The organism is Pigmentiphaga sp. GD03639 (assembly GCF_029845405.1).
Lineage (GTDB): Bacteria > Pseudomonadota > Gammaproteobacteria > Burkholderiales > Burkholderiaceae_B > Pigmentiphaga > Pigmentiphaga daeguensis.
Genome location: NZ_JAOCLR010000012.1, coordinates 55,118 through 112,788, shown reverse-complemented (window position 1 = coordinate 112,788; position 57,671 = coordinate 55,118). Strand labels below are relative to the sequence as shown.

At 68.9% G+C, this 57,671-nt stretch carries 45 protein-coding genes (2 of these 45 running past the window's edge); 32 read left to right on the top strand and 13 right to left on the bottom strand.

Features of this window, described 5'->3' with window-relative positions:
• The 6 genes from N5K27_RS14985 to N5K27_RS14960 all read left to right on the top strand — a co-directional run.
• Positions 1-197 carry the 3' end of a GNAT family N-acetyltransferase gene (locus N5K27_RS14985; protein WP_243724581.1) on the top strand. Its footprint begins 334 nt before the window's first position, so only the last 197 of its 531 coding nucleotides appear in the window; its start codon lies beyond the left edge, outside the window; it ends in the stop codon at positions 195-197.
• Between the two features lie 162 nt (positions 198-359).
• Positions 360-860 (top strand): YbaB/EbfC family DNA-binding protein, encoded by a 501-nt coding sequence (locus tag N5K27_RS14980; RefSeq protein ID WP_279817337.1) that lies wholly within the window; start codon positions 360-362, stop codon positions 858-860.
• Positions 861-1,063: 203 nt separating this feature from the next.
• A complete protein-coding gene (locus N5K27_RS14975) occupies positions 1,064-1,717 on the top strand; it encodes an STN domain-containing protein (protein WP_279817335.1) in 654 nt (217 codons plus the stop codon).
• Positions 1,714-2,322, top strand: a complete 609-nt coding sequence (locus tag N5K27_RS14970; protein ID WP_279817333.1) for a sigma-70 family RNA polymerase sigma factor — start codon at positions 1,714-1,716, stop codon at positions 2,320-2,322. Before N5K27_RS14975 ends, N5K27_RS14970 begins: the two co-directional genes overlap by 4 nt.
• An 18-nt stretch (positions 2,323-2,340) precedes the next feature.
• Complete coding sequence (locus N5K27_RS14965) at positions 2,341-3,336, top strand: FecR domain-containing protein (protein ID WP_279817332.1); 996 nt, start codon at positions 2,341-2,343, stop codon at positions 3,334-3,336.
• Positions 3,337-3,494: 158 nt separating this feature from the next.
• Entirely contained in the window at positions 3,495-17,003 is a 13,509-nt protein-coding gene (locus N5K27_RS14960) for a filamentous haemagglutinin family protein (protein WP_279817330.1), read from the top strand.
• 63 nt (positions 17,004-17,066) lie between these two features.
• Here the strand turns inward: N5K27_RS14960 and N5K27_RS14955 are convergent, their stop codons facing one another.
• Complete coding sequence (locus tag N5K27_RS14955; RefSeq protein ID WP_279817328.1) at positions 17,067-17,432, bottom strand: hypothetical protein; 366 nt, start codon at positions 17,430-17,432, stop codon at positions 17,067-17,069.
• A 236-nt stretch (positions 17,433-17,668) separates the two neighbouring features.
• Between N5K27_RS14955 and N5K27_RS14950 the strand changes: the two genes are divergently transcribed.
• The 10 genes from N5K27_RS14950 (at position 17,669) to N5K27_RS14905 (ending at position 28,608) form a co-directional block, all read left to right on the top strand.
• The gene (locus tag N5K27_RS14950; RefSeq protein ID WP_279817326.1) at positions 17,669-19,300 is read left to right on the top strand and encodes a ShlB/FhaC/HecB family hemolysin secretion/activation protein; all 1,632 of its coding nucleotides are present in this window, start codon (positions 17,669-17,671) and stop codon (positions 19,298-19,300) included.
• 55 nt (positions 19,301-19,355) lie between these two features.
• Positions 19,356-21,155: a MotA/TolQ/ExbB proton channel family protein gene (locus tag N5K27_RS14945; RefSeq protein WP_279817325.1), complete on the top strand. Its 1,800-nt coding sequence runs from the start codon at positions 19,356-19,358 to the stop codon at positions 21,153-21,155.
• 14 nt (positions 21,156-21,169) lie between these two features.
• A complete protein-coding gene (locus tag N5K27_RS14940) occupies positions 21,170-21,580 on the top strand; it encodes a biopolymer transporter ExbD (RefSeq protein ID WP_087781292.1) in 411 nt (136 codons plus the stop codon).
• Positions 21,581-21,590: 10 nt separating this feature from the next.
• Positions 21,591-22,307, top strand: coding sequence for an energy transducer TonB (locus N5K27_RS14935; RefSeq protein WP_254914687.1), 717 nt, complete (start codon positions 21,591-21,593; stop codon positions 22,305-22,307).
• Positions 22,308-22,357: 50 nt separating this feature from the next.
• On the top strand, positions 22,358-24,184 hold the full coding sequence (locus tag N5K27_RS14930; RefSeq protein ID WP_087841360.1) for a putative porin: 1,827 nt from the start codon (positions 22,358-22,360) through the stop codon (positions 24,182-24,184).
• A gap of 10 nt (positions 24,185-24,194) precedes the next feature.
• A complete protein-coding gene (locus N5K27_RS14925; protein WP_132980082.1) occupies positions 24,195-24,890 on the top strand; it encodes a hypothetical protein in 696 nt (231 codons plus the stop codon).
• A 133-nt stretch (positions 24,891-25,023) separates the two neighbouring features.
• A complete protein-coding gene (locus tag N5K27_RS14920) occupies positions 25,024-25,956 on the top strand; it encodes a peptidylprolyl isomerase (RefSeq protein WP_132980083.1) in 933 nt (310 codons plus the stop codon).
• 25 nt (positions 25,957-25,981) lie between these two features.
• A complete protein-coding gene (locus N5K27_RS14915; RefSeq protein WP_087841357.1) occupies positions 25,982-26,494 on the top strand; it encodes a YbjN domain-containing protein in 513 nt (170 codons plus the stop codon).
• A gap of 43 nt (positions 26,495-26,537) precedes the next feature.
• Positions 26,538-26,777 (top strand): hypothetical protein, encoded by a 240-nt coding sequence (locus N5K27_RS14910; protein ID WP_087841356.1) that lies wholly within the window; start codon positions 26,538-26,540, stop codon positions 26,775-26,777.
• Positions 26,778-26,952: 175 nt separating this feature from the next.
• Positions 26,953-28,608, top strand: coding sequence for a tannase/feruloyl esterase family alpha/beta hydrolase (locus N5K27_RS14905; RefSeq protein WP_087841355.1), 1,656 nt, complete (start codon positions 26,953-26,955; stop codon positions 28,606-28,608).
• Between the two features lie 174 nt (positions 28,609-28,782).
• On the opposite strand, the gene N5K27_RS14900 is transcribed toward N5K27_RS14905, so the two are convergent.
• Positions 28,783-29,649, bottom strand: a complete 867-nt coding sequence (locus N5K27_RS14900) for a pirin family protein (protein WP_087841354.1) — start codon at positions 29,647-29,649, stop codon at positions 28,783-28,785.
• Positions 29,650-29,765: 116 nt separating this feature from the next.
• On the opposite strand from N5K27_RS14900, the gene N5K27_RS14895 reads away from it, so the two are divergent.
• Together N5K27_RS14895 and N5K27_RS14890 are read left to right on the top strand one after the other, a co-directional pair.
• The gene (locus N5K27_RS14895) at positions 29,766-30,668 is read left to right on the top strand and encodes a LysR family transcriptional regulator (protein WP_279817318.1); all 903 of its coding nucleotides are present in this window, start codon (positions 29,766-29,768) and stop codon (positions 30,666-30,668) included.
• 11 nt (positions 30,669-30,679) lie between these two features.
• Positions 30,680-31,606, top strand: a complete 927-nt coding sequence (locus N5K27_RS14890) for a LysR family transcriptional regulator (RefSeq protein ID WP_087841353.1) — start codon at positions 30,680-30,682, stop codon at positions 31,604-31,606.
• Between the two features lie 15 nt (positions 31,607-31,621).
• Here N5K27_RS14890 and N5K27_RS14885 read toward each other — a convergent pair whose 3' ends face one another.
• Positions 31,622-32,596: a tripartite tricarboxylate transporter substrate binding protein gene (locus N5K27_RS14885; RefSeq protein WP_087841352.1), complete on the bottom strand. Its 975-nt coding sequence runs from the start codon at positions 32,594-32,596 to the stop codon at positions 31,622-31,624.
• Between the two features lie 151 nt (positions 32,597-32,747).
• Between N5K27_RS14885 and N5K27_RS14880 the strand changes: the two genes are divergently transcribed.
• On the top strand, positions 32,748-33,467 hold the full coding sequence (locus N5K27_RS14880) for a class II aldolase/adducin family protein (RefSeq protein ID WP_087841351.1): 720 nt from the start codon (positions 32,748-32,750) through the stop codon (positions 33,465-33,467).
• Between the two features lie 99 nt (positions 33,468-33,566).
• Positions 33,567-33,986, top strand: a complete 420-nt coding sequence (locus tag N5K27_RS14875) for a cupin domain-containing protein (protein ID WP_087841350.1) — start codon at positions 33,567-33,569, stop codon at positions 33,984-33,986.
• 5 nt (positions 33,987-33,991) lie between these two features.
• Here N5K27_RS14875 and N5K27_RS14870 read toward each other — a convergent pair whose 3' ends face one another.
• A complete protein-coding gene (locus tag N5K27_RS14870) occupies positions 33,992-34,966 on the bottom strand; it encodes a fumarylacetoacetate hydrolase family protein (RefSeq protein ID WP_243724584.1) in 975 nt (324 codons plus the stop codon).
• Between the two features lie 128 nt (positions 34,967-35,094).
• Positions 35,095-35,871, bottom strand: coding sequence for a helix-turn-helix domain-containing protein (locus N5K27_RS14865; RefSeq protein ID WP_165963230.1), 777 nt, complete (start codon positions 35,869-35,871; stop codon positions 35,095-35,097).
• Between the two features lie 190 nt (positions 35,872-36,061).
• On the opposite strand from N5K27_RS14865, the gene N5K27_RS14860 reads away from it, so the two are divergent.
• Together N5K27_RS14860 and N5K27_RS14855 are read left to right on the top strand one after the other, a co-directional pair.
• Positions 36,062-37,051, top strand: coding sequence for a tripartite tricarboxylate transporter substrate-binding protein (locus N5K27_RS14860; RefSeq protein WP_279817315.1), 990 nt, complete (start codon positions 36,062-36,064; stop codon positions 37,049-37,051).
• A gap of 9 nt (positions 37,052-37,060) precedes the next feature.
• Positions 37,061-38,032: a tripartite tricarboxylate transporter substrate-binding protein gene (locus tag N5K27_RS14855; RefSeq protein ID WP_087841349.1), complete on the top strand. Its 972-nt coding sequence runs from the start codon at positions 37,061-37,063 to the stop codon at positions 38,030-38,032.
• On the opposite strand, the gene N5K27_RS14850 is transcribed toward N5K27_RS14855, so the two are convergent.
• On the bottom strand, positions 38,029-39,363 hold the full coding sequence (locus tag N5K27_RS14850; RefSeq protein WP_338615627.1) for a hypothetical protein: 1,335 nt from the start codon (positions 39,361-39,363) through the stop codon (positions 38,029-38,031). The genes N5K27_RS14855 and N5K27_RS14850 overlap by 4 nt on opposite strands.
• The gene (locus N5K27_RS14845; RefSeq protein ID WP_087841348.1) at positions 39,360-42,035 is read right to left on the bottom strand and encodes a tannase/feruloyl esterase family alpha/beta hydrolase; all 2,676 of its coding nucleotides are present in this window, start codon (positions 42,033-42,035) and stop codon (positions 39,360-39,362) included. Before N5K27_RS14845 ends, N5K27_RS14850 begins: the two co-directional genes overlap by 4 nt.
• 116 nt (positions 42,036-42,151) lie before the next feature.
• On the opposite strand from N5K27_RS14845, the gene N5K27_RS14840 reads away from it, so the two are divergent.
• The gene (locus N5K27_RS14840) at positions 42,152-43,066 is read left to right on the top strand and encodes a LysR family transcriptional regulator (protein WP_279817313.1); all 915 of its coding nucleotides are present in this window, start codon (positions 42,152-42,154) and stop codon (positions 43,064-43,066) included.
• Entirely contained in the window at positions 43,063-44,088 is a 1,026-nt protein-coding gene (locus N5K27_RS14835) for a tripartite tricarboxylate transporter substrate binding protein (RefSeq protein WP_087841346.1), read from the top strand. The genes N5K27_RS14840 and N5K27_RS14835 overlap by 4 nt, the downstream gene beginning before the upstream one ends.
• Before the next feature lie 9 nt (positions 44,089-44,097).
• On the opposite strand, the gene N5K27_RS14830 is transcribed toward N5K27_RS14835, so the two are convergent.
• The gene (locus tag N5K27_RS14830; RefSeq protein WP_254914686.1) at positions 44,098-45,504 is read right to left on the bottom strand and encodes an MFS transporter; all 1,407 of its coding nucleotides are present in this window, start codon (positions 45,502-45,504) and stop codon (positions 44,098-44,100) included.
• Between the two features lie 131 nt (positions 45,505-45,635).
• Here N5K27_RS14830 and N5K27_RS14825 point away from each other — a divergent pair, with 131 nt between their 5' ends.
• Positions 45,636-46,505, top strand: coding sequence for a LysR substrate-binding domain-containing protein (locus N5K27_RS14825; protein ID WP_132980091.1), 870 nt, complete (start codon positions 45,636-45,638; stop codon positions 46,503-46,505).
• Positions 46,506-46,507: 2 nt separating this feature from the next.
• Here N5K27_RS14825 and N5K27_RS14820 read toward each other — a convergent pair whose 3' ends face one another.
• Positions 46,508-47,020, bottom strand: a complete 513-nt coding sequence (locus N5K27_RS14820; protein ID WP_087841343.1) for a hypothetical protein — start codon at positions 47,018-47,020, stop codon at positions 46,508-46,510.
• Positions 47,021-47,129: 109 nt separating this feature from the next.
• Between N5K27_RS14820 and N5K27_RS14815 the strand changes: the two genes are divergently transcribed.
• The 3 genes from N5K27_RS14815 (at position 47,130) to pnp (ending at position 51,077) form a co-directional block, all read left to right on the top strand.
• Positions 47,130-48,350 carry a branched-chain amino acid ABC transporter substrate-binding protein gene (locus N5K27_RS14815; protein WP_243724586.1) on the top strand — a complete coding sequence of 407 codons (1,221 nt, stop codon included), beginning with the start codon at positions 47,130-47,132 and terminating at the stop codon, positions 48,348-48,350.
• Between the two features lie 150 nt (positions 48,351-48,500).
• On the top strand, positions 48,501-48,770 hold the full coding sequence (rpsO, locus tag N5K27_RS14810) for a 30S ribosomal protein S15 (RefSeq protein WP_087841341.1): 270 nt from the start codon (positions 48,501-48,503) through the stop codon (positions 48,768-48,770).
• 207 nt (positions 48,771-48,977) lie between these two features.
• Positions 48,978-51,077 carry a polyribonucleotide nucleotidyltransferase gene (gene pnp, locus N5K27_RS14805; RefSeq protein WP_087841340.1) on the top strand — a complete coding sequence of 700 codons (2,100 nt, stop codon included), beginning with the start codon at positions 48,978-48,980 and terminating at the stop codon, positions 51,075-51,077.
• A gap of 654 nt (positions 51,078-51,731) precedes the next feature.
• Here the strand turns inward: pnp and N5K27_RS14800 are convergent.
• The 3 genes from N5K27_RS14800 to N5K27_RS14790 form a co-directional block, all read right to left on the bottom strand.
• A complete protein-coding gene (locus tag N5K27_RS14800) occupies positions 51,732-52,103 on the bottom strand; it encodes a helix-turn-helix domain-containing protein (protein ID WP_087841339.1) in 372 nt (123 codons plus the stop codon).
• Between the two features lie 3 nt (positions 52,104-52,106).
• Entirely contained in the window at positions 52,107-52,409 is a 303-nt protein-coding gene (locus N5K27_RS14795; RefSeq protein ID WP_087841338.1) for a type II toxin-antitoxin system HigB family toxin, read from the bottom strand.
• A gap of 163 nt (positions 52,410-52,572) precedes the next feature.
• Positions 52,573-53,478: a LysR family transcriptional regulator gene (locus N5K27_RS14790; RefSeq protein WP_087841337.1), complete on the bottom strand. Its 906-nt coding sequence runs from the start codon at positions 53,476-53,478 to the stop codon at positions 52,573-52,575.
• A 111-nt stretch (positions 53,479-53,589) separates the two neighbouring features.
• Here N5K27_RS14790 and N5K27_RS14785 point away from each other — a divergent pair, with 111 nt between their 5' ends.
• The 4 genes from N5K27_RS14785 to N5K27_RS14770 all read left to right on the top strand — a co-directional run bounded on the left by N5K27_RS14785 (position 53,590) and on the right by N5K27_RS14770 (position 57,601).
• The gene (locus N5K27_RS14785) at positions 53,590-54,018 is read left to right on the top strand and encodes a hypothetical protein (protein WP_087841336.1); all 429 of its coding nucleotides are present in this window, start codon (positions 53,590-53,592) and stop codon (positions 54,016-54,018) included.
• Between the two features lie 70 nt (positions 54,019-54,088).
• Entirely contained in the window at positions 54,089-55,618 is a 1,530-nt protein-coding gene (locus N5K27_RS14780) for an ABC transporter ATP-binding protein (protein WP_279817309.1), read from the top strand.
• Positions 55,605-56,678: an ABC transporter permease gene (locus N5K27_RS14775; RefSeq protein ID WP_279817307.1), complete on the top strand. Its 1,074-nt coding sequence runs from the start codon at positions 55,605-55,607 to the stop codon at positions 56,676-56,678. The genes N5K27_RS14780 and N5K27_RS14775 overlap by 14 nt, the downstream gene beginning before the upstream one ends.
• A gap of 5 nt (positions 56,679-56,683) precedes the next feature.
• Positions 56,684-57,601, top strand: a complete 918-nt coding sequence (locus N5K27_RS14770; RefSeq protein ID WP_087841333.1) for an ABC transporter permease — start codon at positions 56,684-56,686, stop codon at positions 57,599-57,601.
• 18 nt (positions 57,602-57,619) lie between these two features.
• On the opposite strand, the gene N5K27_RS14765 is transcribed toward N5K27_RS14770, so the two are convergent.
• Positions 57,620-57,671, bottom strand: partial view of a penicillin acylase family protein gene (locus tag N5K27_RS14765; RefSeq protein WP_279817303.1) — the final stretch only. It continues 2,390 nt past the right edge of the window; the window shows 52 of its 2,442 coding nt (coding positions 2,391-2,442); its start codon lies beyond the right edge, outside the window; it ends in the stop codon at positions 57,620-57,622.

Sequence of the window (57,671 nt, the reverse complement as noted above, 5' to 3'; positions counted from 1 at the left end):
GCCGCGCACTGGTCAGTGCAGGACTGCGCCATGCGAGTGCGTCGGGCCTGGCCTGCGCGACGCTGGTATCGCTGGGGCCGGCCAGGTCGTACTGGGCCGCGCTGGGCTTCGAGCCGGTGGCGACGGATGCCGGCCTGCTCGACGGCTATGGCACCGATGCCTGCTATATGCGCCGCCTGCTGAGCGCGGAACGCTGACGCCTCGCTTTCCTCTTCGTCGTGTGAAATTTTCGTGACAGCGGGGGGCGCCGGCAGGTTTCCGTCTGGATAGAAGGCGCGGCACGGCCGACATATTCCGGCAATCGTCCAGAGGTAGCTTGTGCGGTTGACGCTGTTTTCCCATTCTTGTGCGTAGTCGACATGGCACGGTCTTTTTCTTCGAATCGATCCCGCTCTCCCGGACGCGGCAGCCCGTTTGCCCGCGTCCGGGAGCGCCTCGCCCGCCTTGCCGGCGCGCTGGGGCTGGGGCTGACCACGGCGGCGGGCGGTCCCGCCACGGCCCAGGCGCCGGCGCAACCCGTGCCGCAGCACTGGATCAGCTACGCGCAGATGACCGGCAACCAGTTCCAGGCCTGGCTGAGCGACCCCGACAGCCAGGCGGTCCAGCGGCTGCATGCCTGGATGCAGGAGCGCATGTTGCAGGAGGGGCCGGCCGGGCCGCCGGCGCCCTTGATCGTGCGCGTCTGGGTGGGGCAGGCGGGCAAGGTCGAACGGCTGGAGTTCGCGTCGCTGGGACAGCCCCAGGCGGACGAGGACCTGCGCGCGCTGCTGACTGCTCAGCCTTTGTCCGAGCCGCCTCCGCCGGACATGCGCCAGCCCATGGTGCTGCAACTGGAACTCGGCTTTGTGGCCAAGGGCTAGGCGGCCTTCGCGTTGCCCGGCCGTTGCCCGCGCGGTAACGCGAATGTAATCCGGTTGTCACGCCTGCCCGCTACGATGCGGCGGCCTTGCCGCATGTCCGGTCCGGCCGTGCGGCCCCTGAAGAACTGCCGCGTTTGGGGTGGAATGTCCTGCCTGCCGTTGCCTGCCTCTCAGCCCGTCGCCTGCCCCTCAGCCGTGTGCGCATGATGTTGCTTGCCTGGATCCTGGGGCCGTTCTGCTGCGGCTTTGCCCACATCGCCCCCGCGCAGGCGGCCGGCACGGCTGCCCGGGCCGAGCCCGCCGCGTTCGCCATCGACAGCCAGCCACTGCACGATGCGTTGCAGGCCTACAGCCGGGCGACGGGGCGGTCGGTGCTCTATGACGCCGGCCAGGTGGCCCACCTGCGGTCGACGGCCATCGATGGAAGCCTGGATCCCGACGCCGCCTTGGCCGCCCTGTTGCAGGGAACCGGGATGCGGGCCAGGTTCGCCTCGACCGGGGCGTTCGTGATCGTGCCGGTCGAGCCGACGGCGCCAACCGCGACGCAGGGCGAAGCAGCAGCCGCGCTTCACGCCGCTTTCTACGGCAGGGTGCAGCGCGTGGCCACCAGTATTCTTTGCGCCGACGCCGGCCTGGCGATCGGCCGGTACCGGCTGGCGATCAGCGCCTACGTCAGCCGATCCGGCGAGCTGCAACGGGTCAAGGCCGCGGCCCAGGGACATGCCGAACTCGAGCCCCGCATCGAAGCCAGCCTGGAGGGGGCGCGGCTGGACATCGAGCCGCCGCCGGCGCTGGTCCAGCCCATCGTGCTGCTGGTGACGCAGCAGGCCGGCCGCTTGAAGGCTTGCGCATCATGACCGGCGGCGGCCTGGCCGAATTGAAGCGGCTGTTTATCGAACGCTACGAAACGCTCAAGGCGCAGTTGGCCAGGCGCCTGGGGTCGGCGGAGCTGGCGAGCGATGCGCTGCACGATGCCTATGTGCAGTTGGCGGACCGCGAGGGCTTGAACGAGGTCAGGCATCCCCAGGCCTATCTGCTGCATACCGCCTTCAATGCCGCGATCGACAGGCTGCGCGGCACCCAGCGTTATCTGAGCGCCGACGAAGTGGCCGATCTGTACGAACTGGCGGACCCCGCGCCCGGTCCGTCGCGCGTGGCGCAGGCCCGCTTCGACCTGGGGCGTGCGGCTGATGCCCTGGCCGCCCTGCCTGCCAGGCAGCGCGACGTGCTCTACGCTGCGCGGGTCGACGGCCTGACGCTGAAGGAACTGGCCCAGCGCTGGGGCGTATCCACGAGGCTGATCAGCCGGGAATTGCAGGCGGCGCACGAATTCTGCGCGCGTCATATGGAAATGGCGGAGGAAACGCCGGCGGCCGTCCCGGACCGTTCCGGCAGAGATGGCAACAAATTGTCAGATCCCGCAGAAAAGCGTGCGCATATCCGTGTCTCCAAACGTCTATAAGAAGAAGGAAAAACGAACATGGACACCAGGCTCCACGGCATGATGGCAGGAGACCCTATGAACGATCCCGGCGCGGACGGCGTCGACGTCGTGTTGCAGCAGGCGCGTGCATGGGCGCGGCGGCTGGCCGTCGGCCGTCCGACCACCGCCGATGCCGAGGCCCTGCGCCGCTGGTGCGCGCAAAGCGCCATGCATGCGCAGATGTGGCGGCGAGCGAGCGCGGAATGGCGCGAAATGGGCGACGTCCTGCAGGCGGTCCGGTGCCGGATCCCGGCGGCGCGGATCGCGCGGCCAGCCTCGCCGGGCCGCCGATGGTTCGTCGGCGCCGCGGTCGCCACGGCCGCGGGCGTGGTGGGCATGGTGAATCCCCCTCTGGGCCTGTGGCCTTCGTGGTCCGAGATGGGGGCGGACTATCGCACGGCCGTGGGCGAGCAGCGCAGCGTGGCCCTGAGCGCGCACATACAGCTGCTGTTGAATACCCAGACCAGCGTCTCGGTGCGGCAGGCCGATCCCCTGCGGGTCGAGCTGATCGCCGGCGAAGCCGAGATCCGCAGCGATGGCCAGGCCGCGCTCGAAATCCAGGCCGGCTCGGGGCGCATCCAGCTCGCGGCGGGATGCGTGGAGGTCAGGCATCTGGCCAACGAGGAAACCCGGGTTTTGTGCACCGAGGGCCGGGCCGAGGTGCGCCACGCCCACGGCGTCCTGACCCTGAACGCTCGCGAGTCGGCTTCGTACGGCGCCGGCCGTACGCTTGCCGCCATGCGCGACCAGCCCGCCGCGCCCTCGGGGTGGCGCCAGGGATACATCGTCTTCCACGATACGCCGCTGACCGACGCCGTGGCCGAGATCAACCGCTACCGCAGCGGCCGCGTGATCCTGATGAACGACGAACTGGCCCGCCAGCGCATCAGTGGCCGCTTCACCATCCAGGACACCGACCAGGCCATCGCGCTTATCCAGCAACTCTATGCCGCCCACGTTCGCCGTGTGGCGAACGTCGTGATGCTGGGGTGACCTGTCACCAAAAATTCATGCGGGTTTCTGTTCCATCTTTTTCCCAGAGGGCGTCTATACGGACATAGGGGCGTGCGGCTTGCGCGCCCGAGTTGATTCATCTGTCTAGGATCCGACCCGATATGTCCGTGCCCGTCCAGCCTGTCGCTTTGCCCCGTGTGGCGTTCCCAATCCGATCCGCGCGCCGCACCGCATGGCGGCGTACCCCGACGGCGGCGGCGATCGCGGCGCTGGCGCTGGCCGGGGCGTTCACCGAACCGGCACACGCGCAGCAGGCGTTCAGTCCGGCGTGGTTCGCGGCCAAGGGGGCGGCGCAGGGCACGGCGACGGCGACGGGGCGCTTGCCCAACGGCCTGCCGGCTTCGTCGCTGACGGCGCCCGAGCAGCAGTCGGCGGCGGCGCGGCAGAAGCTGCAGACCTCGATCAACAACCTGAACCTGGCGGCGCAGGCGATCGCGGCGCAGCAGGCACTGCAGAAGGCGGCGCGGGAAGCGGCGCTGGCGAGCGGATCGGTACCCGATGGCCTGGGCGAGGGGGGCCTGAAGGTCGACACCAACAGCCTGACGGCGGGCTGGCTCAACGCCAGGGATCCGGTGCAGACGGCCGCGGGCGGCCAGACCAGGGTGACGATCGAGCAGACGGCGGACAAGGCGATCCTGAACTGGGAGACGTTCAACGTTGGCCATAACACGACGGTGGCGTTCGACCAGCAGGCCAACTGGTCGGTGCTGAACCGGGTGAACGATCCGCAGGCGCGTCCGAGCCAGATCCAGGGACGGATCGAAGCGCCCGGGACGGTGATGATCGTGAACCGCAACGGGATCGTGTTCAGCGGGTCGAGCCAGGTGAACGTGCGCAACCTGGCGGCTGCCGCGGCGGGGATGACCGACAGCCAGTTCAAGAAGGGGCTGTACAGCGAGGCGCAGGGCAGCGGGCACATCCCGACCTTCGCCAATGACTTGCAGACGACGGCCAGCGGCAATAGCTACGGCGCGGCGACAGGGCAAGTGGTGGTGGAGCGGGGGGCGCGGATCGCCACGCACGTACCGCAGACGGTGACCGAGGGCGGCGGCTATGTGCTGCTGCTGGGCGGCGAGGTGCACAACGCGGGCCAGATCACCACCGATGGCGGGCAGACGGTGATGGCCGCGGGCGATGCCTTCGTGATCAAGAAGGGCATGGGCACCGATGCGAACCAGAGTTCGACCACGCGCGGCAACGTGGTCGGCACGCAGCACCTGGACGGTGGCGCCAGCGGCCTGGCGAGCAACACCGGCCTGATCCAGGCATCGACCGGCGACATCACGCTGGCCGGCCACGACGTGCGCCAGGGGGGCGTCGCGGTGGCGACGACCTCGGTGCACTCGCGCGGCACCATCCACCTGACGGCGAGCGGAGGCGACACCGCGCAGGTCGGTCTGGAAGAGGGCGGCGTCACCGCCATCGTGCTCGATGCAAGCGCCTCGACAGCGCTGGACGTGCAGCGCGAGACCCTGGTCCAGGATAGCGACAAGGCGGGCGACGGCATCGCCCACCGGCGCGACCAGTCGCTGGTGCAGATCGCCAGCAGCGGCGACGTGCGCTTCGAAGGCGATAGCCTGACCCTGGCCACCAGCGGCCAGGTCTACGTCGACGCGTCGGGCACCAGCGAGGTCAAGGACGGCGCCGCGATCGACGTCTCCGGCTACGTCGGCGTGCGCATCGCGATGGAAGCGAACAATGTCCTGGTCAACGTGCAGGGCTTCGAACAGCGCGACACCTCGGTCAACCGCGACGGCGACAAGCTGCGCAACAGCGATATCTGGCTCGATCGCCGCGACCTGGTCCTGGTGCCGGCCGGCACCAATGGCTATGAAACGGATCGCTGGTACACGGCGGGCGGCCTGCTGGAGGTCGGCGGCTATCTTGGCATCACGGGCCATGGCATCGGTGAATGGTCGGCGCAGGGCGGCACCGTGCAATTCAGTGGCGGCAACCTTTTGACGCGCCAGGGTTCGCTGATCAATCTCTCGGGCGGCGCGCTGGACGTGCAGACCGGCTATGTGGCCCAGACCTGGCTCAAGGGTTCGGACGGCAACCTGTATAACGCCTCGACGGCGCCGGGCGATCTGCTATATGCCGGTTTGTACCGGGGTTTCGAGACCGACGCTTCGCGCTGGGGCGATACGGCGAAAGAGAGTTTCTACAACCCGATCATCGCGCCGCTGAGGCGCCTGGAGAATGGTTATACGGTGGGCCGCGACGGCGGCCGACTGGTGGTGGCGACGGCTGCGGCGACGCTGCAGGGCGACGTCGAAACCAGCACTTATCAAGGCGAGCGGCAGCAACGCCCGCGCGAGGCGGGCCTGGACGGCTACCGGCAGGCGCAGACGGCCGCCGCGCGCAACGGCGAGCTGGTCATCGGCACCTGGACGCCGGTCTACGACGCCGACAGCGGCGACCTGCGCCACAGTCCGGGCGCAGTGGTCGACTCCGTCAAGATAGGCGGCACGGGCGGCGACATCGCGCTCGAGGCGGCCTGGCTCAACGCGCTGGAACTGGGCGGACTGCGGGTCTACGCCAAGGGCGGCATCGAGGTGGACGCATCGGTGGCGGTCGCGCCGGGCGGAGAAATCGCCCTGCATGCGACGCAGGTCGATGTCGATGCCGATCTGACGGCGCGCGGCGGCGCCATTGTCCTGGGCAACATGGTCGACCGGCACGTCAGTGCCAGCACGGGCTGGCAGCGGCTTCCGCTGGTGACGGCCGTGCCGGCGGGCTACGTGGCGGGCGTTTCCATTGGCGATGGCGTGACGCTGGACGCGCGCGGCCTGTGGAGCAACCTGCTGCAGGACGGTGTCGGCATCGACAGTCTGCCGTTCGTCAACGGCGGCCGCATCGACGTGCGCAGCAGCGGCGACGTACGGGTGGGTGCGGGCGCGCTGCTCGACGTGTCGTCGGGCGCGGCGCTCATGGCCGACGACAGCCTGCGCGGAGGCAAGGGCGGCGACATCGCGCTGGTTGCCGACGCCTACTCGGCGGCCGCAGGAGCCAAGGGCAGGCTCGTGCTGGAAGGCGAACTGCGCGGCCACGGCGTCAAGGGAGGCGGCACGCTGACCTTGCAAACCGGCAATGCCGTGGTCGTCGGCGGACAGGTCGCAGGCAGCGACGGGGTCCTGAAGGCGGGCGAGACTTCGCTGGTCGACCTGATCACCAGCGAGGCGTTCACCGTCGCCGAGGGCGCGGTGCTGCCGGTGGATTATCACTATGTCCGCACGCACGCCAATCCGGGAGAGGCGATCGGCGGTGCACCGCAGATCGTTGCCGGCAATCCGGCAAGCTGGGTCACGCTGGGCGCGGCCTGGACGCTGCCGAAGGCGGCCAACCAGAACGTCAGCTACGGCGTGACGCTTTCCAACGGCCAGTACCTGACGGTCGACGGCTATAGCTGGAGCACGCCGCCGACGCTGCCGGCGGGCACGGTCATCACGTCGGTGGTGAGTCCGATGAATTTTCCCATCAACTATGTCGTGGATGCCGCCATCCTGCCGAACGGTATCCCGATCGCGCCAACGCCCGGTGTGATCAAGGCCGGCACCGTCGCCGCCAGCGAGGTGACCTATGCCGCGGGCACCGTGATCCGCGCGGGCTCTTCCCTGCCGCAGGCGGTGGCGGTCGGGGCCTTGTTGCATCTGGAAGCCGCGCGCTTCCGGCAGGGTTTTTCGCGTTACGAGGTGACGGGCGGCGATGGCCTGGCCGTGGCCGAAGGCGCCGACCTGCGCGCGACGATGCCGGTCCTGCACGCGGATCTTTCCGCGGCGCGCGGGGTGGCCACCGGCGCTGATCCGCAAGAGGCGCTGGAGCGGCGACTCGCACCGCTGTTCGCCGAGGATGCCGGCAAGGGGCGGATGACGCAGCGCGGTGGCGCGGATCTCGTGCTGACCGCCGGGAACGCGCGCAGCATGGTCGAAGGGGGAGAGAGGCCCACCCTCGCCATTGGCGAGGGCGCTCGCATCGAAGTGGATCCGGGGCGCAGCATCGTCCTGAAGGGCAACGGCCAGATCAATATCGACGGCGGACTGCGCGCCGCCGGCGGCCGCATCGGCGTGTATGGCCTGGGGTTTGGCACCGAGGATGTCGGTAACCTGAAGGGCCACGACGGTTCGGTGTGGATAGGAAGCAAGGCCGTGCTCGACGTGGCGGGCCTTGCCCGGACCGCGGTGGATGCGCAGGGGCGCCGTTACGGCGTGGTGCTGGACGGGGGCCGGATAGAAATCGGCGGCAAGTACCAGGCCTACGCCACCCAGGCCGATGCCATCGACAATTTCATCGTCATCCGGCCCGGCGCGCGCCTGGACGCCTCGGGCGCCGCGGCGAAGCTGGACCTGCCGGGGCTGGGCGAGACCCTGCTGGCTTCCGGCGGCGGCGTGATCCATCTGGCCAGCTTCAACGGCCTGTATCTCGACGGCGATATGCAAGCGGCGGCGGGGGGCGCGGGCGCCGCCGGCGGTACGCTGTCCCTGGCGCTGGAAGCGCCCGCCTACCGGGATGCGGGCAATCCGGCCGATCGCGTACTGGTGCATCGCGAACTGCAATTGGTGAAGGAGCAGGCGCCCGAGAGCCTGGCGGCCGGGCTGCGTCCGGGTCAGGCCGATCCGGGACTGGTCTACGGCCATGGCCGTCTCGGCGCGGATCGCGTCGAGGCGGGTGGCTTCGGCAACCTGTCCATGCTGGTCAACGGCGTGCTTTCCCTGGACGATGGCGTGGATCTTGCACTGGGTCAGAGCCTGCACCTGGCATCGCGCGCGATCGTTCTGGCGGAGGGGGCGCCGGTCGGTGCCAACGTGGACCTGGCTGCGCCTTACGTTCGCCTGGCGGGCACTTCCCGCCCGGGCAAGGACAAGTACACCATACCGTTCCTGAACGATCCCAGTTCCTACCAAGGCGGCATGGTTGCGTTGCAGGACGACACGCGGCTGCGCGTGGAGGCCGGCGTGCTGGACGTGATCAACGGAGTGCGGTTCGGTGCCTATGGCTACTCGGTGCAGAGCGGCAAGGCCCTGGTTGCGCGCCACGGCTTCGAGCAGGTGGAGCTGCGCAGCCAGGACGATCTGAGATTCCTCAAGCATACGGTCGGCGACCGTACTTCCCTGACGACCGAAGGCGACCTGCTTCTGGCCGGTAGCCAGATCTATCCGGCCACCGGCTCGGTGGTCGACGTGATCGCGGGGCGCAAAGGGATTTTCGACCAGTGGGGGACCTATCAGATCACCTACGATCCCGAGCGCAGCCTGCGCATCGAGCGCAGCGGCGATGGCGCGGCGCCGCCGGTGCCGTACTCGGCCTTCGGTACCTTGCGCCTGCGGTCGGCCAACATCGACCAGGGCGGCGTGGTCCGCGCGCCGCTGGGCATGCTGGACCTTGGCGTCGCCGTGGGGAACTACCAGGAACCGGGCAGAATCGTGCTGCGCCCGGGCAGTGTCACGTCCGTCAGCGCCGCGGGACTGGTCATGCCCTACGGCGGCACGGTCGACGGCCTGAGCTACAACTATGCTGGAGCGGAAGCCTGGTTCTCCGGGCTGGGCGGCGGCCTGGGCAATGTGCAGCTGACGGCGGACAGCATCGAAGTGCAGGACGGCGCGCGGATCGACCTGTCCGGCGGTGGCGAACTGAAGGGGGCGGGCTTCTTGACCGGGCGCGGCGGATCCACCGATGCGCGCCTGCATCCGCTGGTGCAGATGGCCAGCGACGGTTTCGTGCTGCCAGGGCTGTCGACCAATCCGGTCTACGCCATCGTTCCTGGCGCGCAACCCGCCGTGGCGCCGATCGCGGCCGAGAAGGGCGCGGGCGATCCGATGATCGGCCGCCAGATCACGGTGGGCGACGGTGTGCCGGGCCTGGCGGCGGGCACCTATACCCTGTTGCCGTCCACCTATGCGCTGCTGCCGGGTGCCTTCCGCGTGGAATTGAACGGACTGGCTTCGAGCCAGGCCGCTTTCGGCAGCGGCACCGCCATGCGCAACGGATCCTACGCCACGGCCGCGCGCCTGGGTATCGCCAACACCGGCATTGCCGACGCGCAAACCACGCAGGCGGTGCTGACGCCGGCGGACACCTTGCGTAGCTATGCGCAGTACAACGAGACCAGCTACGCGCAGTTCGGCCTGGATTGGGCGGCGCGGGACGGCGCGCCGCGGCCGCAGCTGGAGCGCGATGCGCGGCAACTGGGTCTTTCGCCGGGCAGCCGTCTGGATATCGCCGCCGGCACGACGGATTTCACCCCGGCAGCGGGCGGGCGCGGCGGTACCGTGGTGTTGAACGGCAGCCGCATCGAGATCCTTGCCGATGGCGCGGCGCCCACCGAAGGCTTCGACGGCACATCGGTCTACGCCAGCACGCTCAATGGCCTGGGCGCCGCCGGCATCAGCATCGGCGGATCGCCGGTGTCCACGTTCGCTGTGCAGAACGACAGCGGTTCGTCGACCCAGAATGCCTGGCAGGTCGGCCTGGGCAACGGCAGGACCGGCGAACTCGTCCTGCGCCAGGGCGCCGTGCTGGAAGCGGCATCGGTCTTCCTGGCGGTCAACGACAAGAACCAAGGCCTGACCATCGAGCAGGGCGCGGGCATCAATACCTTGGGGCGGGGCAAGGCGCCCTGGGATGCGAACGACGGTTATGTGCTGATGCCGGGCCAGACCGGGGTCTTGGCGGTGACCAACGGCTGGCTGGACGTGACCTCGCCTACTGCCGATGACGCTTCCGGTGTACTCGGCGCGGGCTATCTGCACGTCGGCGCCTGCGCCGCGGGGGCGAGCTGCGTCGGCGAAACGGTGCTGTACTCGGAAGGCACGATCACCGCCGCCACCAACAAGTCGTTCGAGCTGGGCGAGTCGGTGCGCTACGGCACCCGCAACCTGGTGCTGGCCATGGGCGGCATCAACGTGGGCAGCGCGGAGGCGCTGGCGCAGGCCGGGGCCGCGGGCATCCTGCCCTCGGGCCTGACACTGAACCAGGGCGTGCTCGACCGCCTGCTGCGGGGCGATACCCGCACCGGCGCGCCGGCCCTGGAAAACCTCGTTCTGACCGCTGGCGATTCGGTCAATTTCTACGGCAACGTGAATTTGAGCACCATCGATCCGGTCACCGGCAAGTCCGCCCTGGAGCGTTTGGTGCTGGGCACGCCGGCCATCTACGGCCATGGCGGCGCGGGCGACGTCGCCCGGATCGAAACCGGTACCCTGGCCTGGAACGGCGCGACCACGCCGGCGGGCAATGTCATCGCCGGCGGCGCCGGCACCGGCAGCGGAAAACTGGTCATCGATGCGGACGTCATCGAGTTCGGCTACGGCCCCCGAAGCCAGCCCGATACCGTAGGCACGCACGAACGCCTGGCGCTGGGCTTTGCCAGCGTGGATCTCAACGCGGCCGAACGCATCACGGCCAACCACAAGGGCGCGCTGGCGGTGTACCAGTCCCGGGGCGCCTGGGACGACACGGCCAAGGCATGGACCTACAGCGGCGGCGACCTGAACCTCAACACACCGCTGCTTACCGGCCGGGCCGGTTCGGTGAACCGCATCAAGGCCGGCGGCGCCATCGCCGTCTCCGCCCCGGCAGGTTCCGCCGCACCGCTGTCGGACAACGCCTCCCTGGCCGACGCCCTGGGCGCCGAGCTGGCGCTGGACGCCGGTTCGCGCCTGGTGCTGGATACCGCGGTGCTGCTGCCCAGCGGCAAGCTGACGCTGTCGGCGCAGGACGATGTGATGCTGGCGGACGGCGCGCAGCTGGACCTGGCCGGCCGCAAGATCGATTTCTTCGACGTCGACAAATACAGCTGGGGCGGCGACGTGACGCTGTCGAGCCGACAGGGCAGCGTCGTCCAGCAGGCCGGCTCGACGATAGACCTGGCCGCCAAAAACAATCGCGCCGGCAAGCTCACGGTGCTGGCGCTGGAAGGGACGGCCGATCTCGCTGGCGCTGTCCTGGGCGGCAGCGCCGGGCACTACGATGCGGGTGGCACCCGGGTCCCGTTCGCGGCGGGCCACATCGACGTGCGCGCGCAGCACATCGCGGATTTTGCCGGCCTGAACGAACGATTGACCCAGGGCGAAGTCTTCGGCGGCCGCAGCTTCCAGCTGAAACAAGGCGACCTGGTCATCGGCGACGAACTCAAGGCCCGCGAGATCAACGTCTCGGTCGATAACGGCAGCCTGACGGTAACGGGCCGGGTCGATGCCAGCGGCGAGCAGGCCGGCAGCATCCGCCTGGCCGCCAACGGGGGCGTCACCCTGGCCGGCAGCGCCATGCTCGATGCCAGCGCCAGCGTGTTGCGCAAGGACAGCTACGGGCAGGCGATCGACGCGCCCAACCGCGCCGTCATCGAGATCGACTCGGGCAGCGGCCGACTGGTGCTGGCCGACGGCGTGCGCATGGACCTGGGCGTGGCCGGCGCGAGCGTGAATTACGGCACGGTGGCGTTGAACGCCCCACGCCTGGGCGGCGCCAGGGGCAACGACGTCGACATCGAGGCCAGCGGCGCCATCGTGATCGCCGGCGCCAAGTCCGTCGCCGTCAATGCCTTCCACACCTATGACGACGCGGCCGCCGGCACCGAGACCACGGTGGACGGCCGAAGCTACCAGACCATCGACCAGGCCTACCTGGACGGCAAGCACGCCGACAGCCTCGCCTTCATCGACAACGCGCTGGCCAATAGCGCGCTGATGAACGGCAAGCTTGCAGGCTTGCGCGCCCATGCCGGCGCGTTCCGCCTGCGTCCCGGCGTGGAGATCGTCAGCAACGCGGCGGTCAATCCCGACGGCAACCTGCACGTGGACGGCGATATCGACCTGTCCGGCCACCGCTACGCCAGCGTCAATCCGCGCACGCAGAAGACGTCCGCCCATGGTTCTGGCGAAGCCGGCGCGCTGGTGCTGCGCGCCCAGGGCGATCTGGCGATCTTCGGCAGCATCACCGACGGTTTCGACACGAGCAAGCTGGGGGTGACGGCAGACGACAATGGCTGGGTGCTACCCGCGGGACGCATGCCTTTCGGCGGGGATCTCGTCATCCCGCACGGCGGTATGGCGACGCTGGACGCCGGCACCCGGTTCGCCGGCGGCCGCACGCTGAACTATGACCTGCCGGTATCGAGCCTGACCTTGCCGGCCGGCACGCTCCTGTCCGCCGCCATGCCGCTGGCGCAGAGCCTGACGCTGCCGGCCGGCACGGTGCTAGGGGCGGCGGTGCTCGATGGCCAGGGCAACGTGGTGCACGCGGCCGGTACCGTACTGCAAGCGCCGGTGACGCTGGACGCCGGCATGCAGCTGGCCGCGGGCTTTCGATTGCCGGCGCAGGCGCAGATCGGGGCCACGACATGGCCCAAGGGCGTTGTGCTGCCGGTGGCAATGAAGCTGGCCCGGCCGCTGGCGCTGGCCAAGGGTGCCATCGTGCCGTCGGAAACCGACGTGGTGCTGCCGGGCGGCGTGGAGATGGTGGACCTGCGTCCCAAGGGGGCCGACGGCACCCAGGGTCGCACCTTGGCGCTGGCGCCGATGCTGGAAGCCGGTTCGCAATCGTGGGACATCCGGCTGGTGGCCGGCGCCGACACGACGGCGGCCGACGCACGCCTGACATTGCCGGACAGCATGGCGCGCTTGCGCCTGTCCGACACGCATTTCGGCATGGGACACGTGCTCACGCCGATTCCCGGCACCGGTACGCCGGCCACGTACGGGGCCGCCACGTCGCCAGAAGCCGAGGCCTTCTTCGCGGATCTCGCGGCGTGGTACGGCATCGTGCTGACACCAGGCCAGGCGATCACCCCAAGCGACGTGCAGAACCTCAAGGACAACTGGATCATTTCCGAGAGCGTTACCGAACTCAACGACTGGGGCTATGGTGAAGTGGTCCATGTCGTAGATGCCGGGACGCCGCCGGACCTGGAGTTCGTGCCCAAGCTAGCGCGGCAGCAATTGTTCAGCGCGTTGCGCACCGGCACCGGCGACCTGGACCTGGTTTCGGGCGGGGATGTCGAAATGACCTCGCTCTACGGCGTCTACACGGCGGGCACCTCCTCGGCGCCGCCGGGCAGCGGCTATAACCAGGCGCGCGGCCGTTTGACCGACGGTACGGTGCTGCGTCCCGAAGGGGCGATTTTCGAAGCGCTGGTCGATGGCGGCGCCGAAAGCCTGTACGCGGCCTGGTACCCGGAGCAGGGCGGTAATGTGTTGTTGCGTGCCGGCGGCGATCTCAAGGGCGACCTGGTCGGCAACAACGAGAACCGCAGCGACGTTGACGCCTATACCTTCTACAACACGCGCCAGCAGATCGCGACCGCGGCGGTTGGCAACTGGCTGTGGCGGCAGGGTACCGGTAGCGTCGAGGCGGGCACCGACGCGGTGCCGACGGCGTGGTGGATCAACTTCGGCACTTATGTCGCGGGTGGCGCCACCGGCCAGACCGATCCTTACGGTACGAGGCTATTCGGCAATGCCCCTTTCCTGGTGGGCTTCACCGGCATCGGCACGCTCGGTGGCGGCAATCTGGTCGTGGAGGCCGGCGGCGATGCCGGCATGATCGATGCGCGCGGCCTTCAGGCGACCTGGAACGAGACGCGCCATACTCCGCGCAGCCAGGGTCTGCATCTGGCCGTGGCCAGTACCGGTCGCATCACGCCGAGCGGCGAACTGGTGCAGACGGGCGGCGGCGACCTCTCGCTGCGCCTGGGCGGTACCTTGAATCCGAATCCGGAACTGCGAGTCAACGAGCACGACCTGAACAGTACCTTCGTCAATCTGCGCGGCGCCACGATGATCGATGCCGGCGCCATGGGCGGAGTGAAGCTCGGCTATGGCGGGCGGGATCAGATGGATTCCCGCCGGGGCGACGTGTACGCGGCCGGGGGCGGCCAGGCCACCGGCGGGCCTATCCTGGTGCTGGGCGATTCCGCTGTCCGCATTGAGACCCGCGGCGATCTGGTGTTGGGCGGTACGGCCGACCCCGGCCGGACCCTGCTGCTCAATGCAACCCCTTTCACCTACCAGGGCGCGGATTACGCCGGTAACGGCTGGACCTGGTTCTCGCTGTGGACGCCGGCTACCGCCATCGATCTGTTCAGCGCAGGCGGCAACCTGACTCCCGTCACGACCTGGGACGAAAGGGATATCAACGAAAACGTGCGCGGAGGCGGCAAGGGTCGCAACCAGTCGGCCAACGGTGACGGCTCTTTCTACCCGTCCGTCCTGCGAGCGGCCGCCGCCAATGGCAGCCTGTACTACGGCGCCAGCGCCAGCAGCGCGCGCCATTTTTCCACCGGAATCATGCGCTATGCCCACGGCACTGTGCTGGCGCCTTCGCCGGTCGGCGCACAGTTCGTCAATGCCATCGGCAAGAGCGAACTTCAACTGCTGGCGCAGGAGTCGATTCATGGCGCAGGTTATGTGTTCTCGACCTCTACGGCCGACCCGTCGGGGATGGCCAGCCCGTTCCGTCCCGGTTTTGTCGGCATGCTGGCCCAAACAGGTGGCGGCCAGTACGGCACCGATCCGCTTCTGGTCCACAACGCGTCGGCCGAAGCGGCGCTGTACAACGATTGGCTGGGGGGCCAAACCTTGGGACGCATGAATACTGCCGCGTTGTTTACCTTCGGTGGCACGGCGACCGTCGCGGGGGCGGCGGTGGGACGGGAGCCGGCGCGCTATTACGCGGTGCAAGGCGACATCGTCGGCCTGCGCGTCGGCCAGGAAGTGTTGCTGGGCTATCCGGCGGGCTCGGCAGGGTCGCGCTACGAGGCGTCGGGTCCGGTGGCGATACGCGCCGGCCGCGACATTGCGGATTCCGGTACGCCGCTGGGTCAGAAGGATCCGACGGCAGGGCGCCTGGACTCGACCGCCTCGACCCGCGGCAACCTGATCGCTCATGCCTATGCCGACGAGATATCGGTGGTGCAGGCCGGCCGCGATCTGCGCAGCAGCAGCTTCTATATCCTCGGCCCGGGCCTGCTCGATGTATCGGCTGGCCGCCACGTCTATCTGGGCAACAAGGGCGAGATCAAGAGCCTGGGGCCGCTCGGCGGTGTCGAGGCGTCGGGCGGCCGCAGCGGCGGCGCCAGTATCTCGGTGTCGGCGGGAATGGGCGAGGGCGCTTACTGGGATGCCTTTGCCAGGCGTTATCTGGACCCGTCCAACCAGGCCGATCCGGGCCGGCCCTTCGCTGACCAGCCAGGCAAGGCCTTGATCGTCTACAGCGGCAAGCTCACGCTGGCGCAATGGCTGCAAAGCGAGTTCGGCTACACCGGCGACGAGGCCGGCGCGCAAGACTTCCTGGCGCAGCAGCAGGCGCAGCTGGATGAGGCGCGCGCCGCCGCGCTGGCCCAGGGCCGCACCGCCAGCAACCGTTCGCTGGCGCGCGAGTTCCAGCAGCAAAGCCAGCTGCATCTGGTGAACTGGCTGAGCGACCGCTTCGGCGGCGCCAATGGCCTGGGCCAGCATTTCGATGCCGCGACTACAGACGCGCGCGCCTTCTTCGATGCACTGCCGCCGGAGCAGCGGCACGCCTACTTGCGCAATGTCTATTATGCCGAGTTGCGCGAGTCCGGCCGCGAGTACAACGATGCCGACGGCAAGCGCTTCGGCAGCTACCTGCGCGGCCGTGAAGCCATCGCGACCTTGTTTCCCGAGCAGGACGCGCAGGGCAGGGCACTGACGTACGAAGGCGACCTGACCATGTTCAGCAGCGCGCTCTACTACAACGCCGACCATGTAAACAACCCCGTCGGCCAGGCGCGTCCGACGCCGGGCACGACCTACATCACCAAGGCGCAGTGGGAGGCGCTGGGCAGCCCCGGCTACAACGTGTCGTTCTACGACGTGCTCGATGCCGGCATCCATACCAACTTCGGCGGCGACATCAGCATCTTGGCGCCGGGGGGGCGCATGCTGGTCGGCATCGACGGCGGCTTCAACCCGGGCCCGGGCTCGGGCGTGATGACGCAGGGAGAGGGCGACATCAATATTTACGCTCTCGGCAGCATCCTGATGGGGCAGAGCCGCGTCTTCACCACCTTCGGCGGCAATATTCTGGGTTGGTCGGCCGCTGGCGACATCAATGCCGGCAGGGGCTCCAAGACGACAGTGGTCTATACGCCCTCGCGGCGCACGTACGACAGCGTCGGCAACGTCACCTTGTCGCCGCAGGCGCCGAGCACGGGCGCCGGCATCGCCACGCTGAACCCGATCCCGGAGGTGCCTCCCGGCGACATCGACCTGATCGCGCCCTTGGGAACGATCGACGCGGGCGAAGCGGGGATCCGGGTGTCGGGCAACGTGAACCTGGCGGCGCTGCGCGTGGTGAACGCGGAGAACATCCAGGTGCAGGGCAAGGCGGTGGGGATTCCGGTCGTGGCGGCGGTGAACGTGGCGGCGCTGAGCAATGCGAGCGCGGCGGCCTCGCAGGCGGCGACGGCGGCGCAGGACGTAATGCAGCGCGAGCGGGCGGCGTCGCGCCAGGCCTTGCCGTCGGTCTTTACCGTGCGGGTGCTGGGTTTCGGCAACGAGACCGCGCCTGCTTCGCAGGAACCGGTGGCGCCGCGTGCCGTGGAACCTTCGGCTTATCGGCCGGAGGGGTTGGTGAAGGTGGTGGATGCGTCGGCGCTGACGGCGCGGGAGCGGGCGCGGCTGGGGTTGTAAGCGAGACCGCCGTGTCCGGGCGGCGCGCGGGTCGGGTTTTCCGGACCGCGCGCCGCTTTTTTATCAGGGCGCGCCGAAGATCGGGCTGCCGTATTGCGGGGTGGGTGGCCGTTGCGGATAGACCGAGGTGCCGAAGGTGTTGCCCATCCGGTTGGCCATGGCCGCGCGGTTGAACAGGCCTAGTTGGTTGGAAGAGCGTTGGACGATGGCTTCGGACGCGAGTTCGGGGCCGCCCTCCATCTTTCCCGGCGCGGGCTTGGGCTGCAGCTTCTGCGTCAGGCATCCATAGGAAGGCGCGCGCTGGCCGTTGACTTCGACATCGAAGCACGACGGTTCGGCGGTGTCGGGAGCGGCCGAGGCGGCGGCGCCCGACACGAGGGCGCAGGCGAGGGTGGCGAGGGACAGGATCAGGGGGCGGTTCAGGTTCATGGCGTTCTCCTGGTAGCCAGCGTAGCACCCAGCATCGATTCCCTCTACCTCGCCACGGCGCCATTCGCGGGAGATCGCCGGCCGCCGATTTTCTTCATGAACTTTTCATGACAAACGACAGTCCGGGGCCGCCCCGTCCGTCTAAGCAAAAGAACGACCCGGACCCCGTGCCGCTTCCGGCATGACGCCGGGAGGGGATGCCGCGAAGGCTACTACTTGAGAAACGAATTCGACACATGCATGAGCTGAGAAAGAACGGACCGTCGGCGGCATGGCGGGCCCTTTGCGTGGTGGCTCTCTCGCTGGGCACGCCTGCCCTGGCGCCGGCCCAGGAGCAGGGCGCGGCGCCGTCGGCCGACACGCCCAGCGGGGCTGAGCGCCGCGTGGACATCAACGAGTACATCGTGCGTGGCAACACGGTGCTGGACGTACGATCCATCGAGAAGGCGGTGACGCCTTTCCTCGGGCCGGGCCGTACGCTCAAGGACATGGAAGGCGCGCGCGACGCGCTGTTGTCCGCCTACCAGTCCAAGGGCTACCAATCCGTCTATGTCGACCTGCCGGAGCAGCAGGTCGTGGCCGGCATCGTCTATCTGCAGGTTTCCGAGACCAAGGTGGGGCGCGTCCGCGTCGTGGGCGCCGAGTATTCGTCGCCGCTCGAGGTGCGGGACCAGGTGCCGGCGCTGGCCGAAGGCCAGGTCCCCGATTTCAACAAGGCGCAAGCCCAGTTGACCGAATTGAACCGGGCCGGCCGCCGGCAGGTGATGCCCCTGGTCCGGCAGGGCAAGCTGCCCGGGACGATGGACGTGGACCTGAAGGTGGAGGACAACAGCCCGTGGCGCGCCAGCGCGGGCCTGAACAACGACCGCAGCCCGGACACCAAGTCGCTGCGGGCCACGGCCTCCATCGGGCACGACAATTTGTGGCAGATGGGGCACAGCGCGTCGCTCAGCTTCTTCGGCGCGCCGCAGGACCTGGACCAGACCAAGGTGTGGTCCGGTTCGTACGTCGCGCCGCTGCGCGATACGAACTGGAGCCTCGAGGCGTCGGGCTACGTCTCGGACAGCAACGTCTCGACCGTGGGCGGTACCTCGGTGCTGGGCAAGGGCCATGCCATCGGCCTGAAGGCCACCTACACCGTTCCCAACGCGGGCGAGTGGTGGCACGCCTTCAGCGCGGGCATCGACTTCAAGAGCAATAAGGAACAATTGCGCCTGGGCGCCACCGGCGACGAGGTCCCGCTCAAGTACGCGCCGGTCACGCTGTCGTATTCGGGGTTCCGCCAGACCGAGCGTGGCCAGTACGCGCTGGGCATGTCGTTCGTGACCGGCACCCGCAGCCTGTTCGGCTACGGCAGCAATTGGCAGGAATTCAACTACAAGCGCTACAAGGCCAAGCCTGGCTTCATGGTGCTGAAGGCCGACGTCAACGCGACCTACAACTTCGCCGGCGAATCCCAGCTGGGATTCAGGCTGGCCGGACAGATGACCGATTCGCCGCTGGTGTCGGGCGAGCAGATCGCCGCCGGCGGCATGAACTCCGTGCGCGGCTACATGTCGGCCGAATCCACCGGCGATTACGGCCTGGTCGGTTCGGTCGAGTGGCGCACCAAACCCCTGCAGTGGGCCGGAGCCTGGGTCGAGAACTGGCGCGCGTACGCGTTCATGGATGCCGCCCAGCTTCGCCTGCAGGACCCGCTGCCGGAGCAGCAGTCGCGCTTCACGCTGGCCTCGGTGGGGATCGGAACCAGTTTCCGCATCGGCCAGCGCGTGTCCGGCCGGCTGGATTTCGGCTATCCGCTCAGGGACGGCCCCCGCACGGAAAAGCACGATCCGCGCGTGACCTTCAGCATCAACGCCAGTTATTGATCATCGCCACTCGCTTCCATTCATGTCTTTCAGAAAAGATCCCGGAGAGTTTTCCATGCGACGCATTCTGCTTCTCGCGCTCACGATGCTGAGCGCGGTCCTGCCCGGCCTGGCGCAGGCCTGGTGGCAGCCCGACTGGGCCTACCGCAAGCCCATCACCATCGACGCCACGCCGCAGGGCGCCGCCCTGGGCGGCGAGGCCGGCCGCACCCCCGTGCTGGTCCGCCTGCATACCGGCAACTTCAGTTTCGAGGGCGTGGGCGAGAACGGCGCCGACCTGCGCTTCGTCGCGGGCGACGACAAGACCGTGCTCAACCACCAGGTCGAGCAATTCGATCCCTTGCTGGGTATCGCGCTGATCTGGGTCGACGTACCCAACGTCTCGGCCGGCGCCGCGCAGCAGCTGTGGATGTACTACGGCAATCCGAAGGCGCCGGCCTCGGCCAATGGCCAGCTGACTTTCGATCCGGACTACACGCTGGTCTACCACTTCGCCGAGGCCAACGTGCCGGCGCGCGACACCACCGCCTACGGCAACCATGCGCAGACCGCCGTGGTCAGTGTCGACGGCACCGTCATCGGCAAGGGTGCCCAGCTAGGCGTCGCGCCGCTCATGTTGCCGGCTTCGTCGTCGCTGTCGCTGCAGGCCGGCGCGCCTTTCACGTTCTCCGCCTGGGTGCGTCCCGACCAGCTCGGCGCCGAGCAGGCTCTTTACGTCCGCCGCGAAGGCGCCAGCGAATTCATCGTGGGCGTGGATCAGGGGGTGCCGTTCGTACAGGTCAATGGCCGGCGCAGCGCCCCCGGCCAGCCGATCCAGGCAGGCCAGTGGTCGCACATCGCGGTCAAGGCCGATGCCGGCAATGTCGTGCTGTTCGTCGCGGGCCGACAGGCCGCGGCTGTCGCCGCCAGCCTACCCGCGTTCAACGCCTCGGCCGCGGTCGGCGGCGACATCGCCCGCTCCGCGGCGCCCGGCCAGGCGGCTTCCGGCCAGGCGCTGGCGCCGTTCACCGGTGCCATCGATGAACTGCGCCTGTCCAAGGCTGCCCGTCCCGACGCGCTGATCCTGGCCGACGCGATCTCGCAGGGCGCCGATTCGCGCCTGACGGCGTTCGGCGCCGACGAGCAGCAGGCAGGCAAGAGCCACTTCGGTTTCATCCTGGCCGCCATGCCGCTGGATGCCTGGGTGGTCGTGGCCATCCTGGGCCTGATGATGCTGGTCTCTTGGGCCATCATGATCGGCAAGGGTCGCAGCTATGGCGCCATGTCGCGCGCCAACGGCTCGTTCATGGCTTTCTTCCGCGAGGCGGCCGGCGCGCCGCTCGACAGCCTGGCCAACAGCAATCGCGTGCCGGAAGACGTCAAGCAGGATTCGTCGCTGTGGCGCCTGTATGAAGTGGCGATCGAGGAAATGCGTCGCCGCCAGGAACGCGGCTACGACATCAACGCCGTGTCGGATGCCACCATCGGCGCCATCCGCGCCGCGATGGACGGCGTGATGGTGCGCGAGAACGAACGCATGTCCAAGCGCATGAACTGGCTCTCGACCACCATCGAAGGCGCGCCTTACGTGGGCCTGTTCGGCACGGTGATCGGGATCATGCTGGTGTTCGTGGTCGCGGCCATGGCGGGCGCGGTCGACATCAACTCCGTCGCGCCGGGCATGGCGGCCGCGCTCTTGTGTACCGCGGCCGGCCTGGGCGTCGCGATCCCCGCGCTGTTCGGCTACAACTGGCTGGCCTCGCGTTCGGAAGCCATCGGCGCCGACATGGCCGTGTTCGTGGATGAGTTCTCCACGCGCCTGGCCGAAGAGCAGGGCGCGGGCCGCCAGGTCCGCCCCGCCTTGCAGCGCGCTTGACGGAGCGGGCGACCATGGCAACCGCAGTCAAGTTCGGCACCAAGAAGCGTGCCAACGGCATCAACATCACGCCCTTCGTCGACGTGCTGCTGGTGGTGCTGGTCATCTTCATCCTGACCAGCAACGCCAGCATCCCGGGCATCCGCGTGGACCTGCCCAAGGCGAGCGCCTCGGTCCCGCTGGAAAAGCCCAAGACCAAGGCCATCACCATCGACAACGCCGGCCAGGTGTTCCTGGATGCCTATCCGGTCACGCTGCCCGAACTGGAAGAGCGGTTGCGCACGGAGAAGGCGCTGTCGCCCGACTTCCCGGTGATCGTCCGCGGCGATGCCTCGGTCCAGTACGCGAAGGTGGTCGAAGTGCTCGACCTGCTGCGCCGGATCGAGCTCAACCAGGTCGGCCTGGTGACGGGCAAGCCGGCCTGAGGAGAGCAATGTGACCAGTCGTGATCCCGTCTCTCGCCCGGCCTCGCCAGGCAGCCGCCTGTGGCGGCGCTGGGGCGGGCTCGTCATCGGGTTGGGCGTGGCGGCCATTCTTGCCGGGTTGCTGTGGTATCTGCTTGCCGATACCGCCAGTACCAAGCGCGAAGTGGCGGCAACCCCGATGCTGATGCTGCCCCCGCCGCCTCCGCCGCCACCCGAGCCGGAAAAATTGCCCGAGCCTGAACCGGAGATCAAGCCGGAAGTCGTCGAGCCCGAGCCCACGCCCATCGAACCGCTGGATGCGCCGCCGGAAGACGCGCCGCCGAGCCCGTCGCAGGACCTGGGCGATCCCGTCACCATCGACGGCGCCGCCCAGGCCGGCTCGGATGCTTTCGGCGTGGCGGCCGGCCGCGGTGGCGGATCCTCGGGAGCGGGGCGCGGAGGGCTCGGCAATGCCGCCTATTCCTCCTACTACTCGAATGCCTTGCAGCGGTTGCTGGGGCGTGACCCGCGTACGCGCAACCTGGCGTTCCAGGATATACGCATTGACTTCTGGTTGACCGCGGATGGCCAGGTGGCGAAGGTCCAACTGGTGAAGAGCAGCGGCGATCCCGAGGTCGACAAGGCTGTTCTGGACGTCGTGCGCGAAGGAGACATCTCCGACGAGCGGCCCCCCGCCTCGATGCGTTATCCGATGCGGCTCACCATGAAGGGACAGCGTCCGTCATGAGTGCGTCGCCACAACCCCATCCGTTTCCACCCCATTCCGTGAATTCGCTCATGAATCAATCGACAGCATCCGATCGCCGCGCGACCCGCGGCAGCCACAGCCGGGCGCAGCGGCCGGCCGCGCAAGCGACGCACGGCCGCCCCGGCCTCCGAGCCATCGCCGCCGCCGTTGCCTCGGTCGTCGGGCTGCTGGGAACCGTCCCGGCCCAGGCCCAGACCGCAGCGCCCAATGAAAGCGCGATGGTCCGCCTGATCCGCGGCCTGATCCAGAGCGGCGCCCTGGCCAAGGACGTGGGCGAGGCGCTGCTGGCGCAGGCCCAGACCGAGGCGCTTGCCGCGCAGCAGGCGCAGCGCCAGGCGGCGACCGCCGCCACGGCCGGCGCCGCCGGCGGCGCGCTGCGTCCCGAGCCGGGCGACGTACGCGTCCCGTACATTCCCGAGACCGTGCGCGACCAGATCCGCGACGAGATCAAGGGCCAGGTCATGGCCCAGGCCAAGTCCGAGGGCTGGGCGGCCCCCAACGAGACGCCCGAGTGGACCAAGCGCATCCGCATCGAGGGCGACATGCGCGTGCGCAACGAATCGCGCTTCTATTCGGACGGCAACAGCAACATCGAGGTGGACTGGGCCGCGATCAACCGGGGCAGCGGCTATGACGTCAACGGCAACACCAATCTGTCGCTGCCCAACACCATCAACACCCGCGAGAACCGCAAGAACGTGTTCCGCGCCCGAGCCCGGCTGGGCGTCTACGCCGACCTCTCGGACCGGACCGAAGTGGGCGTGAGGCTGGCCACCGGCAGCGACGAAAGCCCGGTGTCGACCACCCAGACACTGGGGGGCGGCCTGGGCAAGAAGAACGTCTGGCTGGACCAGGCCTACCTGGCGCACAAGCCGCTCGACTGGCTGACGGTGGTGGGCGGCCGTTTCGGCAATCCCTTCTTTTCGTCCGACACCCTGTTCTCGTCGGACCTGAATTTCGATGGCCTGGCGGTGAAGGCCGAGCGGCCGTTCGCGGCGAATCCGGACGTGTCGCTGTTCGGCAGCCTGGGCCTGATTCCGCTGGAGTATTCATCGGACAGCTTCCCGGGCACCAGCCAGGACAAGGCGCGCAGCCACAACAAGTGGCTGATCGGCGCGCAGATCGGTTCGAACTGGAAGGTGAACGAGGACAACCGCCTGCGCGGCGCGGTGGCGTACTACGACTTCCGCAACATCAGCGGCAAGGTGTCGCAGCCCTGCGCCCTGTATGCCGGCGCCGACCATTGCAGCACCGACTGGTCGCGTCCCGCCTTCATGCAGAAGGGCAACACGCTGATGCTGTTGCGCAATATCTCGCTCGATCCGCTGGATCCCGCCAACACGAAGATGCCGCAATACGTCGGACTGGCGTCCAAGTTCCAGTTGCTGGACCTGAACTTGCGCTGGGACACCAAGGTCGCCGGCGGCTACGGACTCAGGCTGGATGCGAACTACATCCGCAACCTGGCCTATGACGCCGACGAAATGTGGACCCGCTCGGGCGGCGGCATCGTCAACAACTTCGGCGGCACGGGCGGCACCGGGCGTTCGGACTTCAGGAGCGGCGCCAACGCCTACATGCTGCAGGTCACGTTCGGCAAGCCCGCGCCGGTCGCGCGCGGCGACTGGAACCTGCTGGCCGGCTACAAGCGCATCGAGCCCGATGCCCTGCCGGACGCCTACAACGATTCGTCCTTCCACCTGGGGGGAACGAACGCCAAGGGCTACTACGTGGGCGGTTCGTACGCCATCGACAAGAACACCTGGTTCACCGGCCGCTGGATGTCGACCAAGGAAGTCTACGGCGCGCCGTTCTCCGTCGACATGCTGCAGGTCGAGTTCAACGCCCGCTTCTAAGGAGAACGACGTGCATTTCGCATCCATAGTGCCGTCGGCGGCCGCAGGGCGCCGCGCCGCCTGCGCGGCGGCGCTGCTGCTCGCCGCCGCCGGCGGCGTCCAGGCCCAGCAGGCACCAAGCATGGAGGAACGTTTGCGGGCCCAGCTGCGCATCACGACCTCCCAGCTCCAGCAGGCGCAGAACGAACTGGCTGCGCTCAAGGCCGGCCAGGGGCCCGCCGCGGCGCCGGCCAAGTCCGACGAACTGGCGGCGATGAAGGAGGAACTGTCGCGCGCCAAGGCCCAACTGGCGGCCGAGCGCGAGTCGCGGCAGAAGGCTCGCGATGACAGCGTGCAGCTCAAGGAACAGGCCGAGGCCGCCCTGGAGAAGGCGGGCGCCCAGGTCGCCCAGTACCGCAACGCCTACGACGAACTGCTGAAGATGGCCCGGGCATCGGAGGCCGAACGCCAGCGCCTGGCGTCGGAGACGTCGGCGCAGCGCACCGCGATCGGCCAGTGCGAGGCGAAGAACGCCCAGCTGTATGCCGTGGGCAAGGAGATCCTCCATGCCTACGAAACCATGGATGTCGGCACCGTGCTGGCCGCGCGCCAGCCGTTCGCGGGCGCCGCGCGGGTCAGGCTGGACGAGACGGCCCAGCAGTTCGGCGACAAGCTGTACGAGGGCCGGTTCGACGCCCGTGGCGTGGCATCCGCCGCGGCGCAGTAGCCCGGGCGCGGTGCGGGTGCTGGTGTCGGCCGAGGTGGTCTTGTCACATTGTTTCGCTGCAATAGGGCACACCGGCCGCCACGGCACCGTCATCACCGCGTAGCAGTCACGATCAGAGAAGGAAGTCGAAGTCATGAAACTCAAGCAGAACCCCTCCACGCACTCCATGCCGGCCGTCCTGGCGGCCTTGTTCGCCGCCTGGCTGGGCGTCGCCGCCACGGCTCACGCAGCGGACAGCGGCGCTGCGGTCGCCAGCGTGGGCAGCGTCTCGATCAGGCAACAGGAGGTCGAGCAGCTCCTGCGCGGCATGCCCGATGCCGAGCGCGATGCCGTCAAGGGCAATCGCGCCGGTCTCGAGAACTGGCTGCGCCAGCGCCTGGCCAGCGAGGCGCTGCTCAAGGAGGCCCAGGCCAAGGGCTGGGACAAGCGCACGGAAATCAAGACGCGCGTGGACGCGGCGGTACGCGAGGTCACGGATCGCATCGTCGCCACCTCGTACCTGGATTCGGTCGCGCAGCTTCCCGAAGGCTATCCCTCGGAGGCCGACGTGCGCGCCGCCTACGAACGCGCCAAGGAGGGCTTCCAGCTTCCCGCCGCCTATCACGTAGCCCAGATCTTCCTGGCGGCGCCGGCCGACGACGGCGCTGCGGTGGCCAAGGCCCGCGCACAGGCGCAGGATCTGGCGGCCCAGGCCCGCCGCGGCGATTTCGCCGAACTGGCGCGCAAGCATTCGCAGGACGAGCGCTCGGCGGCGCGCGGCGGCGACGTCGGAACCCTGCCCCTGGCGCAGTTGCTGCCCGAGGTGCGAGAACCCGTTTCCCGGCTGCAGCCCGGCCAGGTGAGCGAGCCGGTCCAGTCCCAGGCAGGAATACATGTACTCAAGCTGCTCGACTCGCAGGCGCCGCGCACCGCGACCCTGGACGAGGTCAGGCCGCGCCTGCAACAGGTGCTGCGGCAGCAGCGCAAGCAGGAACTGATCGAGGCCTACATGGCCAGGCTGGCACCGGCCGGCTCGGTCAAGATCGACAGCGCGGCGCTGGATGCCGCGATGAGCAAGGCCAACTGAACATCATTCATCATCAGGACAGAACATGAGCAAGAACGATAACCAAGCCGCCGTGGAAACCACCGCAGCCCCGGTGCTGACTGTCGTCGGCGCGGACCAGGTGGCCGAAGCCATCAAGGCCGCCGGCTGCGCCGTGACCCCGATCGAACAGGATGGCGTGGTCCGCCTGCACAGCGCCAGTCACGGTGTCGGCTTCCAGGTGCTCTGGGGCAACGCCCAGGCCAAGGACCAGTACGCCGATTTCACCTTCAGCTGCCCGCTGCGGGTACAGGGCGGCGAACTTCCGGCCGGCCTGCTGACCGAATGGCATCGCACCAAGCGCTTCGCACGCGTTTCCCAGCATGGCGATTTCGTCGTGCTGGAGATGGACGTGGTGGCGGCCGGCGGCGTGTCGCCCAACCACCTGGCCGTCGCGGCGCAGATCTGGACGCAGATGATGGGCCAGTTCTTCCTCTACCTGCGCAATTTCCGCGCCGAAGAGGGGCAGCAGGCCGGAATCGGCGAGGCCGAGAACGCGCCCGCCATCGCGACGGCTTGACGCAGCGCAGCCGCCGGATCGCTGGGTGACACGGGAGAAGCACATGCAGGAGACGATCGCTGTCCGCCATGACGCCGAAGGCGCGGCGCAGGAAGCCATCCAGCGGCGATTGAACGCGACGGCGCGTCAGCTGGAGCGGACGCGGCGTGTGGAGACCGCTCGCATCCGGCAGCGCGAGCGGCTGCTGCGCATGCTGGCGGAGTCCATGGCGGAGCTCGGTATCTCGGGCGCGGAGCTCCAGGCCGCGCGCCGCGCCTACAAGCAGGCGACGGACAAGAAGTAGCAGGAGCGGGCCGGTCGGGCCCGCTTTCACGGATCCGGCCTTGATACAAAGTAAGGTGACTTGATTATTTACTTTGTTAATCAATTGAGGCATCTTTGCCGGACGCGCGCCATGGCTCGTGTCCGGGCTGGTGGGTGCGCGAGAACGACAAGAAACTCGCATCCGGGGGAGATCCATGAAGATCCGTCACGTCCCGCTCTCCGCATTCCTGTTCGCCGCCCTGGCGGCCTGCGGCGGCAGCGATGACCCCGCACCCACGCCATCCGACCCCGGTCCGGGGCCGTCCGCCGCCCAGTCGTGCAGCGACCTGAACGGCAGGATGATCGCCAAGGCCGAGATCGGCAAGCCGACCTCGGGCGCCGTGGTGCAGTCGGCCACGCTGGTCAAGGCCGATGCCGAGGGCAACGCCAACGGCGAATACTGCGCCGTGCGCGGCATCGTCATGCCGGTCGATCCGGCCGCGCCCAACCTGGAGTTCCAGGTGAACCTTCCCACGGCCTGGAACAAGCGCGCGCTGCAACTGGGCGGCGGGGCGTTCAACGGTTCGCTGGTGACGGGACTGGGCAAGTATCCGCTGCAGCCGGCCGATTCCAAGGCGCCGCTGGCGCAGGGCTACGTGACCCTGGGCAGCGACGGCGGTCACAAGTCCAGCGCGGGCTTCGATGCCTCGTTCGCGCTGAACGCCGAGTCGCTGATGAACTTCGGCCAGTTGTCCATCAAGAAGACGCACGACGTGGCGATGGCGCTGATCAAGGCCCGCTACGGCGCCGCGCCCGAGCGCTTCTATTTCATCGGCGCTTCGCAGGGCGGCCACGAGGCGCTGGACGCCGCGGCGCGCTATCCCGACGACTATGACGGCGTGGTGTCGAACTACCCGGCCTACAACGTGACCATGCTGCACCTGGGGTCCCTGAACGCGGGCCGCGCCATGTACGGCAACGGCGGCGCCAACTGGATGAACGCGGCCAAGGTCAAGCTCCTGACCGATGCCGTCTATGCCGCCTGCGATCCGCTGGACGGCCTGAAGGACGGCGTCATCAGCAACGTGGCCGGTTGCGACGCGGCGTTCGGCATCGCCGGCGTGCGCGCCACGCTGCGCTGCGCGGGGGGCGGCGACATGGGCGACACCTGCCTGTCCGACGCGCAGATAGCGGGCGTGGAGACGATCGCTTCGCCCTACAAGCCAGGCGTGGAAATCGCCGGCATGACCCAGTTCGAACGCTGGCCGATACTGGAAGGCGCGCTGTTCAACGTGTCGTCCTATGGCACCGTTCCCCAGCCCTCCAACCCGCTGTCGGGCAAGGAGGCGCTGCTGTACTCGGTCGGCGCGGCCACGACCAAGTACATCATCACCCGCGACGTCAACTTCGATCCCATGACGCTCGATCCCAAGACCTACGAGACGCGCATCAAGGAGGTGGGCGGCATCATGGACGTGTCCGACGTCGACCTGGGGCCGTTCATCCAGAAGGGCGGCAAGCTGATCATGATCCACGGCACCGCCGACGACTTCATCACGCCGCACAATTCCATCGTCTATTGGAACAAGCTGGTGGCGGGCAAGGGCCAGTCCACGGTCGACGGGTTCGCGCGCTTCTACGTGGTGCCCGGCCTGGGACATGGCTTCGGGCCGTTCAATGCGACCTACGACGCGCTGGGGGCATTGACCGGCTGGGTCGAGCGGGGAGCCGCGCCGGGCGTGTTGACCGCCATCGATGCCAACCCGGGCGCGGCCCGGACGCGGCCGATGTGCCGGTTCCCGGGATGGCCTAAGTACAAGGGCGAAGGGCCGGTCGGCGACGCGGCAAGCTTCGCCTGCGTGACGGAGTAGGAGAGGGCGCGGGCCGGGGCGCCTTGTGGGCGACCCTGCCCGCCCGCTTACTTCGACGGATTCAGCGTGTTGTAGCTGGTGATCAGGTTGCGCCGGCGATGATGAGCTGCTTTTTGCCGGGGGCAAGCGAAGGCTGCCCCGCGGGCAGGGGCCGGGAGCGGCGCTCCCGGGAAGTCAGGCCGCGGCGCGCTCGAAGCGCCCGGCGTTGTAGTCGTCGATGGCCTGCTGGATCTCGGCCTGCGTGTTCATGACGAAGGGACCATAGCCCACGACCGGTTCGTCGATGGGTTCGCCCGCCAGCCACAGCACGACGGCATCATTGTTGGCCTCCAGCGTGACACCGGTGCCATCGCGCTCGAAGTGGACGAGCTGTCCTTCGCGCGCCACGGTCTCGCCGTTCACCAGCACCGTCCCGCGCAGCACGACCAGCGCCAAGGTGTGGCCAGGCGTGCCGTCGAAGCGGGCGTGGCCGCCCTGCGCCAGGCGGATGTCCCACATGTCGATGGGCGTATGGGTCCGGGCCGGGCCCTTGCCGCCGCCGTATTCCCCGGCGATCACCCGCACGCGGCCGGCGCCGTCGGGCAGGTCGATCGAGGGAATCTGCGCGTCGAGCAGGGTCTGGTAGCCCGGTTCGCTCATCTTGTCCCGCGCGGGCAGGTTGACCCACAACTGCACCATTTCCATGGTGCCGCCGCGCTCGGTGAAGGCGCGCGAGTGGAATTCCTCGTGCAGGATACCGCCGGCCGCGGTCATCCACTGCACGTCGCCCGGGCCGATCAGGCCGCCGGCGCCGGTGGAGTCGCGATGCTCGACCTCGCCCTGGTAGACGACCGTGACGGTCTCGAACCCCCGGTGCGGATGGCGGCCCACCCCGCGCGGACGGGCGGCGGGCGGAAAGGATGTGGGGGCGGCATGGTCCAGCAGCAGGAACGGGCTGAGGTGGCGGCCCAGGCCGTCGTAGCCGAACAGCGAGCGCACGGGAAACCCGTCGCCCACCCAATGGGGCCGGGGAGCGCTGTAGACGCCGAGGATTTTCTTCATGCCGATCTCCTGGTAGGAACCGTGGTAACGGTCGATGTAGACATGATATGGACGGGACGAAACGCCGGGTAGGTGGCAGAATTCGCATGGAGCGTTCTATTTAAGGAACGATGGACATGCAGGATCTCAACGATCTCTATTACTACGTGCAGGTGGTGGACCACGGCGGTTTCGCACCGGCCGGGCGCGCCCTGGGCATACCCAAGTCCAAGCTCAGCCGCCGCATCGCGCTGCTGGAGGAACGCCTGGGGGTCCGGCTCATCCAGCGCTCGACCCGCCGCTTCGCGGTGACGGAGATCGGCCAGACCTACTACGGCCATTGCAAGGCCATGCTGGTGGAGGCCGAGGCCGCCGACGAGGCCATCGCCGTGATGCATGCCGAGCCGCGAGGCACCGTGCGCATGTCATGCCCGGTAGCGCTGCTGGATGCGCGGGTGGCCGACATGGTGGCCGAATTCATGGTTGCCCATCCCCGCGTGGAAGTTCATCTGGAGGAGACCAACCGGCGGGTGGACGTGGTGGGAGAGGGCCTGGACATCGCCTTGCGGGTGCGGCCGCCGCCGCTCGAGGACAGCGGGCTGGTCATGCGGGTGCTGGCGAACCGCGGGCAGTACCTGGTGGCATGCCCGGAGCTGCTCAGGAACGGCATCCCTCGCGTGCCGGCGGATCTCGCGGACCTGCCCAGCATGGCGCTGGGCGTGCCGCAGCAGGAGTATGTCTGGAACCTGATCGGACCCGACGGCGCGCATGCCGCCGTGCGTCACCACCCGCGGCTGATCACGCGCGGCATGCCGGCGCTGCGCGCGGCCGCCGTGGCGGGCGTCGGCGTGGTGCAATTGCCGGCGATGATGGTACGCGACGAGCTGGTCAGCGGCGAACTGGTGCACGTCATTCCCGGCTGGGCGCCGCCGCGCGAGATCATCCATGCGGTATTCGCATCGCGGCGCGGCCTGTTGCCTGCCGTGCGGGCCCTGGTCGAGCACCTGGCCGACCGGTTCGCGGAACTGGACGAAGACTGAGGCCCCCCGACATGGACGACGATCGCAAGGGCGCGGACGCCAGGAGTTTCCCCGACTACCGCCAGATCAGCATATTCACCGCCTTGTACGAGGTCGCGAGCATCGCGCGCGTGGCCGCGCGCCTGGGGATGAATCCTTCCACCGTCAGCATGGCGCTGGCCCGGCTGCGCGAGATCTACCAGGACGACCTGTTCGTGCGCAGCGCCGTCGGCATGATACCGACCATCAAGGCGGAGTCCATCTATCCGGGCCTGAAGCAGGCCCAGCAGCTGTTGCAGGCCAGCGCACTGGAGGGCGATGCCTTCGATCCCGCGGTGGCGACCCGCCACTTCCGGGTGGCGATGAGCGAAATCGGCGTCTATGTGCTGATGCCCGGGCTACGCTCGTTGCTGGCGGGCGAGGCGCCGGGCGTCAGCCTGGAACAGATCGAGATCACCGCCGATACCCCCTGGCACCTGGAGTCAGGCACGCTGGACCTGGTGCTGGGCCATGTGCCGACCATGGGCAAATCGGTCATCCGCCAGCGGCTGTATCGCGAGCACTATGTCTGCCTGGGGCGCGCCAGCCATCCGGCGCTCCGGGCCGGTATGCCGGTGGAGGATTTCCTGCGGCTGCCGCACCTGTCGGTGGCCAGCCGGGGCCGCAACCGGCGGCGCTGGGAGGACCATGCGGCCGAGAAGCTGGGCGCGCGGCCCAACATCCGGTTGGAGCAATCGAGTTTCGCCGGTATCGAGCACCTGCTGGCCGACAGCGACCTGGTGGCCGTGGTGCCGGCCCGCCTGAGCCGTGCATTGATGCGCTTCGCGCCGCTGATGGCGGTGGACCTGCCGTTCGAGTCGCCCAGCTACGTGGTCCACCAGCATTGGCATTCCCGGCACAGGAAGGATGCCGGGGCGACCTGGCTCAGGAAGGCGCTGGCCCGCATCGCGCAGGGCTGAGCGCCGGCGGGCCGTTTATTCGACCGTGATGTGGTTGCGCTCGATCAGCGATTTCCACATCGCGCGTTCTTCCTTCAACTGTTGGCTGAACCTGGCCGGCGTGTCCGAGACCGGGAGATAGCCTTGCTCGATCAGGCGCTGCTTGACCGACGGCTCCTGCATGGCCTTGACCACGGTCTGGCTCATCTTCTGGATCACGGCGTCGGGCGTGCCGGCGGGCGCCATCACGCTGAAGGACTGCGGCACGTCGGGCAGGCCCTTGTCGGTCCAGACCGGCACCTTGGGGAACAGCGGCGACTTGCTGCTGATGGCGAGCGGGACGGCCTTGCCGGACTTGATGTGGGGCAGCACGGATGCCACGTCCGATTGCAGGAAGTCGAGCCGTCCGCCCAGGAAGTCCTGCATGGTCGGCGCCATGCCCTTGTACGGCACGTGCGTGAACGCGGCGCCGGTTTTTTCTTCCATGACCTTCACGCCCAGGAAGGTGGGCGAACCGTGGCCGGCCGATCCGAAGGCCAGCTTGCCGGGTTCGCTCTTGCCGGCGGCCAGCAGGTCGTCCAGCGTCTTGAAGCGCGAGCCGGGCGGCACGACGTAGACCAGGGGCGCGTCCACGCCGCGGGCCACCGGCACGAGATCCTTCTCGGCGTCGTAGGGCAGGTTCTTGTACAGATAGGGATTGACCGCGATCGCCGGCGTGGCCGAGACCAGGAAGGTGTAGCCGTCGGGCGTGGCGCGCGCCGCCGCCGCCGCGCCGATGTTGCCGCTGGCACCGGGTTTGTTCTCGACCACGACGGTCTGCCTGAGCGCCTTGCCCACGCCTTCGGCCAGCAGCCGGGCGTAGATGTCGGTGCCGCCGCCGGGCGACGAGGGCACGACGAAGGTGATGGGACGGGTGGGCCAGTTGTCGGCCGCGGTGGCGGCCAGGGCGAACGAAAGCGCCAGGCCGCCGCCGATCAGGGCCAGCCCGCGCGCGAGGGGAGTTGGGGTCATGCGTGTCCTCCGGATGTTCTCTTGTTGGGGCCGAGTATTTCACAGGCTGGCCGCCAAGTCGGTCAGCCGGATTGATGTCGAAGATCAAGAAAATTGATGCATGCTTCGGGTGCACAATATGCGATCGATACTACGAGCGGAAACGGGGAGCATGCTCATGAACGAAATCGTGCTGGAGGCGCGCCGCAACCTGGCGCGGGCCAACCGCATCCTCTACCTGAAAGGCATCGTCGACGGGTTCGGACACGTCAGTTGCCGGCACCCCGAGATCGCCGGCCACTACCTGATCTCGTGCAACCGGGCGCCCAACCTGGTCAAGGAAGCGGATATCGTCGAGCTGGACGAGGATTCGAACCCGGTGGGCGGCGATACCCGGCGCCTGTACCTGGAACGCTTCATCCACGGCGAGATCTACCGTACCCGTCCCGACGTCCGCGCCGTGGTCCACAGCCACTCGGCGGCCATGATCACCATCGCCGCCACCGACGTATCCGTCAAGCCCATGTTCCACATGGCCGGGTTCCTGACGCGCACCGCGAAGTTCGACATCCGCGAGGCGACCGGCCGCGAGACCGACATGCTGATACGCGACCACGACCTGGGCCGCCACCTGGCCGACACCCTGGGACCCGCCAGCGCGGTGCTGATGGTCGGCCATGGATCGACCATGGTGGGGACCAGCCTGGAAGAAGCCATCTACCGGGCGGTGTACGCCGAGGTCAACGCGGGCATGCAACTGGGGGCGATGCGGATCTCGGACAATGTGCGCTACCTGTCCGAGACCGAGTCCGACCTGGCCACCGAGACCAACCGCGGCCAGCTCAAGCGGTGCTGGGACCTGTGGTGCGAGGAAGTGGACATCGACGCCTGACCCGCGCGCGGCGCTACGCCGGCGCCGCCACCGGTGGTATCGTGCGATCCGGACGGCACATGGGCCGCCGCACAATAATCAAGGCAAGGGGACATCGCCATGAAACGGATCGTGGGGGGACTGGCCGCGCTGGCATTGGCGCTGGCCGGGGGCACGGGCATGGCGGCGGAATCGCCCGGCGTGCAGGTCGAGAAGCTGATGGAGAGCGGCGCGTCGTGGGACGGCCGTCCCTACGTGGCCTATCCGTCCGGCGCGCCGATGTTGACGGTGCTTCGGATCACGATTCCCGCCCACAGCGCGCTGCCCTGGCATACCCATCCCATTCCGAACGCGGCCTATGTCCTGTCGGGCGAACTGACGGTCGAGAAAAAGGAAACGGGCGAGACGCGCCTGCTCAAGCAGGGCGACGTCCTGCCGGAAATGGTGGGCGAATACCACCGCGGCGTGACCGGCGACCAGGGCGTGGTGCTGATCGTGTTCTATGCCGGCAGCCGCGGCTTGCCGCTGTCGCAGCAATAGGGGCGTCAGCCCGCCTGCACCGGGTTGCTGAGCTTGCCTATCCCCGCCACGGTAACGCTGACGGGGCCGCCGATCTTGTTCAGGTCGGCGTTCTGGACCGCCCGGCCGGGCTTGCCGCCCGAGGCCAGCGCCGTGCCCATCGACACCACGTCGCCCGGCACCAGCGTCATGTAGCTGGAGACGAAGGCCAGGACCTCGGGCAGCTTGTGGAAGAGGTTCGCCGTGTTGTCGCTGGCGTATTGTTCGTCGCGGACGTGGCACGAGATGTCCAGCGCGTGCGGGTTGGGAATCTCGTCGCGGGTGACGATCCACGGGCCCAGCGGCGAGAACGTGTCCGAACCCTTGTAGCGGCCGCTGTACGAGACGTGGCTTTCGACGTAGCGGATGCCTTCGCCTTCCAGCGCCGGATGGATGGCGCGGTAGTGGAAGCTGTCCTCGTCGCGCATGGTGGGCGAGGTCAGGTCGTTGTGGATGGTGTAGCCGAACACATGGTCATAGGCGTCGGCCGCGTCGATGTCGCGCGCCAGCTTGCCGATCACGACCGCCAGTTCGGGTTCGGGGTGCACGCGGCCGTAGTGGGGCTTCAGGCGTATCGGTTCGCCGTGGCCGGCCAGTGCCGACCAGGGCTTGGTGAAGACCGCCGGGTGCTTGGGGCCCTTGACGATGCGGTCGGTGTTGGCGCTGTTGTTCAGGGCCAGGCAGCACAGTTTCGAGGGGCGCGGCACGGCGGGAAGGAAGCGGACCGTGTCCATGGGCAGGCGCGGCAGCCCGGCCTGGCCCAGCGCGGCATGTACCTGCCGGAGCTGGTCCCAGAAATCGGGGCCGGCTTCGATCAGCCGATGCATGTCCAGGGGGCCCTGGAAGTCGGGTGCGAATTGGCGGCATGCGGTTTCGGCGTCGATCAGTTCGGAATCGGAGATCACGAATCCGACGCGCGCGGCGTCGGGCCGGTCGAAGGTGGCGTAGCTGGCGAGTTTCAAGCGAGGCTCCAGTCCTGACGAGAGTGGGAACGGGGCGGCGCACGGGCCGCCTCGCGGCACGACAGCTTAATTCCGCGCGGCGGCGGCGCAGAATCTCGCCGCCGCTTCTTTCCGTGTCGCGGAACGCGTCAGCCGAGCGCGAGCCGCTCGTCGACGGCGGCGCAGATTTCCTGGCGCGTCCGATCGAGCTGGTCCACGCATTCACGCAGGCGCTCCGGGGTCAGCAATGCGCTGAAGGTGGTCAGCGACAGGACGCCCAGCACGCGGTCGCCGTGGGCGAGCGGCACGGCCAGCGTGGTGCTGGAACCGCGGCCCTGGCCCTTGCGCAGGCCGTACCCGCGCCGGCGCGTGGTGGCCAGTTGATGCTCGATGTCTTGTTTGACCGGCGGCCACAGGGCCGGTTCGGGTAGCGAGGCCTGCATCCACTGCAGCAGGCGGTCGCGTTCGGCCTGGCCGCAATAGGCCAGGTAGGCCTGCCCCATGCCGGAATGCACGAGGTCGTGGACGTGGCCGACCGTGGTGTGCTCGGACCCGATGGGGCTGTAGGGCATGGAGCTGTAGCGCACGACGATGTGGCCGCGGTCCAGGGTGCCCAGGGCCAGCGGCAGGCCGGTGGCGCGCGTGTTCCTGAGCACGATGGGCGCGCCGACTTCCACCACCAGTTCGGGCTCGGAGAAGCCTTCGCTCAGGCACAGGACCTTCTCGGTCAGCGTGTACGTGCCCTTGACCACGTCGGCGCGCACGTAGCCCTCGCTCTTGAGCGTGGCCAGCAGGCGGTGGATGGTGGACTTGGGCAGTCCGGTGGCCTGGTGCAGGGACTGGAGCGAACTCTGCGGCTGGTGGTTCAGCGCCCGCAGGATGTTCAGCGCCCGGACCACCGGCCCGATGGCGTTCGTTTCGGACATGCCTGCCGTTTCCTCCATGTGCTGGCGCCCCGATGATAGCGCCGGGCCGGCTTTTTCCGGAATCGCCGCGTTCCGTGACACGGAATGCTCGCGTGCGGAGTGGCAGCGGCGGCGGAGGGCGCTCCTATACTGCGCCCCGGCGACCCCCGCAGAGGGGCGCGACCATGAAGAATGAATGAAGGAGACCCCGATGGGGACTGGCAACTTATCCCGTCGTGCCATGCTGGCGCTCGCGGCCGGCTCGATGCTGCGTCCGGTTGCAGCCGCCTCCGGCGCGTCCTCCGCCTATCCGAGCCGTCCTGTCCGGCTGATCTCGTCGTTCGCGGCGGGCGGCACCACCGACATCCTCGCGCGCCTGGTGGGCAAGCAGCTCTTTCCGTCCGCGGGGCAGGTCGTCGTGGTCGAGAACCTTCCCGGGGCGGGCGGAACGATAGGGGCGGCGGCCGTCGCCCGCGCGCCCGCCGACGGCTACACGCTGGAGATGGGCGGCGTGTCCACGCATGCGATGGCCGGCGCGCTGTACAAGCAACTGCCGTTCGACCCGGTGGCGTCCTTCGAGCCGGTATGCATGCTGGTCTACGCGACCACCGCGATCGCCGTGCCCGCCTCGTCGCCGTTCCGCAGCCTGGCTGACCTGATCGCGCATGCGCGCGCGAACCCCGGCAAGATCACCTACGGCTCGGGCGGCATAGGCAGCATCAACCACCTGGCCCTGGCCTCGCTGGCGAGCACGGTCGGCATCGACCTGCTGCACGTGCCGTACAAGGGCGGCGGCCCGGCGGTGACCTCGCTCCTGCAGGGCGAGACCCAGTTGTTCGCGGGCGGCAGCTCGCTGCTGCTGCCCCATGTGCGGGCCGGCAAGCTGCGGATACTGGCGGTGACCGAGGACAAGCGCGCCCGCGTGCTGCCGGACATTCCCACGGTGGGCGAGACGGTGCGTGGATTCCGCGTGGTCAACTGGTACGGCGTGCTCGGGCCCGCTGGCCTCGCGCCCGGGATCCGGGAGGCGCTATGGAAGGAACTCGACCGCGTCATGCGCCTGCCCGAGGTCGAACGCCAGCTCGATGCGATGGGCCTGGAGTATCCGGGCATGTCGTCGGCCGCTTTCAAGGCCTCCCTGGCCGAGGATAAGGAACGCTGGGGACGCGCCATCCGGGAACTGGGCATTCTGCCCGAATAGGAGATCGATATGCGGACCATCCTGCTTGCCGTCCTGGGGACGGCCATGTTGTCCACCTCGCCCGCGCTGCAGGCGCAGGAACCGGCGTATCCGTCGCGGCCGATCCGGCTCATCGTGGCGTTCGGGCCGGGCAGCGTGAACGACGCGATGGCCAGGGAACTGGCCAAGACCCTGTACGGCGAACTGGGCCAGCCGGTGATCGTCGAGAACAAGCCCGGCGCGGGCGGCGTGGTCGGTACCGACTATGTCGCCAAGGCGGCGCCCGACGGCTACACCCTGGGCTTCGGGACCAGCTCGCAACTGGTGATGAACGTCGGCCTGCAGAAGTCGCTGCCGTTCGACGTGGAGCGCGACCTGGCGCCCATCGGCCTGGTTTCGCGCACCCCGTTGGCGCTGGCGGTGCCGGCGGGCGGGCCGGGCTCGCTGGCCGACCTGGTCAAGGCGGCCAAGGGGCGCTCGCAGTCGATGACGTATTCGTCCAGCGGCGTGGGCTCGATCAACCACATCGCCGGCGCCGCGTTCGCGCGCGCCGCGGGCATCGACCTGATGCACGTGCCCTACAAGGGCGCGGCCGTGGCGGCCGCCGACCTGGCCGCGGGCCGGGTCGACATGATGCTGGTGACGCTGCCCAGCATGGCCGGCCTGGTGGAGCAGGGGAAGGTCAAGGTGCTGGCCAACGGCGTCGATCGCCGCGGTGCCTCGACGCCCGACGTCCCGACGTTCGCGCAGGCCGGCCTGCCGGCTTTCAAGGGCTACACCTGGAACAACGTGTTCGCCCCCGCGGGCACGCCGGCCGCGATCGTCGCCCGGCTCAACGCCGCGCTGAACCGTGTCCTGGCCGACCCGCAGGTGGTCCAGTTCGCCCAGCGCCAGACGGCCGAGATCATGGCGCCATCCACGCCGGCCCAGGCCCTGGCGTTCGAGAAGAACGAGCGCGCGACCTGGGTGCCGTTCATCCGCAGCCTGGGCATCGAGCCTTAGCGCGGCGGGACCCGCGAGGACAGCGGCGGCGGCTGGTAGCCGACCTGGATGCGGCAGGTCTGTTTGCCGCCGTGGCCGTAGTCCCGTTCATAGCCCTTGCACAGCCGCGCCACTTTCTCGGGCGTCGGTTTTTCCCCCTTGTCCACCCAGTCCATCAGCGCGGTGAACAAGGCGGGGTACTGGGGTTCGCTCAGGTAGCTGTGTTCGGCCTCGTCCGAGAACGTCTGCACCAGCTTGTCGCCGCTGCCCGCCCGGTCGACCCGTTCGCGGTAGGCCGATTCCAGTTCGACGAAGGCCGTCGGGTCATGGATGGCATGCAGGGTCAGCACGGGCATGGCAAGCCTGCCGCCCGGCGTGCTGTCCACCATCAGCCGTCCCACCGCCAGCGGATCCGCGCGATAGCGGGCCACCCCGGCGTTCAGCGCGGCATCGTCCGGCGAGCCGCCGTACACCACCTTCTCGTTGCCGAAGGGATTGCGGCCGTCCAGCCGTTCCTGCGTAAGATCCCGGAACAGCCAGGTGGCCCAGTTCATGTTGGACACGAAGGTGCGTTCGGGAATCTTCACCACCGACAGGATGGTCTTGAGCCTGGCCGCCTGCTCGGCGCTGCGCTGCGCGGCCGGCTGGCCGACGCCCGTGCATTCCCGGATGCGCGCGGCCAGGTCCGCCCGGGTCAGCGTGGAATCCTTGGGCAGCCCCATCCACAGCGGGTACTGGGGTTCGTCGGGGCGCGGATGGTTGCGGCAGACGTACTGGTACACGACGCGCAGGTCCAGGCGGAAATCGTAGGCGGTGTTGCCGCCGCCCAGCACGCCGCTGGTCAGCAGTACGGCGTCGTAGGGGCCGGGCCGGCCTTCGACGGTGCCATACAGCTCCGCCGCCTTGGAGGCCACGCCGCCGCCGTAGCTCTGGCCGTGCAGCAAGGTGCGCCGGGGCTGGCCGAACTGCCGGACGAACAGGCGGCGCAGGCGCTCGGTGTCCTCGGCGGCCATGGTGACCCCATAGCCGCCCCGGCGGTAGGACGAGCCGGCCCAGGCATAGCCCGCCTTCACGGTCACGGCCCAGCGGGTCAGGTCTTCCTGGCTGCGTTTCAGGGTGGAGGGGCCCAGGTCGGGACCGCCGTGGGCGTGCATGACCAGCACCCGGTTCCAGTCGCGGGGGATCGCGATCCAGTAATAGGCGCCTTCGCTGTCCTGTCCGTTATAGCAACGCGCGTCGGCGGGAACGTCCTTGGGGCAGGGCGCGGGCCGGGCGCGGTCGGTGGCGGCGTGGGCCGTGGCCGCGCCGAAGGCCAGCGCGGCCAGCAGGGAGAGTCGGGGCAGGGTTTTCAATGGCGGACTCCGGTGGCGAAGATGGCGGTGGATCCCGTGCCCGAGGCGTAACCCAGGATCCCGTGGGTGAAGAGGAAATGGTCGTTGCCCGAGGTGCCCGCTTGGGCGACGCCCGGCACCGGGGTGTCGTAGGCCACGGCCATCGTGCCGCCGTCCAGGTCCAGCGTGGCGCCGGACAGGGTGGCTTCCAGATTGCGCGCGCCGGTGCCGGCAACGGCGTAGACCCCGTCGGCCGCGCCGGAGGCCAGCGACTGCTGCGGCGCATACAGGCGCATGCCGTAGCTGGTGGCCGACTCCCGTACCAGTTGCAGCGGGACGGCATTGCCGTTGACCAGCCCGATCACCATGGAGCCTGCGGGCGTGCCGCCGGTGGTGCTGGCCGGATCGGCGGGCGCAGTGGCCAGCAGGTCGAAGGCCCCGCGTGCGGCGTTGTAGGTGATGTATCCCTTGGCGGTGGACGTGCATGCGGCGTCGTAGGTCATGAAGCCGCCGGTGACGGGATCCCGGCACAACTGGAAGGTGCCGGCGTTGCGCAGCCGGCCCGCCGCCTTGTAGGCCGCTGCCGTGCCGCCCGCGCCATGGTGGACGCCGATCAGGTCGTAGATGGCGGCGACCGGATTGAAGACGGTGGGCGAACCGGTGTTCTCGAACGTGGTGGCAAAGGCCAGCAGCGGTTCGAAGCCGCCGCCGGATGCCGGCAGCACGCCGCCTTGCAGGACACCGCCCGCGCCGAACATGTAGACCGCGCCGCCTTCGTCGCTCGCATAGGCGCAAGTCGTCTGGGCGCGCAGGCTGCCCTCGCGCACGGTGCCGGCCGCGCGTTGCAGGCTGGCGTCTATCGTGACGGTGTAGCGCAGCGAAGCGGGGTCCACGGTCACCGTCAGTTCCTCGCCCAGCGTGTTGCCGCCCTTGTAGCGGGTCACCGCGGCGGGCAGGTTGGGGCAGGCCAGCGGGTCGCCCGTTTCCTGTACGCAGCTGTAGTTGACGGCGGCGTCCAGGCTGCCGCTGCCGCGGTACTTGGGCCAGGCGGGGTATTGGCACAGGGGCCGCGTGCGGCCATAAGTGGCGGCCACCGCGTCGGCCGCCACCGGCGTGCCCGGAGGCAGGCCTTGCTCCACCCAGCCTTCCAGCGCGGCCAGCGAATCCCAGTTGGGAATGAACACGCCGGTGCCGTGGCCCATGCCGGGCACGGTGTAGAAGCGTATGCCCTTGTCCACGGCCTCCTGCCCCACGGTGGCGACCACGCGCTGGTAGTAGTCGATGGTGGAGTTGGGACTGATGACCTCGTCGGCCAGGCCGTGCAGCATGATGAGCTTGCCGCCGCGGGACAGGAAGGGGCGCAGGTCCGGATCGGTGGCGTCGGTGATCGCGGACACGGCCTGCACCCGCGCGGTGTAGGCGCCGGGGTTCTGCGGGTCGAAGCCCAGCGTGTCGAAGGTGGCAGAGCGGGTGACGAAATACTTGACCCACTGGTCGCCCGTCACGTACATGTTGGCATCGGCCGAGGTTGCCGGGTTGCCCGGCACGCGCCGCGTACCCAGGTCCCGCGAGGTGTAGGGGCCGGCCACCAGCGCGCCTTCCAGGATGTTGTAGCCGCCCGCGCGTTCGACGCCGTTGGCGAGCCGGTAGGAGGAGAACTCCAGCGGCGCCTCGAGCGTGCGGATCGTGGCCAGTTGCGCGGCGGACAGGCAGTGATCGCCTTCGTCGGCGCCCGAGGGGCAGCGCATGGCCGCCAGGTTGGACGCGTTCAGCAGCCGGCAGCTCTCCACGTTGCTGACGATGTCGTCGACCGCGCCGTCCAGCTTGTCGCAGGCCTGCTTGACCGTGTTCTGCACCATCAGCGTCTTGGCCACGTTGAGCCAGCCGGCTCCGCCATTGGCGTACAGGGCGCGGCCGAGCGCGACGTTGGACAGGCGCGTGCCGGAGTAGTTGAGCGCGGGCTCGTTGGCGATGACGCCGTCGTAGTCCGTCGGCCAGCGCTGGATGTGCGCCAGCGCGTCGCGGCCGCCCGTGGAAGTGCCCAGGAAATAGGCGTGCCTGGGCGCCATGTCGTAGTAGGCCCGCACCAGTTGCGCGGCGACGTCGCGGGTCTTCTTCAGCGACTGGCCGCCGTAGTTGGACAGGGCCTCGTCGTTGGCGGCGAACTTGCCGTCGGTGATGCTGCCGCTCTGGTGGCCGGAGTCGTCGCCGTAGGTGGCGTAGCCCAGGGCCAGCGGGGCGGGCTTGTCGGCGGGGCCGAAGCGTATGGTCTCGGTGCCGTCGATGAGCCGGCCGTTGAAGCCGCCGCCGCCGAAGTGGATGGTCTTGCCGTTCCAGCGCAGCGGCAGGTTCAGCGCGAAGTTGATGTCGGGCGAACCGGCGTTCACGGGCTTGATGACGCCGCGGACCCGGCAATAGGCGCCCAGGGCGTTGCCCTCGGCATCGGCGGCGACGTCCACCGCCTCGGACACCGTTGCGCCGCCCGAGGGCAGCGTCAGCTGGGCGGGAGAGAAGCCGCGCGCGGCCAGCGAGGCGCAGGCCAGGGCGGGGGCATAGGGCGGGCCCGAGGCGGCCGGAGGGTCTTCGGGCGGGTGGCCGGCGGGCGAGTCGCCATCGCCGCCGCCGCAGCCGGCCAGCGCCGCGACGGCGGCAAGCAGCAGGGGCAGGGCGGGGTGGGAGCGGGGTGCGGTCATCGTATCGTCTCCAGGGCCGGCCCTCTCGAGGCGGGGGCGCGTGCACGGCGGATGATGCGAGCGCGCCGATCGGTACGTCAAATACAATAAAAGCGGAGACTCGATATATAAAAAATATGGACCTGCGCCATCTGCGTTACTTCGTCACCGTCGCCGAAACCGGGCACATGACGCGCGCCGCCGAGCGGCTCGGCATCCAGCAGCCCCCGCTCAGCCAGCAGATCAAGGCGCTGGAGCGGGAGCTGGGCGTCGAACTGCTGCGCCGTCATCCGCGGGGCGTGGCCTTGACCGACGCCGGCCGGCACTTCCTGCGCGAGGCCGAGAGCCTGCTGGAAGGCTACGCGCAGATGCGCCAGCGGATGGCGCGGGTGGCCAACGGCCAGGAAGGGCTGCTGGCGGTGGGCTTCACCAGCTCGGCCGCGGCGCACGCCTTCACGCCCGAGGCCCTGCGCCTGTACCGGCGGGACTATCCGGGCGTGGAGCTGGACATCCACGAGGACAACGCCGCGGGGCTGACCGCGGCCATCGCCGCCGGACGGCTGCATTGCGGCTTGCTGCGCGTGCCGGTGTCGCGGCCTGACGGGCTGGTGTTCGAAACCCTGCTGACCGAGCCCGCGGTGGCCGCCGTGCCATGCGACCATCCCCTCGCGCGGGGCAGGCAGGCCAGCCGGCCTCGCGCGATCTCGCTGGCCGAGCTGTGCCAGGAGAAGATCATCCTGGTGCGCCAGCCGGGCGCGCCAGGCCTGTACGCCAACCTGCTCGCGCTGTGCGAAAGCCAGGGGCTGCGGCCACGCATCGCCGCCGAGGTCGACCGCATGATGACCAATCTGAACCTGGTGGCGGCGGGCGCGGGCGTGTCGGTCGTGCCCAAGTCCATCAGCGGCGCGCATGCGCACGCCGTGACCTATCTGCCGCTGGCGCGGGCCGAACGGCTGGATGCGCCGCTGACGCTGGTGTCCCGCGACGGCGAGGACAACCTGCCGGCCCGGCATTTCGCCGCGCTGGCGCGGCGGCTGGCGGCGGGGCGATGACGGCCGCGCGCTTCCGGGCGTCGCGCCGCCGCGTCCTGCAGGCCGTGGCCGCGCTGCCCCTGGCTGGCGTGGGGCAGCGTGCCGCTTCGGCGGACGGGGACGGACGGACCTGGCCGACGCGCGCCATACGGATGGTGGTCGTCTATCCGCCCGGGGGCGTGAGCGACACCATCGCCCGCATCCTGGCCGAGGCGTTGTCGCGCGACCTGGGCGTGCCGGCCTGGGTCGAGAACAAGGGCGGGGCGGGCGGAGGCGTGGGAATGGAGGCCGTGGCGCGCGCGGCGCCCGACGGCCATACGCTGGCCTTCTCCGCCTTGACGCCGCTCACGCTCAATCCGCTGCTGAGCCGCCCGTCGGCCGACCATGATCCCCTGCGGGACATCGCCCCCGTGGCCGCCGTCATGCGCACGCCGGTACTGGTGGCCGGCACGCCGGCCTTCACCGGCCGCGGTTTCGCCGATCTGGTGGACGAGGCGCGCCGCAGGCCAGGGGCGATCCGCTGGGCCAGCTCGGGCATCGCCACGACGGGGCACATGGTGATGGCGCAGGTGGCCGCGGCGAGCGGCGCGCGCATCACCCACATTCCCTATCACGGCGGCGGGCCGCAATTGAACGATGCCTTGAGCGGGCGTTTCGAGGTGCTGTCGACCAACGTCGCGGCGCTGCAATTGGACTATGTGCGGACGGGGCGGCTGAAGGCGCTGGCGGTGGGCGCGCCCGCCAGGCTGGGCGCGCTGCCGGAGGTGCCGACGCTGTCGGAGCTGGGCTATCCCCAGGCCAACCTGATGTCGCTGTTCGGGCTGTTCGTGCCCGCGGCCACGCCCAGGCCCGTGCAGGAACGCATCAACGCCGCGGTCAACCGCGTGCTGGTGGGCGGACCGCTGGCCGGGCGGCTGGAGCGGGCCTACAACCTGCCGGCCGCGGGTGGCATCGATGATTTTCGCGCGGCGGTGCGGGACGACTACGAGGCGAATCGCCGGCTGGTCGCGGCGGGCGCGCTGCGCGGCGACCGGACGCCCTGACCGGCGGCGTCAGCGCGCGGGTTGGCGCCGCGCCGCATTTCCTGCGCGCAGAATGCACAACCAGGCCGCGCCATAGGCTGTGGCCACCACGGCCAGGCCCGCAGGCAGGCTGTCCGACCAGTCGGGCAGCCCGTGCAGCAGGCTGCCCATGACGGCGACCCCCAGCAGCGTGCCGATCTGCCGGTTCGCGTTCAGGATGGCCGCGGCGCTGTTGGCATGCTCCTTCCCGCCGGACTGCATCACCGTGGCGGTCATGGCCGGAATGGCGATGGCGGCGCCCAGGTTGCCGCATACCAGCAGCGCCATCATCAGCCAGTAGGGCAGCGCCAGGCCGTCGAACGCGGCCGCCGCGGTGACCAGCGCGGCGAGGCCGGTGCCGGCCAGCATCGGGAAGCGCGTGCCGCGCTGGCTGGAAAGCCGGCCAGACAGCAGGTTGCCCACGACCAGGATGAGCATCAGCGGCATCAACTGGAAACCGGTGTCGAGCGGCCCGGCGCCCCGTGCGCGCTGCAGGTAGAGGCTGAGCAGGAACAACTGGCCGTACACCGCGAAGCTGGCCAGGGCGCCCAGGGCGTTGGCCGGCAGGAAGCGCGGCTCGGCCAGGAGCTGCCGGGGTACCAGCGGCGATGCGGCCCGTCGTTCCAGCCAGGCCAGCATGGCGCCGGCCGCGAGGGCCAGGACTGCCGCCAGCAGGATGGAGGGCGCGGTCCAGCCCCGCTCCGGACCCTGGATGAGCGCATAGCACAGGGCCGCCAGCCCCGTGATGCCCAACGCATGGCTGGCGGGGTTCAGGGCGCGTGGCCGGCGGGGGGCGGGGCGGACCAGCTTCAGGGTAAGCAGCGCGCCGGCGATGCCGATGGGGACGTTGATCAGGAAGACGCTGCGCCAGCCGAAATGCGCGATCAGCAGGCCGCCCACCAGCGGTCCCGCCGCCACCGACAAGGTGACGATGGCCGACCACAGCGCCACCATCCGAGCCCGGACGCGTTCGTCGGCATAGGTGTGGACCAGCAGGCTGAGCGAGCTGGGAACGAACAGGGAAGCACCCACGCCCTGTGCCAGGCGGGCGCCGGCCAGCGCCATGCCGTCCTGGGCCAGGCCGCACGCCACGGAGGCCAGCGTGAAGATGGCCAGTCCCGCCAGATACACGGCGCGCGCGCCCAGGCGGTCGGCCAGCGCGCCGCCGACCAGCAGCATGGCGGCGAAGGCCAGCGTATAGCCGTCGACCACCCATACCAGGCCCGACAGGGAGACCTCCAGGCTGCGGGCGATGTCGCTCAGCGCCACGTTGACGACGGTGACGTCGAGCATGGCCATGATGAAGCCCACCGCCAGCGCGGCCAGCGGCATGGGATCGGCCGATGCCTGCCGCGCGGGGGCCGGGGAGAGGGGAATATCGGGGCAGGGGTAGCGCACGGTCGTCGTCCGGAAAACGGTAGAAGGCGTTATCCTAGGCGCCGGAGTGATGCAGAAAAAGTGGTGAAAATGCAGTTCGATGATGCAAAAATGCATTCCGCCGAAGGGCCTTCGGCCAGCGTGGGACGGCCATGAACTGGGACGATGCCCGGGTCTTCCTGGCCATCCGGCGCGCCGGCACGCTGCGGGGGGCCGCGGCGCTGCTGGAGGTGGACCAGGCCACGGCCGGCCGCCGGCTGGCCGCCCTGGAGGCCGCGCTGGGCGCGCGCCTGTTCCTGCGCACGCCCAACGGCTACGTGCCCACGCCGGCCGGAGAACTGGCCGGCACCGCCGCCGAACGGATGGAGCAGGCGGCCGATCAATTGCAGCGGCAGATGCAGGGCCTGGACGACAAGCTGTGCGGCGTGGTGCGCGTGGCCACCTCCGACACCATGGCGAGCTTCTATGTGATCCCGGCGCTGCGGGCGCTGCGCGAGGCCCACCCGGACATCAGGGTGGTGCTGGGCACGTCCACCCAGCTCACCAACCTGACCCGCCGCGAGGCCGACATCGCCGTGCGCACGGTCAAGCCCACGAGTCCGGACCTGATCGCGCGGCGGCTGGCGCGCAGGCAGATAGGCGTCTATGCCTCGCGCGACTACCTGCGCCGTCGCGGAGAGCCCGCGGTGGACGCGGCGCTCAAGGGCCACGACGTGATCCGGTACGATCGTCCGCTCGGGCCGCTGGATGGCGGCAGGCTGGGCGGGGTGTCGATCGGCAATGCCCGGGTGGCGCTGGAAGTGAATTCAGGGATGATGATGCTGGAGGCGGTCAGGGCGGGTCTGGGACTGGGCGAGCTGGCCGTGTCGACGGCGCAGGGCGATCCGGAGCTCGTGCGCATCTGGCCCGAGCGGACCGAGCGCCTGGATGTCTGGCTGGTGCTGCACGCCGACCTGAACCGCACGGCCCGCGTGCGGGCCGTGGCCGATGCCATCATCGCCGCATTCAAGGGCGAAGACTGAGGCTACATACCCAGCTGGAAGCGGGGCTCCATCAGCGGGTCGGGTCCCGGGTGGTAGCGCGTGACCACGCCCTGGTCATTGACGTAGACGTACATCAGCGAATTCCACACGCCGTCCTCGCGGAAGCGGTAGCCCCAGACGATCTGCTCGCCCTTCAGGCCGACGCGGGTGATCTCGGCCGGGGGGCCGAACTCGAACAGCAGCCGCTCGGTATCCCAGTGTCCGGAGTCCAGCATGCGGAAGCGTTCGCTGGTCAAGGCCTGGGTGGTGCCGATGACCTTGCCGTCGGGACCGACGTCGGTGATCCAGGCGTACTGCCCCATGGGCTGGCTGGAATAGATCAGGCGCTGGCCGCCGCCCGGCAGGGGGCGTTCGAGCGTGGGCCGGCCCAGGCGGGCCGTGACGGCCGAGCCGGATTCGCCCGGCTGGATGCCGGCCGGGCTGGCACAGGCCGCAAGCAGCGCCGCCATGCCCAGCAGGCAGGCGCCACGGCGCAGGAGGAGGGCGATGCTCATACAATTCACCTTGTTCTTGGATTGACGACCGGAGATGACCGTGTTTCTGTCACGCAGGCGTGGCTATGGTTCGCTGATTGTAGGACTTGCGCTGGCTTGCGCAGGTTCCATGCCGGCCCGGGCCCAGGGAGAGGCGGCCGCGCCGGTTCGCATCGCCGTGATCGAGGCCATGTCCGGGCCCTTCGCCAATACCGGCGAGGCCATCATGCGCAACCTGCGCTTCGCGGTCGAGCGCATCAACGCCCGGGGCGGCGTGAAGCTGGCCGACGGCGCGCACCGGCTCGAGCTCGTTCCCTTCGACAGCAAGAACCAGATGGACGAAGCCTTGCTGCTGCTGCGCGGCGCGGCCGACCAGTCCATACGCATCGTCATGCAAGGCAACAGCTCGGCCGTGGCGGCGGGCCTGATCGAGGGCGTCAATCGCCACAACCAGCGCAATCCCGGCCAGCGCATGGTGTTCCTGAACTACTCGGCCGTCGATCCCGCGCTGACCAACGAGAAGTGCAGCCCGTGGCACTTCCGCTTCGATGCCAGTTCCGACATGCGGATGGCGGCCCTGACCGAGGTCATGCGGCGCGACCGCGAGGTGCGCAAGGTCTACCTGATCAACCAGGACTACAGCTTCGGCCAGGAAGTGTCGCGCAGCGCCCGGGCGATGCTGGCCGAGAAGCGGCCCGACGTCGAGGTCGTGGCCGACGAGTTCCATGCCATCGGCAAGGTCAAGGATTTCTCGCCCTATGCGGCCAAGATCCTGTCCAGCGGCGCCGATACCGTCATCACCGGCAATTGGGGCAACGACCTGACGCTGCTGGTGAAGGCCGCCCGCGAAGCGGGATTCAAAGGCAGCTTCTACACCTTCTACGGCAATGCGCTGGGCGCGCCGGCCGCGCTGGGGGACGCCGGCGTGGGCAAGGTGCGCGCGGTGGCCGAATGGCATTACAACGCCGGCGAGCCCGGCATGGACCGCGCCTACGACGACTACCGGCGCATGTTCCCGCGGCCGGCCGACGACTACCTGAACGCCCGGATGCTGCACATGACCGACATGCTCGCGGCGGCGCTGGAGCGGGCCGGGAAGGTGGACGCCGCGGCCATCGCGCGCCAGCTGTCGGGCATGCGATGGACTTCCGAGGGGGCGGACCTGTGGATGCGGCCCGACGACCACCAGGCCATCAAGCCCCTGTATGTGTTCACCATGCAGAAGGCGGGCATCGGCCCGGTCAGGCGCGACGTGGAAGGCAGCGGCTATGGCTTCGAGACCACGCTGAAGGTTTCCGCGGCCGACCTGACGCTGCCTACGCGTTGCAAAATGGCAAAGCTCCCCGAATAAGGCTATACTTCCTGGCTAACTTTCAGTTTTTGCCTATTTTCAGGCGGCGCTGATCGTTAACCTTCCGGCCGCGACCAGATATGTCGTGGCCGGGTCGTCAACTTTCACGGCAGGGCGCCTCGGCCTTGCCGCCAGTCCGAGAGGAAAAAAATGTCCGTCGCCGACATCAACAAGGCCAATATCGTCTCCGAATTCCAACGCGCCCAGGGTGATACCGGATCCCCCGAAGTGCAGGTCGCTCTCCTGACCGCCCGGATCAACGAATTGACCAGCCATTTCAAAGAGCACACCAAAGACCACCATTCCCGTCGCGGGCTGCTGCGCATGGTCAGCCGTCGCCGCAAGCTGCTCGACTACCTGAAGGGCCGCAACGCCGACGCGTACCGCGCCCTGATCGAGAAGCTCGGTCTGCGTAAGTGAATTTCCAGGGGATCGGGAACCCGGCGGGCGCTGCCCTCGCAGCGCCGCTCCGCGTTTCCGGTGGTTGCCGGTTTCGTCGCTTCCTGTTCGGGCGCGACGCAGCCGGCACTCTAGCAACCCCCTCCTGAAATATGAGAGTGCCTGTGTCAGGGACCGCCTGTCACAGGCATTTTCGTTTCAGAAGGGCAATCGCAAAGGATGCCTGTCATGTTCAATAAAGTCACAAAAACCTTCCAATATGGCCAGCATACCGTCACGCTCGAAACCGGCGAGGTTGCTCGCCAGGCTTCGGGCGCGGTAATGGTGTCCATCGAGGACACCGTCGTGCTGGCAACCGTGGTCGGGGCCAAGAAAGCCAAGCCCGGCCAGGATTTCTTCCCGCTCACCGTCGACTACATCGAGAAGACCTACGCCGCCGGGCGCATCCCGGGCGGGTTCTTCAAGCGCGAGGGCAAGCCCTCCGAGAAGGAAACGCTGACCTCGCGCCTGATCGACCGGCCGCTGCGTCCGCTGTTCCCCGAGGGCTTCTACAACGACGTGCACGTGGTCATCCACACGCTGTCGGTCAATCCCGAGATCGATCCCGACATCGCCGCGATGATCGGTTCGTCGGCCGCCCTGGCCATCTCCGGCATCCCGTTCAACGGCCCGATCGGCGCCGCGCGCGTGGGCTGGATCGATGATCAGTACGTGCTCAACCCCACCGCCTCGCAGCTCAAGACCTCCAAGCTGGACCTGGTGGTGGCCGGTACCGATGCCGCCGTGCTCATGGTCGAATCCGAAGCCCAGCAACTGTCCGAAGAGGTCATGCTGGGTGGCGTGGTCTACGGCCACGAGCAGATGCAGACCGTCATCAATGCGATCAACGACCTGGTGCGCGAAGCCGGCAAGCCCGAATGGGACTGGAAGCCCGCCGCCAAGAACGAGGAACTGATCGCCTCGGTGCGCGCCGTGGCCGAGGAAGGCCTGAAGGCCGCCTACCAGATCCGCTCCAAGCAGGAGCGCACCACCAAGCTGCGCGAAGTCTATGCCGACGTGCACGCCAAGCTGGCCGCCCAGGCCGAGGCCTCGGGTACCGCGGTCGACGGCGTCGAAGTGGACAACATCCTGTTCGACTTCGAAGCGCAGATCGTGCGCGGCCAGATCCTGAACGGCGAGCCCCGCATCGACGGCCGCGATACCCGCACGGTGCGTCCGATCAGCATCCGCCTGGGCGTGCTGCCCCGCGCGCACGGCAGCGCGCTGTTCACCCGCGGCGAAACCCAGGCCCTGGTGATTGCCACGCTGGGCACCAAGCAGGACGAGCAGATCATCGACGCGCTGATGGGCGAGTATCGCGATCGCTTCATGCTCCACTACAACATGCCTCCGTTCGCCACCGGCGAAACCGGCCGCATCGGCACGCCCAAGCGCCGCGAAGTCGGCCACGGCCGCCTGGCCAAGCGCGCCCTGGTGTCGCTGCTGCCCGCGCCGCAGGACTTCCAGTACACCATCCGCGTGGTGTCGGAAATCACCGAGTCGAACGGTTCGTCGTCGATGGCGTCCGTGTGCGGCGGCTCGCTGGCCATGATGGACGCCGGCGTGCCGATCAAGGATCACGTGGCCGGCGTGGCCATGGGCCTGATCAAGGACGGCGGCAAGTTCGCCGTGCTGACCGACATCCTGGGCGACGAAGACCACCTGGGCGACATGGACTTCAAGGTGGCCGGTACCGTCAATGGCGTGACCGCGCTGCAGATGGACATCAAGATCCAGGGCATCACCAAGGAAATCATGCAGGTGGCGCTGGCCCAGGCCCGCGAAGGCCGCCTGCACATCCTGGAAAAGATGCGCGAGGCCCTGGAAGGTTCGCGCGGCGAGCTGTCGGCGTTCGCGCCGCGCATGCTGTCCATGAAGATCAACCCCGAGAAGATCCGCGACGTGATCGGCAAGGGCGGCGCCACCATCCGTGCGCTGACCGAGGAAACCGGCACGCAGATCGACATCTCGGACGACGGCACCATCGTCATCTCCAGCGCCGACCTGGACCGCGCCAAGGAAGCGCAGCGTCGCATCGCCGACCTGACCGCCGACGTGGAAGTGGGCCAGATCTACGAGGGCGCCGTGCTGCGCCTGCTGGATTTCGGTGCCATCGTCCAGGTGCTGCCGGGCCGCGACGGCCTGCTGCACATCTCGGAAATCGCCAACCATCGCATCGCCAACATCAACGATGTGCTGAAGGTCGGCCAGCAGGTCCGCGTCAAGGTCATCGAGGCCGATGACAAGGGCCGCCTGCGTCTGTCGATGAAGGCGATTGCGGCTGAATAGGCGGTCCCCCCCTACGCCCTTCGGGCGCCCAGCATGGCGAGCCCCCAGCCGCTACGCGGCAGCCCCCCGAGGGGGCGGGGACCCGCCTTGGGGCGGCCCAGCGGCGGGTCCCCCGGGCGGCACTGGCGGACCGGCGGAGCCGGATCCGCTGTGCCCTGGGTCGGGGGGAGGGGTGTAGTGCTGACGGCGTCCTGTGGGGCGCCGTTTTTTATTTTGTGGGATGTTTCCATCCTATGAGGAGACGACACATGACGACGAGCAAGCCTGGCCGCTTGGCCAGTGAACTTCTGGAAATGGCCGACTCCCAGCACCGCTTGGGGATCATGGACAAGGCGACGCATCAGAAAATCACTGCCGCCACCTGGGAGCGGATGCGCTGCCTACCTCGGAGCCTATTACCGCGGCTCAAGTGCGGGAAGTGCGCGAGAAGGCTCACCTCAGTCAAGCCGCGCTTGCCCGGTATCTCAATATGACGCCGGGCTATGTCTCGCAGCTCGAGCGCGGCGCGACGCATGCGAAAGGCCCTGCGCTGGCACTGTTGAACGTTATCCGGCGCAAGGGAATCGAGGCGCTTCTCTAAGTGTGAGGATCCGGAGCGAGCGGTGGGATCGTGTTGCGATTTTCTTCGCAGGCCACCGTGGTCCTACCGGGAGATCAGGAGTTCGACGGGGGTTTGACCAGGCTTTCGGCGGGGATGCCTAGCCCTTTGTGCAGATTCCAGATCATTTGCAGTGTCAGGCTGCGCTTGCGGTTCAGGATTTCGTAGACGCGGTTGCGGCGGCCGATCATGGGCTCGAGGTCTTTGGCGGTCAGGCCGGCTTGCTCCATGCGGAATTTGATCGCTTCGACGGGGTCGGGCAGGTCGATGGGAAAGTGTCTGGCTTCGTAGGCTTGTACCAGCGTAGCCAGGATGTCCAGGCGATCGCCATCCGGCGTTCCGGGTTCAGGATCGCTTTCCATGAGGCGTGAGATGTCTTTCAGGGCCATCTTGTAGTCCGCTTCGCTACGGATGGGGCGAATCTCCATGTCTTACTCCATTTCTATGGTCTCGGCATCGATCGCGTCATATTCCCAGTGTGTCCCCACGAACTTCACATAGACGATGCGCAAGCGGTAGGCGACCGCGACGATCAATCGATAGTCATTGCCTTTGATGTTGAAAACCACGCGACGATTCTTGAGGATGCTGGCGCTGCGGTAATGAGCCTTGATATCCGAAGGTTGCGTCCATGTGGCTTGGCTTGCTTCATCCACCCAAGCCTTGAGGGGTTGCTCTGCGTCCGGATGGGTTTTCCAGAACTGGCGCAATGTGCTGACGGCAATGACCCGCATGAGTTAAGATTAGTCCCAAATTGGGACTTTCGCAAGTGGTTGTTCGAAGCACCGCCGGGAGCTTTAGCTATCTCTCGTGGAGGCGGGCCGTTGCACCGAGGAATGTATCAACATCCTCGCGATATGGCCGAGTGCACTCGGACACGAATATCGCAGCGGTACCCTAAGGCAGCAGCGGCACGCCGGCATCGCCGGCCAGGTGGCTCAGCAGGTCCCGGACCGGGGCCGACAGGCCGGCCCAGTCGCGCAGGCACAGGCACAGGCGGCGGTGGGCCCAGGCGTCCGCCAGCGCGATGCGCTGGTAGGGATGGCGGCGGCGATGGCTCTGGGCGATGCTGTCGGGAATGACGGCCACGCCTACGCCGTGCGAGACCATTTCGCACAGCCCGCCGAAGGTGTTCATCCTGATCCGCAGGGCCAGTGCGTGGCCGGCGCGCCGCGCATGTTCGTCGATGTGGTCCTGCAGCGCGCTGCCGGGGGCCAGTCCCACGAAGGGCTCGCGCACGATCTCGGCGAACGGGACCACGCGCCGCTGCGCCAGGGGGTGGCCGCGGGCGGTGATCAGGACGAGGTGGTCGGTGGCGACGGGGTGCAGTTGCAGCCCGGCGGCATCGACCTGGTCCGAAGTGATGCCGGCTTCGACCAGTCCGGCGGAGACCGCCTTGACGATTTCCTTGCTGGTGCGCTCGCGGATGTCGACGTTCAGGTGCGGGCGGGCGGCCATCCACGGGGCCAGCTTGCGCGGCAGGAAGGCCGTCAGGGCCGCGGTGTTGGCGTGGATGCGGATGGTCCCGCGGGCGCCGGAGGCGAAGTCCAGCAGCTCGCCCTGCATCAGTTCCCGCTGGCGCAGGATCAGCCGGGCATGATGGGCCAGCGCCTCGCCGGCCTCGGTGGCGACCACGCCGCGATGGCGGCGCTCCAGCAGCCGCACGCCGGCATCGGCCTCGATGTTGCGCAGGCGTTCGCTGGCCGAGGCCAGCGCCAGGTTCGCGCGCGTGGCGCCCTGCGTGATGCTGCCGGCGTCGACGATGGCGAGGAACAGGCGCAGGTCCGCGAGATCGAGGCGCATGGAAATGCTCCGTGGTGGAGTGCCTTCGGGACAGCCGAAGGCACGAGGCATAGAACCGCATTGTGCCAAAGCGCGCCGACAGGCCCAATAGGCATGTCAAAGGAGACGGCCGTGAAGCGCTCGCACATTATTTCCCGTTGGGTTCGTATCTCGGCGCCGTGGCTGTTTGCCGCGGCGGTCGTGGCTCCCGCTGCGTCGGCGGCACCGCCGCTTTCGGAAATCGCGACCTCCGAGCAGTTCTATCAGATGGCGCTGGAGGCTCGCTCGGAAGGGGACTACGGCACGATGCTGGCGCGGTTGCGGCAGGCCGCGACGCGGGGCGACCTGGAGGCCCAGGAGATGCTGGCCTCGGTCCTGCTGGCCGGTCCGGCCCTGTACGGACCGAAGGTGAAGGCCGATCCGTGCGAGGCGATGCACTGGGCCCACCTGGCCCTGGAGCGGGGCAGCGCGACGGGGCGGCATCAATGGATGGTGCTGAACGGTTTGCGCGACGTGCCCCGCATACGGAAAGACTGCCGGCCTCCGCCCGTGTATCGATGAAGCCCCGAGGCGGGCGGCGCGAAAAGGGGCGGTCTACAATGAGCGCCTCCTGTCCACCCGCTTCGTTCTCATGGCCGTTCCTCGACTCGAACTGCGCGGGATCACCAAACGGTATCCCGGCGTTCTCGCGAACGACGAGGTCTCGCTGGCCATCGCGCCGGGCGAGATCCACGCCGTGCTGGGCGAGAACGGGGCGGGCAAGTCGACCCTGATGAAGATCGCGTACGGCGCGCTGGCGCCGGATGCGGGACAGATCCTGTGGGACGGCCGTCCGGTGGCGCCACGCGCGCCGGACGATGCGCGCGCGTTGGGCGTGGGCATGGTGTTCCAGCACTTCGTGCTGTTCGACACGTTGACGGTGGCGCAGAACGTGCTGCTGGGGTTGCCGGCCGCACTGGCGCGCGAGCTGTCCCGGGGTGCCTCGGCGAGCGCCTGGCTGGCGCCGCTGATCGAACGCTATCGCCTGGACCTGGATCCCGATGCCCATGTGGGCGACCTGTCGGTGGGCGAACACCAGCGCGTCGAGCTGCTGCGCGCCCTGGCCGCGCGGCCGCGCCTGCTGATCCTGGACGAGCCGACCTCGGTGCTGTCGCCCGAGGCCAGGACCGCCTTGTTCGCCACCTTGCGGCAACTGGCGGCCGAGGGGTGCAGCGTGGCCTACATCAGCCACAAGCTGGCGGAGATCCGCGAGTTGTGCGATCGCTGCACGGTGCTGCGGGCGGGTCGTGCGGTGGCCGTGGTCGATCCGCGCGCAATGGCGCAGGACGAACTGGCCACCCTGATGCTGGGAAGCGCGGTGGACGAGGTCCGGAGCGCTTCGCCGCGGCCGGCGGGCGATCCGGTCTTGCGCGTGAAGCATCTGTCGATGCCCGCGCCGCCCGGCCAGCGCGTGGGCTTGCGCGAGGTCTCGTTCGAGCTGCGGGCCGGCGAGATACTGGGCGTGGCGGGTGTGTCCGGCAACGGCCAGTCGCTGCTGCTGTCGGTGTTGTCGGGCGAGGAGATCCACGTGCCGCACGATGCCGTGCATCTGCTGGGACATCCCATCGGCCGGCTTCGGCCGGCCGCGCGGCGCGGGCTGGGATTGCGCGCGATTCCCGAGGAACGCCTGGGACGCGGATGCGTGCCCGAGATGGGGCTGGACGAGAACATGCTGCTGACCATGGCATCCGGTCAAGCGTCATCCGGAGGCTGGATACGGCGGCGCGGGCTGGCCGAGGCCGCCTCCCGCGTCATCGCGCGCCACGGCGTGCGGGCGGCATCGCCGCGCGCACCGGCACGCAGCCTGTCCGGCGGCAATCTGCAGAAATTCATGGTGGGCCGCGAACTCGACGGTGCGCCGCGCGTGCTGCTGGCGGCGCAGCCGACCTGGGGGGTGGACGTCGGCGCCGCCGCGCGCATCCACCAGGCGCTGATCGATCTGCGCGACGCCGGCGGTGCGGTCCTGATCATTTCCGAGGACCTGGACGAACTGCTCGCGCTGTGCGACAGGCTGGCGGTCATGGCAGGCGGGCGGCTGTCGCCGGCGGTGGCGCGCGCCCAGGTCACGGCCGACATGCTGGGCCGCTGGATGGAAGGGCGGTGGACCCATGATCCAGCTTGAGCCGCGTGCCTCCGTCTCGCGGCTGGCGGCCTGGCTGTCGCCGCTGGCCGCGCTGGCGCTGACCATGCTGGGCGGCGCCGCGCTGTTCGCGACGCTGGGCATCGATGCCTGGCAAGGGTTGCGGCTGTTCCTGGTCGAGCCTTTCAACGGCGTCTACGCATGGGGCGAACTCGCGGTCAAGGCGGTGCCGCTGGTTTTGTGCGCGGTGGGCCTGTCGCTGTGCTTTCGCGCCAACGTCTGGAACATCGGCGCCGAAGGGCAGCTGATCGCCGGCGCCATCGCCGGCGGCGGCGTGGCGCTGCTGGCCGGGCCGGACACGTGGCGGGGCTACGTGGTGCTGGTCATGGCCGCGGGCATGCTGGGGGGCATGCTGTGGGCCGCGCTGACGGCCTGGCTCAAGGACCGGTTCGGCGCCAATGAAATGCTGGTCAGCCTGATGCTGACCTATGTGGCGCAGCTCCTGCTCGGCTATCTGGTGTTCGGACCCTGGCGCGATCCCTACGGCTACAACTTCCCGCAGTCCCGATCGTTCGACGAGGCGGCCGCCCTGCCCGTGCTCTGGGAGGGCACACGCGCCCACGCCGGGCTGTGGCTGGCGCTCGCGGCCACCGGCGCGGCCTGGCTGTTCCTGGCGCGTTCCCATCCGGGCTTCCGCCTGCGCGTGACGGGCGCCGCGCCCGCCGCCGCGCGCTATGCGGGGTATTCGCCGCGCCAGGCCTTGTGGACTTCCATGCTGGCATGCGGCGCGCTGGCCGGGCTGGCCGGCATAGGCGAAGTCGCGGGGCCGATGCAGCGGCTCACGACTTCGGTGTCGCCGGGCTATGGTTTCGCGGCGGTGATCGCGGCCTTCCTGGGGCGCCTGCATCCGGCCGGCGCGCTGTTGGCCGGCCTGGTCATGGCGGCGTTCTACATAGGCGGGGAGCTGGCGCAGTCGCGCCTCGGCCTGCCGGCTTCCATCGTCGGCGTGTTCCAGGGGCTGGCGCTGGCGTTGCTGCTGCTGGGCGATACGCTGGTGCGCTATCGCATCCGCCGGCGCCACCCGGCGGCCGTGGCAAGGTGAGCGGCATGGAAAGCCTGCTGCAACTCCTGGCCGCGACGCTGAACGCCGGCACGCCGCTGGCGCTGGCGGCGCTGGGGCTGGCCATCCACGAGCGCGCCGGCGTGATCAATCTCGGGGCCGAGGGCATGATGCTGCTGGCCGCCGCCGCCGGTTTCGCCGTGGCCTTCCACACCGGGAGCCCGGTATGGGGGCTGGCGGCGGGGGCGGGAGCAGGGGCTGCGCTGGCCGCCGTGTTCGCGCTGCTGGTGGTCGTCTTCAACGCCAGCCAGTACGGCAGCGGCCTGGCGGTGATGCTGCTGGGGTCGGGGCTATCGGCCTTCGCCGGCGTGTCCTACGCCGGCCGTTCGCTCGGGCAGGGCCAGGCAGGCCTACCGTGGCTGCGCGGCATTCCCGGCCTGGGAAGCACCGTGTTCGCGCTGCATCCGCTGGTGTACGCGACGATGGCGCTGGCCGGCCTGCTGGCGGTATTCCTGTACCGCACGAGGGCCGGCATGCTGCTGCGGGCGGTGGGGGAGTCGCCGGAGTCGGCGCACGCGCTCGGCTATCCGGTGGGCCGCATACGCGTGCTCGCGATCCTCGCGGGGGGGCTGTGCTGCGGGCTCGCGGGTGCGTATCTGTCGGTGGTCTATACGCAATTGTGGAGCGAGGGCATGGTGGCCGGCCGGGGCTGGATGGCCCTGGCGTTGATCGCCTTCGGCATGTGGCATCCCGTGCGCATCCTGCTGGGCGCGTATCTGTTCGGCGGGCTGACCATGTTGCAGTTCCAGCTGCAAGGCATGGGCGTTCAGGTGCCCTCGCAGTTCCTGGCGATGCTGCCCTACGTCTGCACCGTCGCGGTGCTGGCCTTGCGCGGCGGCAACCCCGGCTGGATGCGCCGGAACATGCCGCGCGCGCTGGGCAGGCCCTTCCTGCCCGAACGCTAGGCCGCGCTACGCCTTGCGTCAGTGGCCGGATCCCGCCGGGAGCAGCGTCAGTCGATGGACGTCGGGGCCG

Coding starts and splice junctions, on each gene's coding strand:
- N5K27_RS14980 (WP_279817337.1), top strand. CDS start 360: ATGGCACGGTCTTTTTCTTCGAATCGATCCCGCTCTCCCGGACGCGGC.
- N5K27_RS14975 (WP_279817335.1), top strand. CDS start 1,064: ATGATGTTGCTTGCCTGGATCCTGGGGCCGTTCTGCTGCGGCTTTGCC.
- N5K27_RS14970 (WP_279817333.1), top strand. CDS start 1,714: ATGACCGGCGGCGGCCTGGCCGAATTGAAGCGGCTGTTTATCGAACGC.
- N5K27_RS14965 (WP_279817332.1), top strand. CDS start 2,341: ATGGACACCAGGCTCCACGGCATGATGGCAGGAGACCCTATGAACGAT.
- N5K27_RS14955 (WP_279817328.1), bottom strand. CDS start 17,432: ATGAACCTGAACCGCCCCCTGATCCTGTCCCTCGCCACCCTCGCCTGC.
- N5K27_RS14950 (WP_279817326.1), top strand. CDS start 17,669: ATGCATGAGCTGAGAAAGAACGGACCGTCGGCGGCATGGCGGGCCCTT.
- N5K27_RS14945 (WP_279817325.1), top strand. CDS start 19,356: ATGCGACGCATTCTGCTTCTCGCGCTCACGATGCTGAGCGCGGTCCTG.
- N5K27_RS14940 (WP_087781292.1), top strand. CDS start 21,170: ATGGCAACCGCAGTCAAGTTCGGCACCAAGAAGCGTGCCAACGGCATC.
- N5K27_RS14930 (WP_087841360.1), top strand. CDS start 22,358: ATGAATCAATCGACAGCATCCGATCGCCGCGCGACCCGCGGCAGCCAC.
- N5K27_RS14920 (WP_132980083.1), top strand. CDS start 25,024: ATGAAACTCAAGCAGAACCCCTCCACGCACTCCATGCCGGCCGTCCTG.
- N5K27_RS14915 (WP_087841357.1), top strand. CDS start 25,982: ATGAGCAAGAACGATAACCAAGCCGCCGTGGAAACCACCGCAGCCCCG.
- N5K27_RS14910 (WP_087841356.1), top strand. CDS start 26,538: ATGCAGGAGACGATCGCTGTCCGCCATGACGCCGAAGGCGCGGCGCAG.
- N5K27_RS14905 (WP_087841355.1), top strand. CDS start 26,953: ATGAAGATCCGTCACGTCCCGCTCTCCGCATTCCTGTTCGCCGCCCTG.
- N5K27_RS14900 (WP_087841354.1), bottom strand. CDS start 29,649: ATGAAGAAAATCCTCGGCGTCTACAGCGCTCCCCGGCCCCATTGGGTG.
- N5K27_RS14895 (WP_279817318.1), top strand. CDS start 29,766: ATGCAGGATCTCAACGATCTCTATTACTACGTGCAGGTGGTGGACCAC.
- N5K27_RS14890 (WP_087841353.1), top strand. CDS start 30,680: ATGGACGACGATCGCAAGGGCGCGGACGCCAGGAGTTTCCCCGACTAC.
- N5K27_RS14885 (WP_087841352.1), bottom strand. CDS start 32,596: ATGACCCCAACTCCCCTCGCGCGCGGGCTGGCCCTGATCGGCGGCGGC.
- N5K27_RS14880 (WP_087841351.1), top strand. CDS start 32,748: ATGCTCATGAACGAAATCGTGCTGGAGGCGCGCCGCAACCTGGCGCGG.
- N5K27_RS14875 (WP_087841350.1), top strand. CDS start 33,567: ATGAAACGGATCGTGGGGGGACTGGCCGCGCTGGCATTGGCGCTGGCC.
- N5K27_RS14865 (WP_165963230.1), bottom strand. CDS start 35,871: ATGTCCGAAACGAACGCCATCGGGCCGGTGGTCCGGGCGCTGAACATC.
- N5K27_RS14860 (WP_279817315.1), top strand. CDS start 36,062: ATGGGGACTGGCAACTTATCCCGTCGTGCCATGCTGGCGCTCGCGGCC.
- N5K27_RS14855 (WP_087841349.1), top strand. CDS start 37,061: ATGCGGACCATCCTGCTTGCCGTCCTGGGGACGGCCATGTTGTCCACC.
- N5K27_RS14845 (WP_087841348.1), bottom strand. CDS start 42,035: ATGACCGCACCCCGCTCCCACCCCGCCCTGCCCCTGCTGCTTGCCGCC.
- N5K27_RS14840 (WP_279817313.1), top strand. CDS start 42,152: ATGGACCTGCGCCATCTGCGTTACTTCGTCACCGTCGCCGAAACCGGG.
- N5K27_RS14835 (WP_087841346.1), top strand. CDS start 43,063: ATGACGGCCGCGCGCTTCCGGGCGTCGCGCCGCCGCGTCCTGCAGGCC.
- N5K27_RS14825 (WP_132980091.1), top strand. CDS start 45,636: ATGAACTGGGACGATGCCCGGGTCTTCCTGGCCATCCGGCGCGCCGGC.
- N5K27_RS14820 (WP_087841343.1), bottom strand. CDS start 47,020: ATGAGCATCGCCCTCCTCCTGCGCCGTGGCGCCTGCCTGCTGGGCATG.
- N5K27_RS14815 (WP_243724586.1), top strand. CDS start 47,130: ATGCCGGCCCGGGCCCAGGGAGAGGCGGCCGCGCCGGTTCGCATCGCC.
- rpsO (WP_087841341.1), top strand. CDS start 48,501: ATGTCCGTCGCCGACATCAACAAGGCCAATATCGTCTCCGAATTCCAA.
- pnp (WP_087841340.1), top strand. CDS start 48,978: ATGTTCAATAAAGTCACAAAAACCTTCCAATATGGCCAGCATACCGTC.
- N5K27_RS14800 (WP_087841339.1), bottom strand. CDS start 52,103: ATGGAGATTCGCCCCATCCGTAGCGAAGCGGACTACAAGATGGCCCTG.
- N5K27_RS14795 (WP_087841338.1), bottom strand. CDS start 52,409: ATGCGGGTCATTGCCGTCAGCACATTGCGCCAGTTCTGGAAAACCCAT.
- N5K27_RS14790 (WP_087841337.1), bottom strand. CDS start 53,478: ATGCGCCTCGATCTCGCGGACCTGCGCCTGTTCCTCGCCATCGTCGAC.
- N5K27_RS14780 (WP_279817309.1), top strand. CDS start 54,089: ATGGCCGTTCCTCGACTCGAACTGCGCGGGATCACCAAACGGTATCCC.
- N5K27_RS14775 (WP_279817307.1), top strand. CDS start 55,605: ATGATCCAGCTTGAGCCGCGTGCCTCCGTCTCGCGGCTGGCGGCCTGG.
- N5K27_RS14770 (WP_087841333.1), top strand. CDS start 56,684: ATGGAAAGCCTGCTGCAACTCCTGGCCGCGACGCTGAACGCCGGCACG.